The organism is Nocardia sp. CDC160, assembly GCF_035818795.1.
In the GTDB taxonomy this organism is placed as follows: domain Bacteria; phylum Actinomycetota; class Actinomycetes; order Mycobacteriales; family Mycobacteriaceae; genus Nocardia.
Genome location: NZ_JAYKYT010000002.1, coordinates 1,137,662 through 1,193,644, shown reverse-complemented (window position 1 = coordinate 1,193,644; position 55,983 = coordinate 1,137,662). Strand labels below are relative to the sequence as shown.

Annotated in this window: 55 protein-coding genes (2 of these 55 only partly in view); 31 read left to right on the top strand and 24 right to left on the bottom strand. The window is 65.2% G+C overall.

Annotated features, from left to right (window positions below):
- From VMT40_RS13065 to VMT40_RS13040, 6 genes are all read right to left on the bottom strand, one after another.
- Window positions 1-78, bottom strand: partial view of a YciI family protein gene (locus VMT40_RS13065; RefSeq protein WP_326358241.1) — the start only. The gene continues 210 nt to the left of window position 1, outside the view; 78 of the gene's 288 nt are visible here — the first part of the coding sequence; it begins with the start codon at window positions 76-78; its stop codon lies off the left edge, out of view.
- A 13-nt stretch (window positions 79-91) separates the two neighbouring features.
- Complete coding sequence (locus VMT40_RS13060) at window positions 92-760, bottom strand: TetR/AcrR family transcriptional regulator (protein WP_326358240.1); 669 nt, start codon at window positions 758-760, stop codon at window positions 92-94.
- 81 nt (window positions 761-841) lie between these two features.
- Window positions 842-1,621, bottom strand: a complete 780-nt coding sequence (locus VMT40_RS13055) for a maleylpyruvate isomerase family mycothiol-dependent enzyme (RefSeq protein WP_326358239.1) — start codon at window positions 1,619-1,621, stop codon at window positions 842-844.
- A 106-nt stretch (window positions 1,622-1,727) separates the two neighbouring features.
- A complete protein-coding gene (locus VMT40_RS13050) occupies window positions 1,728-2,048 on the bottom strand; it encodes a hypothetical protein (RefSeq protein WP_326358238.1) in 321 nt (106 codons plus the stop codon).
- A gap of 86 nt (window positions 2,049-2,134) precedes the next feature.
- Window positions 2,135-2,620, bottom strand: a complete 486-nt coding sequence (locus VMT40_RS13045) for a GNAT family N-acetyltransferase (protein ID WP_326358237.1) — start codon at window positions 2,618-2,620, stop codon at window positions 2,135-2,137.
- A gap of 37 nt (window positions 2,621-2,657) precedes the next feature.
- The gene (locus VMT40_RS13040; RefSeq protein ID WP_326358236.1) at window positions 2,658-3,173 is read right to left on the bottom strand and encodes a flavoprotein; all 516 of its coding nucleotides are present in this window, start codon (window positions 3,171-3,173) and stop codon (window positions 2,658-2,660) included.
- A gap of 41 nt (window positions 3,174-3,214) precedes the next feature.
- Between VMT40_RS13040 and VMT40_RS13035 the strand changes: the two genes are divergently transcribed.
- From VMT40_RS13035 to VMT40_RS12995, 9 genes are all read left to right on the top strand, one after another.
- Window positions 3,215-4,453, top strand: a complete 1,239-nt coding sequence (locus VMT40_RS13035) for a helix-turn-helix domain-containing protein (protein ID WP_326358235.1) — start codon at window positions 3,215-3,217, stop codon at window positions 4,451-4,453.
- Between the two features lie 465 nt (window positions 4,454-4,918).
- Entirely contained in the window at window positions 4,919-5,089 is a 171-nt protein-coding gene (locus tag VMT40_RS13030) for a hypothetical protein (RefSeq protein WP_326358234.1), read from the top strand.
- Window positions 5,086-6,378, top strand: a complete 1,293-nt coding sequence (locus VMT40_RS13025; protein ID WP_326358233.1) for a nucleotide sugar dehydrogenase — start codon at window positions 5,086-5,088, stop codon at window positions 6,376-6,378. The genes VMT40_RS13030 and VMT40_RS13025 overlap by 4 nt, the downstream gene beginning before the upstream one ends.
- Window positions 6,379-6,408: 30 nt before the next feature.
- On the top strand, window positions 6,409-7,368 hold the full coding sequence (locus VMT40_RS13020; protein ID WP_326358232.1) for an NAD-dependent epimerase/dehydratase family protein: 960 nt from the start codon (window positions 6,409-6,411) through the stop codon (window positions 7,366-7,368).
- Between the two features lie 122 nt (window positions 7,369-7,490).
- Window positions 7,491-7,646, top strand: a complete 156-nt coding sequence (locus tag VMT40_RS13015) for a hypothetical protein (RefSeq protein ID WP_326358231.1) — start codon at window positions 7,491-7,493, stop codon at window positions 7,644-7,646.
- A gap of 1 nt (window position 7,647) precedes the next feature.
- A complete protein-coding gene (locus VMT40_RS13010; RefSeq protein ID WP_326358230.1) occupies window positions 7,648-8,529 on the top strand; it encodes a formylglycine-generating enzyme family protein in 882 nt (293 codons plus the stop codon).
- Between the two features lie 12 nt (window positions 8,530-8,541).
- A complete protein-coding gene (gene galE / locus VMT40_RS13005; protein WP_326358229.1) occupies window positions 8,542-9,519 on the top strand; it encodes a UDP-glucose 4-epimerase GalE in 978 nt (325 codons plus the stop codon).
- A 42-nt stretch (window positions 9,520-9,561) separates the two neighbouring features.
- Window positions 9,562-10,281: a PIG-L deacetylase family protein gene (locus VMT40_RS13000; RefSeq protein ID WP_326358228.1), complete on the top strand. Its 720-nt coding sequence runs from the start codon at window positions 9,562-9,564 to the stop codon at window positions 10,279-10,281.
- On the top strand, window positions 10,269-11,027 hold the full coding sequence (locus VMT40_RS12995) for a class I SAM-dependent methyltransferase (RefSeq protein ID WP_326358227.1): 759 nt from the start codon (window positions 10,269-10,271) through the stop codon (window positions 11,025-11,027). The genes VMT40_RS13000 and VMT40_RS12995 overlap by 13 nt, the downstream gene beginning before the upstream one ends.
- Window positions 11,028-11,225: 198 nt before the next feature.
- On the opposite strand, the gene VMT40_RS12990 is transcribed toward VMT40_RS12995, so the two are convergent.
- A complete protein-coding gene (locus tag VMT40_RS12990) occupies window positions 11,226-11,600 on the bottom strand; it encodes a DUF397 domain-containing protein (protein WP_326358226.1) in 375 nt (124 codons plus the stop codon).
- Window positions 11,597-12,439 carry a DUF5753 domain-containing protein gene (locus tag VMT40_RS12985; RefSeq protein WP_326358225.1) on the bottom strand — a complete coding sequence of 281 codons (843 nt, stop codon included), beginning with the start codon at window positions 12,437-12,439 and terminating at the stop codon, window positions 11,597-11,599. Before VMT40_RS12985 ends, VMT40_RS12990 begins: the two co-directional genes overlap by 4 nt.
- Before the next feature lie 183 nt (window positions 12,440-12,622).
- Between VMT40_RS12985 and VMT40_RS12980 the strand changes: the two genes are divergently transcribed.
- The 3 genes from VMT40_RS12980 (at window position 12,623) to VMT40_RS12970 (ending at window position 14,731) form a co-directional block, all read left to right on the top strand.
- The gene (locus VMT40_RS12980; RefSeq protein WP_326358224.1) at window positions 12,623-12,919 is read left to right on the top strand and encodes a hypothetical protein; all 297 of its coding nucleotides are present in this window, start codon (window positions 12,623-12,625) and stop codon (window positions 12,917-12,919) included.
- Window positions 12,916-13,281: a hypothetical protein gene (locus VMT40_RS12975; protein ID WP_326358223.1), complete on the top strand. Its 366-nt coding sequence runs from the start codon at window positions 12,916-12,918 to the stop codon at window positions 13,279-13,281. The genes VMT40_RS12980 and VMT40_RS12975 overlap by 4 nt, the downstream gene beginning before the upstream one ends.
- Before the next feature lie 1,126 nt (window positions 13,282-14,407).
- A complete protein-coding gene (locus VMT40_RS12970; RefSeq protein ID WP_326358222.1) occupies window positions 14,408-14,731 on the top strand; it encodes a hypothetical protein in 324 nt (107 codons plus the stop codon).
- 170 nt (window positions 14,732-14,901) lie between these two features.
- Here VMT40_RS12970 and VMT40_RS12965 read toward each other — a convergent pair whose 3' ends face one another.
- Window positions 14,902-15,822 (bottom strand): TRM11 family SAM-dependent methyltransferase, encoded by a 921-nt coding sequence (locus VMT40_RS12965; RefSeq protein ID WP_326358221.1) that lies wholly within the window; start codon window positions 15,820-15,822, stop codon window positions 14,902-14,904.
- A gap of 38 nt (window positions 15,823-15,860) precedes the next feature.
- On the bottom strand, window positions 15,861-16,544 hold the full coding sequence (locus VMT40_RS12960; RefSeq protein WP_326358220.1) for a hypothetical protein: 684 nt from the start codon (window positions 16,542-16,544) through the stop codon (window positions 15,861-15,863).
- A gap of 443 nt (window positions 16,545-16,987) precedes the next feature.
- Here VMT40_RS12960 and VMT40_RS12955 point away from each other — a divergent pair, with 443 nt between their 5' ends.
- From VMT40_RS12955 to VMT40_RS12905, 11 genes are all read left to right on the top strand, one after another.
- Entirely contained in the window at window positions 16,988-17,941 is a 954-nt protein-coding gene (locus VMT40_RS12955) for a hypothetical protein (RefSeq protein ID WP_326358219.1), read from the top strand.
- The gene (locus VMT40_RS12950; protein WP_326358218.1) at window positions 17,932-18,333 is read left to right on the top strand and encodes a pilin; all 402 of its coding nucleotides are present in this window, start codon (window positions 17,932-17,934) and stop codon (window positions 18,331-18,333) included. The genes VMT40_RS12955 and VMT40_RS12950 overlap by 10 nt, the downstream gene beginning before the upstream one ends.
- A 334-nt stretch (window positions 18,334-18,667) precedes the next feature.
- Window positions 18,668-20,152 (top strand): hypothetical protein, encoded by a 1,485-nt coding sequence (locus VMT40_RS12945; protein WP_326358217.1) that lies wholly within the window; start codon window positions 18,668-18,670, stop codon window positions 20,150-20,152.
- Window positions 20,149-23,193 carry a TraG/VirB4 family ATPase gene (locus tag VMT40_RS12940; protein ID WP_326358216.1) on the top strand — a complete coding sequence of 1,015 codons (3,045 nt, stop codon included), beginning with the start codon at window positions 20,149-20,151 and terminating at the stop codon, window positions 23,191-23,193. Before VMT40_RS12945 ends, VMT40_RS12940 begins: the two co-directional genes overlap by 4 nt.
- Window positions 23,193-25,712: a type IV secretory system conjugative DNA transfer family protein gene (locus tag VMT40_RS12935; protein WP_326358215.1), complete on the top strand. Its 2,520-nt coding sequence runs from the start codon at window positions 23,193-23,195 to the stop codon at window positions 25,710-25,712. Before VMT40_RS12940 ends, VMT40_RS12935 begins: the two co-directional genes overlap by 1 nt.
- A gap of 74 nt (window positions 25,713-25,786) precedes the next feature.
- Window positions 25,787-26,764, top strand: a complete 978-nt coding sequence (locus tag VMT40_RS12930; RefSeq protein WP_326358214.1) for a replication-relaxation family protein — start codon at window positions 25,787-25,789, stop codon at window positions 26,762-26,764.
- Window positions 26,764-27,762, top strand: coding sequence for a C40 family peptidase (locus VMT40_RS12925; protein WP_326358213.1), 999 nt, complete (start codon window positions 26,764-26,766; stop codon window positions 27,760-27,762). The genes VMT40_RS12930 and VMT40_RS12925 overlap by 1 nt, the downstream gene beginning before the upstream one ends.
- A gap of 587 nt (window positions 27,763-28,349) precedes the next feature.
- Window positions 28,350-29,120 (top strand): hypothetical protein, encoded by a 771-nt coding sequence (locus tag VMT40_RS12920; protein WP_326358212.1) that lies wholly within the window; start codon window positions 28,350-28,352, stop codon window positions 29,118-29,120.
- Between the two features lie 199 nt (window positions 29,121-29,319).
- On the top strand, window positions 29,320-30,744 hold the full coding sequence (locus tag VMT40_RS12915; RefSeq protein WP_326358211.1) for a cutinase family protein: 1,425 nt from the start codon (window positions 29,320-29,322) through the stop codon (window positions 30,742-30,744).
- Between the two features lie 207 nt (window positions 30,745-30,951).
- Window positions 30,952-31,647 carry an SDR family NAD(P)-dependent oxidoreductase gene (locus VMT40_RS12910; RefSeq protein WP_326358210.1) on the top strand — a complete coding sequence of 232 codons (696 nt, stop codon included), beginning with the start codon at window positions 30,952-30,954 and terminating at the stop codon, window positions 31,645-31,647.
- A 248-nt stretch (window positions 31,648-31,895) separates the two neighbouring features.
- Window positions 31,896-32,366 (top strand): GNAT family N-acetyltransferase, encoded by a 471-nt coding sequence (locus VMT40_RS12905; RefSeq protein ID WP_326358209.1) that lies wholly within the window; start codon window positions 31,896-31,898, stop codon window positions 32,364-32,366.
- Here VMT40_RS12905 and VMT40_RS12900 read toward each other — a convergent pair.
- The 5 genes from VMT40_RS12900 to VMT40_RS12880 form a co-directional block, all read right to left on the bottom strand.
- Window positions 32,361-32,816, bottom strand: coding sequence for a GNAT family N-acetyltransferase (locus tag VMT40_RS12900; RefSeq protein ID WP_326358208.1), 456 nt, complete (start codon window positions 32,814-32,816; stop codon window positions 32,361-32,363). The two genes, VMT40_RS12905 and VMT40_RS12900, sit on opposite strands and share 6 nt — an antisense overlap.
- 881 nt (window positions 32,817-33,697) lie before the next feature.
- Window positions 33,698-34,741: a hypothetical protein gene (locus VMT40_RS12895; RefSeq protein WP_326358207.1), complete on the bottom strand. Its 1,044-nt coding sequence runs from the start codon at window positions 34,739-34,741 to the stop codon at window positions 33,698-33,700.
- A gap of 922 nt (window positions 34,742-35,663) precedes the next feature.
- On the bottom strand, window positions 35,664-37,421 hold the full coding sequence (locus VMT40_RS12890) for an AfsR/SARP family transcriptional regulator (protein WP_326358206.1): 1,758 nt from the start codon (window positions 37,419-37,421) through the stop codon (window positions 35,664-35,666).
- Between the two features lie 76 nt (window positions 37,422-37,497).
- Window positions 37,498-38,223 carry a hypothetical protein gene (locus VMT40_RS12885; protein WP_326358205.1) on the bottom strand — a complete coding sequence of 242 codons (726 nt, stop codon included), beginning with the start codon at window positions 38,221-38,223 and terminating at the stop codon, window positions 37,498-37,500.
- On the bottom strand, window positions 38,220-39,401 hold the full coding sequence (locus tag VMT40_RS12880; RefSeq protein WP_326358204.1) for a hypothetical protein: 1,182 nt from the start codon (window positions 39,399-39,401) through the stop codon (window positions 38,220-38,222). The genes VMT40_RS12885 and VMT40_RS12880 overlap by 4 nt, the downstream gene beginning before the upstream one ends.
- A gap of 941 nt (window positions 39,402-40,342) precedes the next feature.
- Here VMT40_RS12880 and VMT40_RS12875 point away from each other — a divergent pair.
- Window positions 40,343-41,368 carry a hypothetical protein gene (locus VMT40_RS12875; RefSeq protein ID WP_326358203.1) on the top strand — a complete coding sequence of 342 codons (1,026 nt, stop codon included), beginning with the start codon at window positions 40,343-40,345 and terminating at the stop codon, window positions 41,366-41,368.
- 93 nt (window positions 41,369-41,461) lie between these two features.
- On the opposite strand, the gene VMT40_RS12870 is transcribed toward VMT40_RS12875, so the two are convergent.
- Entirely contained in the window at window positions 41,462-42,310 is an 849-nt protein-coding gene (locus VMT40_RS12870) for an alpha/beta fold hydrolase (protein ID WP_326358202.1), read from the bottom strand.
- Window positions 42,311-42,762: 452 nt separating this feature from the next.
- Between VMT40_RS12870 and VMT40_RS12865 the strand changes: the two genes are divergently transcribed.
- On the top strand, window positions 42,763-43,317 hold the full coding sequence (locus VMT40_RS12865; protein ID WP_326358201.1) for a hypothetical protein: 555 nt from the start codon (window positions 42,763-42,765) through the stop codon (window positions 43,315-43,317).
- 218 nt (window positions 43,318-43,535) lie between these two features.
- Window positions 43,536-44,078 carry a hypothetical protein gene (locus tag VMT40_RS12860; protein WP_326358200.1) on the top strand — a complete coding sequence of 181 codons (543 nt, stop codon included), beginning with the start codon at window positions 43,536-43,538 and terminating at the stop codon, window positions 44,076-44,078.
- Between the two features lie 136 nt (window positions 44,079-44,214).
- On the opposite strand, the gene VMT40_RS12855 is transcribed toward VMT40_RS12860, so the two are convergent.
- Window positions 44,215-44,361 carry a hypothetical protein gene (locus VMT40_RS12855; protein ID WP_326358199.1) on the bottom strand — a complete coding sequence of 49 codons (147 nt, stop codon included), beginning with the start codon at window positions 44,359-44,361 and terminating at the stop codon, window positions 44,215-44,217.
- A 304-nt stretch (window positions 44,362-44,665) separates the two neighbouring features.
- On the bottom strand, window positions 44,666-46,522 hold the full coding sequence (locus VMT40_RS12850) for a DUF2130 domain-containing protein (protein ID WP_326358198.1): 1,857 nt from the start codon (window positions 46,520-46,522) through the stop codon (window positions 44,666-44,668).
- 1,382 nt (window positions 46,523-47,904) lie between these two features.
- Between VMT40_RS12850 and VMT40_RS12845 the strand changes: the two genes are divergently transcribed.
- Window positions 47,905-48,135 carry a hypothetical protein gene (locus tag VMT40_RS12845; RefSeq protein WP_326358197.1) on the top strand — a complete coding sequence of 77 codons (231 nt, stop codon included), beginning with the start codon at window positions 47,905-47,907 and terminating at the stop codon, window positions 48,133-48,135.
- A 6-nt stretch (window positions 48,136-48,141) separates the two neighbouring features.
- Here the strand turns inward: VMT40_RS12845 and VMT40_RS12840 are convergent, their stop codons facing one another.
- A complete protein-coding gene (locus VMT40_RS12840; protein WP_326358196.1) occupies window positions 48,142-49,698 on the bottom strand; it encodes a recombinase family protein in 1,557 nt (518 codons plus the stop codon).
- Between the two features lie 201 nt (window positions 49,699-49,899).
- Here VMT40_RS12840 and VMT40_RS12835 point away from each other — a divergent pair, with 201 nt between their 5' ends.
- Complete coding sequence (locus VMT40_RS12835; RefSeq protein ID WP_326358195.1) at window positions 49,900-50,325, top strand: hypothetical protein; 426 nt, start codon at window positions 49,900-49,902, stop codon at window positions 50,323-50,325.
- A gap of 47 nt (window positions 50,326-50,372) precedes the next feature.
- Window positions 50,373-50,624 (top strand): hypothetical protein, encoded by a 252-nt coding sequence (locus VMT40_RS12830; protein WP_326358194.1) that lies wholly within the window; start codon window positions 50,373-50,375, stop codon window positions 50,622-50,624.
- Window positions 50,625-50,644: 20 nt separating this feature from the next.
- Here VMT40_RS12830 and VMT40_RS12825 read toward each other — a convergent pair whose 3' ends face one another.
- A complete protein-coding gene (locus VMT40_RS12825; protein WP_326358193.1) occupies window positions 50,645-51,001 on the bottom strand; it encodes a hypothetical protein in 357 nt (118 codons plus the stop codon).
- A 217-nt stretch (window positions 51,002-51,218) separates the two neighbouring features.
- Here VMT40_RS12825 and VMT40_RS12820 point away from each other — a divergent pair, with 217 nt between their 5' ends.
- Window positions 51,219-52,316, top strand: coding sequence for a glycoside hydrolase family 43 protein (locus VMT40_RS12820; protein ID WP_326358192.1), 1,098 nt, complete (start codon window positions 51,219-51,221; stop codon window positions 52,314-52,316).
- On the opposite strand, the gene VMT40_RS12815 is transcribed toward VMT40_RS12820, so the two are convergent.
- From VMT40_RS12815 to VMT40_RS12800, 4 genes are all read right to left on the bottom strand, one after another.
- Window positions 52,313-53,257: a Rieske 2Fe-2S domain-containing protein gene (locus VMT40_RS12815; protein WP_326358191.1), complete on the bottom strand. Its 945-nt coding sequence runs from the start codon at window positions 53,255-53,257 to the stop codon at window positions 52,313-52,315. The genes VMT40_RS12820 and VMT40_RS12815 overlap by 4 nt on opposite strands.
- Window positions 53,258-53,292: 35 nt before the next feature.
- Window positions 53,293-54,129, bottom strand: a complete 837-nt coding sequence (locus tag VMT40_RS12810; RefSeq protein WP_326358190.1) for an enoyl-CoA hydratase/isomerase family protein — start codon at window positions 54,127-54,129, stop codon at window positions 53,293-53,295.
- Window positions 54,130-54,138: 9 nt separating this feature from the next.
- On the bottom strand, window positions 54,139-54,909 hold the full coding sequence (locus tag VMT40_RS12805; protein WP_326358189.1) for an SDR family NAD(P)-dependent oxidoreductase: 771 nt from the start codon (window positions 54,907-54,909) through the stop codon (window positions 54,139-54,141).
- Window positions 54,910-55,021: 112 nt separating this feature from the next.
- Window positions 55,022-55,618, bottom strand: a complete 597-nt coding sequence (locus VMT40_RS12800; RefSeq protein ID WP_326358188.1) for a TetR/AcrR family transcriptional regulator — start codon at window positions 55,616-55,618, stop codon at window positions 55,022-55,024.
- Between the two features lie 94 nt (window positions 55,619-55,712).
- On the opposite strand from VMT40_RS12800, the gene VMT40_RS12795 reads away from it, so the two are divergent.
- A protein-coding gene (locus VMT40_RS12795) for a PPOX class F420-dependent oxidoreductase (RefSeq protein ID WP_326358187.1) crosses the window boundary here: on the top strand, window positions 55,713-55,983 show its 5' portion. The gene runs 128 nt beyond the window's last position; 271 of the gene's 399 nt are visible here — the first part of the coding sequence; it begins with the start codon at window positions 55,713-55,715; its stop codon lies beyond the right edge, outside the window.

Below are 55,983 nucleotides of genomic sequence, written 5' to 3'. Positions count from 1 at the left end.
GATCCACTGCTGATGGGCGGCCATGTGCTGGGCCGCGTCGGACTTGCGGGTGGAGAACTTCAACAGAACGACGAACATGGTTGTCTCGCTTCTATTTTCGTGAGTCGTCGAGGTGGGTGTCGAGCCAGTCGTGCAGGCGCTGCACCTCCCGGCAAAGGAACTGCTCGTCATGGAAGGCGTTGGCCAGGGTGGCTACACCCTGGCTGGCGGCCAGCACATGCATGGCCAGCTCGTCGGCGTCATCGCGATGCCCGAGCTGGGTGAACTGCTCGGCGAGCCATTCCCGGAACAGGGTGAACAGCCCGCTGGCGGCGTCGAGGGCGGTGTGGTGGAGTTTGGCCAGCTCGCTGGTCAACGTGCCGACCGGGCACCCGTAGTGCTGGATATCGGCGCGATTGACCAGCAGGATGTCGATGAACCTGCGAATGCGACCGGCTGGGTCGGGTGTCTGCGATTCCCACTGGGCCAGCATGGCGCGGGTCTCGGTGAGGCGGGTGGCGATAACCGCGTCGAGCAGGTCGTCTTTGGCTTTGAAGTGGTGATAGAAGTTGCCGCGCGACAGCTGCACGACCTCGGCAATCGAAGCGAACGAGGTCTGCTCGAACCCCCGGTGATAAAACAACTCGTCCGCTGCGGCAACGATCTGCTCACGAGTCGTCTTGCCGCTCAACCGAACACCACCGCGCAGGCCGCTTCCCGTGATCGCGGTCCATGCATTGTGCGCCTCCTGTGCCTTACGGGACGCCGCGTTAGGTCGCATGTCCTAGACAGGAGGCTAGGACACACGACCTAACCTGGTCAAGATCTCGATCGCAAGGTTTCGTGACGCGCCGCGGCTGGACTAGAAGCCCGTCGCTGCGAGCCACCGATCGAAAATCTCGCGGTCCCCCGTGATCTCGAAGCGCGGGTCGGTGGCGGGAATGCGCCGCATCATGGCGAGGAACACCGAGGCCGACGTGCCGCGGACGGTAACCGTCGCCGCAGCAGGCTCGCCGCCGACGCTCCATTCGATGTTGTTTCCGCGCGGGCGGACCACCCAACACTGCTGCGCGCCATCATCGTCAGCGTCGATGCGCAGCGTTGCCCCCTCCGGTAGCGGTGGCTGCTCGCGGTTCTGGAATGCCAGCGCGGCCTGAAGGATGTCGAGCGACTCCGACAGGCCATCCGCCGCAAGGCCACTCGACAGGCTCACAGCGCGCCCGAGCGCGAGCGCGGCATCGGCGCCATGGACCGTCGCCTCGTGCAAACGCCGCCGTATCCACCAACGAGCCGGCAACAACCCGCCGACCGGTGTCCACACCCGGACCTCTCCGCCGGTCTTCTCGACCGCTTCCAGTACCAGCCGGGCACTGTCGCGCAACCAGACGTTCGCCTCGTCGACATCGGTGGGGAGGAAACCTTCGGGAACCGCATCCCAGGCCAGACGCTCGCTAGCGCGATCGGCGATCATCGCTGCCGCCCACCGATGCCCTCGACCGACATGGACGATCAGATCCGACAACGACCAACCAGGACAGGTCGGGACAGGGACGCTCAAGTCGACATCACGGACAACATCGGCCAGACGATCGGTTTCGCCCACAAGGCCCTCAGCCTGAAGTTCAAGGTCAAGATGCACCACGAGATCGACCGTAATTCAACAACATTCAACTCGGCGACCTGTAGCACACCTCGACCGAGCCACAGCTCAGTCCTCTGTCGCGCGAAACTCGGCCATAGTGCGCACTTCAGTCGACTATGGCCAGCTGGCCGGGGGTGGCGGCCACCCGTACGGAGGCGGCGGTTACCGAGGTCGCCTGGGTGTGACCCTCGCCGGAAGTTGATGCCGTCAATTTGAGAGATCGCAATGCGTCGCCGTCGGCATTCCCACGGGTCGCGACAATGCTGGTGTAGCCCGGTACTTCACGACGGTCAATTCCCCATTCCAGGGGAAATGATCTGACCTGCGCAAATGCCGGATGTTTGGCCGCTAAACAGGGCATTTGGCGTGCATGTGATCTAGGCCACACCCCCGGCGGCGTGCTGCCGCCGGGGGTTTCCTCGTACATAGGTAGCAAGCGTATGCCGCAGTCCGTCCATGGAAGCACCAAAGACCCCGTTTGAGCGTTGTTCCGGCACTGGCGCTATGGCGGCATTAGCTTCTGGGTAGAAGCAACTCGTAGACGGCACGGCTTCGACCAGGCCCTTTGAAATCAGTGATGACCGAGATTCCTTCGATCTCATGATCGCCCGGGACATTGACGAAGCCTAGGTTCGTCCATGCGGAGTGGGCGGTGTGGTTCTCGGGTTCAGATGTCAGGTAAATGCGCTGGCAGGACCACTTCTCGGCCCGGGACTGCACGCTGTTGAGCAAGGCACGCGCGATCCCCTGCCGTCTGTAGTCGGGGTGGATCATGACGTCTTGTACGTAGACGTCCGCGGGGTCATCCTGGCTCCGGAATGCGATGATTGCACCGGCAATCGCGTCGCCTTCGCCGATTGCAAGCGGACACGTAGATGAGAACAGGCTGGCGTACAACCAATAGTCGGATCGTGTACGGGCGCTGATGGACGGCTTGCCGAGCTGCATGAGCTGAATGACATCGTCGATGTGGTCGGTCTGAAGCGGCGTGACGATCATCGATGCTCCTGATTGTGGATTTTGGGCAGGGTGATGTTTACCTTGATCGGGGGTGGGTGACAAAGGCGCGCCACGCTTCCGATAGCGGCAGCGGTTTCCCTTGCACCCCCGGAATGATGCCGATCCCCCACGTGGCGAGATTCCTCAACGCATCCTGAACTGGCGGGAAGCTCATCTGCTCCGGGCTCGAATACGGCACCGCAATGACTGGCAGGCCCTTCCCGACGGCCTCGATCAACAACCCCAACGGGAGAGTGTCGGAGATCCCAGCAGCCCATTTCGATGCCGAGTTACAGGTCAACGGGGCCACGATCATCCCATCAGCGGGCGGCAGCAGATCCGGTGTCCCCGGCTCCTTGTAGTTCGCCCTCACCGGGTGGCCGGTCTTTGCGGCGAGACCTTCGGCGTCGATGAATCGGAGTCCGGACGGCGACGCCACTACGCACACATCCCAACCATCGGCCTGCGCCAAGTCGACCAGCTCCTCGATCTCCTGGGCCCTCGACGATCCGGTGACGATCGCGTACAGAACCGGAATTCCCTGATCATTCATAGGTCTAGCATGGGTCATCAGGACAGAAGGGGAGCTCCGAGATGCCGACCGCAGCTCGTTCCGACACCGATGACGGCAGGTACGTTGGCAGTAGGGTCGCCGCGATCCGTAAGCGGCGTGGGATGACTCAGCAGATGCTGGCGGATCAGACCGGGATCTCGCGGGGCGCGATCGCCAAGTACGAAAACGGCGAACGGCCCGTCGACAGCCGAAAGACATTGCACTCCTTGGCCAAAGCGCTCCAGTGCGATGTCCGTGATCTCACCGGTCACGACCAGGACCGGTTCGATCCGCGAATGGCAGAGTTCCATGCCGCAGTCCCCGATATCGAGGTAGCCCTGTGGACCGCAGGCAACACCACGCCCACCGGGCCGCTGCGCAGCCTTGAGGAACTCGCAGCGATGTCGAACGTCGCGCGTGACCTGCGAATCAACTGCCAATATGGGCGGGTAGCTCCCATGCTCGCCCCCATGCTCACCGACTGCTATCAGCACGCGCGAGACACCACCGGAGCCCAACAGGAGACCGCGTGGGATGTCCTGTCGACCGTCGCGGATACGGTAGCGAAATCACTTCGCGCATGGGGATATCCGGCCTTGTCGTGGACGGCAGCCGACGAAGCGGAGAAGGCCGCACAGCATCTCGGAGGCACAGCCGTCACCGCCGCGGCCGCGTTCGACCGATCTCAAGTCTTGTTGTCGCGCCCCGGGGCGTTGTCGCGTGCTTTGCAAATCGCCGAAGATACCGCCAAACTCGTCACCTCCGAGGCCCAGACGCGGGGCGAGTTGGAAACGCTGGGGATGCTCCACCTTCAGGCGGGGCTGGTAACCGCCAGCCTCGGTGGCGACCCTGACCCCCACCTGGACGAAGCCGCCGAACTCGCGACACGCCTTTCCGCCGCTCCTGCGGGGCGGCGGATGCTGCGCAACCCAACATTCGGCGCAAACAACGTTGCGCTTTGGCGGATGTCGTCCGCCATGGAGCGGCGAGACGCCAGCACGGTGATCGAACTCGCTCCCACAGTCGACCCCGACGTCATCCCGGCCAAGGGACGACGGGCCCAGTACTTCGTCGAGCTCGGGCGAGCATATGCGATGGAAAAGCAATGGCGAGCGTCGCTGGCGGCACTGTTGCGTGCCGAACACACAGCGCCACAACATGTTCGGAGCATGAGCGTCGTCCGTGAACTCGTCGGTCACATGATGCGCATTGCGAGCCGCGATCTCGCGAAAGGCGATCTCGGTCGGCTGGCGCAACGTGTGGGCGCGATCCCACGCTAACCGGCACCTCACGGGCCTCGTGGATCCGCGCGGCCCATGCCTTCGCCATTGACACCTGCGAGGGATCTGTGGAGCCCGACATGCTGATCGTCCGATCAGCGTCCATATCCCCAGTGTGACCGTATGTCGGATGGTCGTGTCCCGCTGCGGGACAAAATGCTCCACGACTTCGACGACGCTATCAATCAGCGCCCGTTGCCCGCGTTGCCCCAGCCCCGAAGACGCGGCGCGTCACCGACTGGACGATCGCAGCTGCGTTCGTAGCCAACCGATCGGCGACATCCGTGCAATTGGGTCGCATTCCATCCACCGAATTGAACACTGCCGACCAGAGGTTCCGATGCTGACGACATCGATACTGATCTGCCTGACCGTGACGCTCGCCCTTTTCGCGGCCTGTGCCTTCTATCTTCCTCCACGAACGTCGGAATCCCGACGCCAGAAGCGGATGCGGTCGAGGACACGATGAACGCGAAGCTCAAAGACGAGTGGAGTCAAAGACATCGGTACTGCCACGAGATTCCCGAACCGATGGAGCTCGACGAAGCCCGATTCGTACTTACCGCCCACGCTGAGCACGGCGTCGAATGCGTCCAGTTCATCAGCGCACTGGCCTATGCCGAGGTACGCGCATGACATCCGCGGAAACGGTGGCGCCACGTTCACAAGCGTTCTGCCAGCGCAGGGTCGTTGTCGTTGGGCAAGGATTCGTCGGACTACCAGCCTCGATGTTGGCCGTTCAGGCCGGGCATAACGTAGTCGGCTACGACACGAATGTCCGTCGGGTGACAAGGCTGGAGAGCGGCGACTCCTACATCAGCGACGTGTCCTCTGATCACCTGCGGGAGGCTCTGACCTCGGGCCGGTTCACACCTACAAACGACCCAGCGATGCTAGAGGATTTCGACGTCGCATTGATCGCTGTCCCGACTCCGCTGGTCGGCGATCAGCCGGATCTCAGCTATATCGAGGCCGCCGCCGCTTGCCTCGCCGGTTACATCCGGTCGGGTTGTCTCGTGATCCTCGAATCGACGACATGTCCCGGCACCACTGAAAATGTCGTTGCACCAATCCTGGAGACTTCGGGGTTGAAAGCAGGCCAGGACTTTTCGCTCGGGTACGCACCTGAGCGTCTCAACCCTGGCATCAGTTTCGTTGAGCTGGTCAAGGTTCCGAAGGTCGTCTCGGGCGTAGACGCCAGTTCCACTATGGCGGTCACGGAATTCTGGTCGGAGTTGGTCGCCAGTGTCGTAGCGGCACGCAACGTTCGCACGGCCGAGGTGGAGAAGCTCGTCGAGAACGCCTTCCGGCTAGTCAACATCTCGTTCGTCAACGAGCTCGCTCGCCTGGCTCGCTCGTTGGACGTGTCGATTTGGGATGTTTTGGATCTCGCGGCGACGAAGCCCTATGGGTACATGAGTTTCCTGCCAAGTGCTGGTGCCGGCGGCCACTGCCTTCCGTCCGACACTACCTACCTGGCATGGAGCCTGCGGACAGCGGCACAGCCTTCGACTCTGATCGATACGGCGATCGATATCAACCGGTCCCAGCCGGTGTACGTCGCGGGCCGGGTCGTGGCCGGGATGCTGCGCCGCAATCACACCACGACCCACCACCACACCCCGCACGTCGTGATCGTCGGCGCAACCTACAAGCCCGACATCGCCGACTCGCGGGATTCGGCTGCGCTCAAGGTCGCACACAACCTGCGTCAGCAGGGCGTGGATGTGGCAGTCGTCGACCCGATGCTGGTGGATACCGCAGATGTGTTGCCTGAGCTCACCGTCGAACTCGTGACACGCGCGACAGCAGTCGTGTTGCTCGTTGCCCACGAAGGGCTCGACTACGACCTCATCTCCAGCGCCCGCTACGTATTCGACGCGTGTGGCGCACTGCCACCAGCGAACAACATCGAACGCCTTTGAATCTCAAACAATTTCACTCAAGAGGAATCCATGATCAACAATCACGTGCTAATCACCGGCGGAGCCGGATTCATCGGATCCCACCTCTCCCGCCACTTGCTTGAGGGCGGTCATTTCGTGACCGTTGTCGACAACATGCTCACCGGTCGACGAGCGAACATCGCCGATATCGCCGAGAACCCGAACTTTGTGATCCGCAACGCCGACATCTGCGATCCGCGCTCGACCGAGGACTTGACGCGGGTAACCCACATCGTCCACCTCGCCTGCCCCGCCAGCCCGAAAGCCAATAGCCGCTGGCCGTTGGATACCATCCGCGCTAGCTGTGTAGGCACCCTCAACATCCTCGAGTTGGCCGAGCACACCAAGGCCCGCGTGGTCTGTGCGTCCAGTTCGGAGATCTACGGCGATCCGCTCGTCCATCCGCAAGCCGAGTCCTACCGGGGAAACTGCGATCCCATCGGTCCGTTCTCCGCCTACACCGAGGGCAAACGGGTGCTGGAAGCCGCCTGCGCCGCACATCGCCGCCTGGGCACCAACGTCGGAATCATCCGCCCGTTCAACGTTTTCGGCCCTGGTATGTGGCCCGACGACGGGCGCGTAATGTCGAACTTCTGCGCACGGGCGCTGCGCGGTGAAACCCTCGAAATCGCCGGTGGCCACCAGACCCGATCCTTTTGCTACATCGACGATTTCGTTGACGGTCTCGTCAAGATGATGGAATCATCATCGTTCGGGCCGATCAACCTCGGCGACGCAAGCACCGAGATCACGATCGCTGAACTCGCTGAACTGGTCGTCAACTCAGCCGGAATCGGGCAGGTGAAACTGACCACGGGCCGCGTCGGCGATACTCACCGGCGACAGCCCGACATCAGTCTGGCGAAGCGGGTTCTCGACTGGACACCCACCACCTCGCTGGCTGTCGGCATCGAGAAGACGTTGCGATGGATGGCGGACATCCTGCCTGCCGATAGGGCGGTGAGGTGATGCCCACCGTCACGTTCACGGTACCGCCGAGCTGGACCAGCGTTACCGACCTCACCGAATTATCCTGTCAGGCAACAACTGTAGGAAACGCGCTTACCTGGTTCGCTGAGCGATACCCCTGTTTGAGGAAGCGGTATCTCACCTCGGGTGGTGAGATCGCTCCCTGGGCGCTGGTCACCCTCGACCACGTCGATGTCCGCAGCCTCAACGGGCTCTCCACCCGCGTCGAGGCCGACCGTGGCGAAATCGGCATCATCGCCGCACTGATGGGTGGATGACATGACCACGATGATCGAGATCCCTGCGGCGAGGGTTGAAATCGGCGCTCCCGAACATCACCTCGACAGCTTGGTCGAGTCGCAGCACTACGCACGGTCCTGGTTTGAAGACGAAGCACCACAACACATCCGCCATATCGCGGCCTTCCAGATCGACCGCACGCCGGTCACCAATGCGGCGTTTAGCGAGTTCGTCGGCGCTACCGGATACGTCACCGGTGCCGAACAACGCGGCTACGGGTTGATCTACGGATCGGACTACTGGCATGCCGAGCCGGATATGTGCTGGCGTTATCCTGCACCCGGTGTGAATGCCCTCGGCGACCGGCCGGAGCATCCTGTCATCCACGTCGATCACACAGATGCCACCGCCTACGCCTCGTGGGCAAGTAAACGGCTCCCCACCGAGGACGAATGGGAGTACGCCGCACACGGAGCGTCATGGTCGCCCTATCCGTGGGGTCACGAATGGAACCCGGCTTGCGTCAACTGCGTAGAGCATTGGGCCGATGGGCCGGTACACGCGCTCGGAGGCTGGCAGGAATGGTGGCAGTCCCGCTACTTAAAGTTCGGTGCCGCACCGGCAACGACCGATGTGGGCAGCTTGAGCCCGGCCGGCGACTCCGAGTTCGGGGTAGCCGACATGTCTGGGACGGTCGCCGAGTGGACCTGCAGCACCTACAGCCCCTACGACCCTGCGCGACAGTATGACCCAGCGCTGGTCGCCGCGATGCGCCACGGCTATCGTGTGGTGCGCGGCGGCAGCTGGAAGCACATGAAACCCCAGGTACGCACGACCGAACGAATGGCGTGCGAGCCCATGTACAGCAGCTTCGAGCTCGGCTTCCGATGCGCTGCCGACGCCGAACCCAACCATGCATAGGAGAGCTGGTCCATGCGCGTACTCGTCACCGGAGGAGCCGGATACATCGGTTCGGTTGTCGCTCACCAACTCGTGGACGTGGGCCATGACGTTACCGTGCTCGATGACCTGTCATCCGGACACGCCGACAACGTGCCCGCAGCAGCACAGTTCGAACAGATAGCCCTGCATAACGTCGCCCAGGTCCTCACACCAGCCGCCGACTTCGACGCTGTCCTGCACTTCGCAGCGAAGATCGAAGTCGCCGAATCCGTCGCGCATCCCGAGCGGTTCTGGGACAACAATATCCGAGGCACGCTCGCGCTGTTCGATGCTGCTCGTGCGGCAGGCACTCCTCGGCTGGTGTTCTCCTCCACGGGCAGCATGTACTCGGGGGTTCCGCCCTTCACAGAGGATTCGTTGGTGGCTCCCCGCAATCCCTACGCGGTGACGAAGTACTCGATCGACATGATGATCGAGGGCGAATGCGGGCGGCCCGGGACGCCTTTGGGGGCTGCGGTGTTGCGCTACTTCAACGCCGCGGGCGCAGTGCGTACCCCGGAGGGCAGGTGGCTGACCGAACGCCACGATCCGGAGACTCACCTGATTCCCATCCTATTGCAATGCGCTGCGGGACAGCGCGATTCGTTTACCCTGTACGGCACCGACTACGACACTCCCGACGGCACCTGCGTACGCGACTACATCCACGTGAGCGATCTCGCGGCTGCGCACTTGGCCGCACTCGACAACATCAGGCCAGGGCGCTACGAAGTTTTCAATCTCGGCAACGGCAACGGCTACACGAATCGCGAGGTAGTCGAGACCGTCCAACAGGTGACCGGACAGCAGTTTCCGGTCATCGAAGCCGCGCGTAGGCCGGGTGACGCCATCGTGTCGGTCGCCGCCTCGAACAAGGCCGCCACGGCCCTCGGGTGGAAACCACAGCGCCCAGATCTGGCCGACATCGTCTCCGATGCATGGGCGGCGTACCGAACTCTCGAACCGTAAGACTGCGAGCGCCCCAGCGCCGCCGAGCCCGGAGCGATTGCTATGAGCGTGGATTGGGCCCGTCACCGCGTGCTGATCGTCGCTCCGCATCCCGACGATGAAGCGATCGGGTGCGGAGGATTGATCAGCCGCGTGAAGCGGGAAGGCGGGCAGGTGTTCGTCCTGTGGATGACAATCGCTGACATCCGCGACTTCTCGCCGACTGGACTGTCCACCGCCGAGCAGCGCCGAAGCGAAATGACACAGGCGCAATCATTTTGGCCATTGGACGGCTGCCATTTGGCCCTGCCCGGAGACTGCTACAACTTGAGGCTGGATACCGTTGCGGTCGGCGACCTCGTCGACCTGCTGGAGCGCGGTGACAACCCCTTGTCACTCTCGGCGCTCCGACCGACGTTGATCGCAATCCCCGACCCGACCAGCTACAACCAGGATCATGCCGCCACCGGCTCCGCAGCGGTGAGCGCCTTGCGCCCCGGCCCTGACTGCTACCGCCACCAGCCCGAACTCGTGCTGATATACGAGGAAGTCGGCGACGTCTGGACCGGTAGCCAGACGGCACAGGCACACAACTTCTTCGTCACTCTCACCGCCGAAGACCTCGACCGGAAGATCGAAGGTCTGCGCGTGCACGACAGCCAGTGGCGCGACCACCCACACACCCGGTCGGAGAACGCGCTACGTGGCCTCGCGGCAGTCCGTGGCGCGCAATGTGGCACCAACTGGGCCGAGGCGTACCGATGCATGCGATGGCGAAGCTGACCGGAAAGGAACCGCTGATGATTGAAAATCCCACTGTGGGAGACGCGTTCGGCGAAGCACTCCTAGAGGAGTTGACCATCGGCAATGCTTTCGAAGTCGCCGAACGCGACGACGGCCACATCGGCGTTCACCCCATTGCCCGGTACTTCGCCGAATACCCGCAGTGGCCCCCGTTGGAGGCCAAGGCAATCGACAGCGTCGGCAGCCGCGTCCTGGACGTCGGTGCCGGAGCAGGCCGAGCCGCCCTCGAACTGCAGAACCGCGGTGTTGAGGTGCTCGCCGTCGACACCTCGCCTTCCGCGATCGACGTATGCCGCAGCCGGGGCGTAGCGCAGGTCCAACACGGCACCATTCTCGACATCCCTCACGATATCGAACTGTTCGACACCGTTTTGATGCTGGGCGGGAACTTCGGCTTCCTGCAAAGCCCCACCGCCGGCCGTGACTTCCTCATGGCCGTAGCCGCAGTGACTTCACCAGGGGCACAGCTTTTCGGGATAAACACCGAACCCGGCCTGACCGAAGACCCAGCACACCTGCGGTACTACGCCCGAAACCAAGCCGCAGGCAGAGCCTCCGGACAGCTGCGCCTACGCATCCGACACAAGAGGACCGCAACTCCATGGTTCGAATACTGGCTGATGTCCGAGCAGGAAATCGAACAGGTTGTTAATGGAACCCCATGGCGGCTAGCCCACCTGGATCGCGACGGCGCGAGATACCTCGCGACCCTCATACGTGAATGATCCGCATTTACAGCGCGAGTACCGCGCCGCTGCCCCCGAATCACTAGCCGTCAGAACTGGGCGCACCTGTACGAACTCAGGGACAACTGAGATCTCGCGATAGAGGTCGGCCACCTGCGCGGTGGCCGACCTCTATCGCGAGTATGCGGATGCCAAGGGCACGTCGGATCGCGCTCCCATGGCTAACCGCAGTAGGTGTCAAGCGGCGTCGGCTTCTCCGTCCGCGACCCCTTTTGCCCACGCGTCCCACTCGCGGGGGGTGTAGTCCAGCCGGACGGCCTCCCCGTTCGTACCCATCCCGATCAGGGTCGACGCTCCATTGGAATGGAGTACAACCTCGATGCTGGCTGTTGCACCGGACCGCGCACTGAGGGTCAGTTCAAGAAGCTGCTGCCAGTCACCGCGCGGGCACACGATGATCGGCTGCTTGTCGGTGTCGCCTGCGTACTTGCTGTCCTGGATGAGTACCCGCTCTCCGTCGAACTTCCACTCAACGCACGACGGACCGTCATTGGAACGGAGCGGCTTGCGGAAGCCGTTCTTTGTCCAGTTCACAGGGCTGATTGCGCTCATGATTGTTGGGCCGTCCTATCTGCCGTTCGTTCTATCAGAGTCAGTGAGTCCTCCCGGCTGAGTGCCAGGTCCAATTGCCTCTCGAAGAGGATTCGCAACTCACGTACCCGACTCGCATCATCGATGATGCCGCGTGTCACGACGGACTCATGCCATGCGACAGGGCTGAGCATCGGACTTGCGAAGTAGAGGATGTGGAACGGCGAGCCGGACAGGATCGGCCTGACGGCCGCGGTGAAGGGAACGATGCGGATGTCGATCGTCTTCTCGTGGATCTTCACCATCTCCGCGAGGTGTCGAAGCTGCCCGTGCATGACGGCTTGATCGCCCGTCAGCTGCTCAAGTGCGGCTTGGTGAATCAGCGCCGTCAGGTGCAACGGCTCGTCACCGACGAGCAGCTGCTGGCGCCGCATTCGGACCTCGATGTAGAGATCGGTGTCCAGCGGGCGAATCCGAGCAACGTCCGATTGCATGATCGCCCGTGCGTAGTCCTCGGTCTGCAGCAGGCCGGGGATAACCAGTGCTTCGTACGTCGCAATCGACTCCGCTCCGTGCTCCAAGCCGAAGAGGCGACGCGTTTCGTCATCGAAAAGGCCCTGGTACGCCATCCACCAGCCGCGTTCACGCGAACCTGTTCGCAGCGCCTCAAGTTCACGGCGTTCCGTGATGTCGAGGCCGAACAATTCAAGCATGGCATTGAACTGATCGTCGGTGAGAGTGCGCCGGTCCGACATCAGCTGGTGCCAGTAGTTGGTCGTAATTTTCAGGGCAGCCGCAGCCGTCGCCGGGTCGATATTCAGATCGGTCTTCCACTGGTTCAAGCGAAGTAGCAACTCCATCCTCGCAACCGTGGGCGACATGGGCACGACAACTCCTTCCGTCTGGTGGCGCAATCTTACCCCCGGAAAATCGGTGGTCTGCGTCTTGCGTTGACAACTTGTCAGAGCTAGCGTCAATTGTGTTTTCTGTCACTGTCAATGACAAGTTTGGAACAAGATCGAGTCAGTCAGGAGCGCCGAGCGATGACTATCCAGGTGACCCATTCACTGATCACAAGCGATCAGACACAACATCGCGCCCGCTCTGTTGGTCAGGGCGGCTGGGCCGTGTCGTGGCTCCCCGGCCGCACTATCACGACCGAACAGGCAGTGGTAGCGATGCAGCTGGCGGAAGCCGTCAGCGTATTGCCCGCCTTCGCGGGGATCCTGGGACTTCCGCCATGCGAGGCCGTCGGCAAAGCACTGCTGGACTTTCGCCCGGTCGATACGCGAACGGAACAGGTCGTCGATTCCGTGGCGCAGGTCAGGGGACCGCGATGACGAACACCGATACCCGCGAGCGGCGGCCATTGGCATACGCGCTGTTCCGGACCGACAAGTCCGATTTTCTGCAGCCAGTCGAAACTGGTCGCCTCAACCTCCTCGCGGAAAGCCTCGGATTCGAATTGCGCGGGATCCTCATTGCCGAGTCGGACGCTGACTTCGCTCCTCTCTTTGCCAGCTTTGAACTGTCGGGGATAACCGCTCTGCTGGTGCCCTCGGTCCTGCACATGACGGGATGGATGAACGTTGTTCGACAGGCTGTCGACGTATGGACACTCGACCCGCCAGGACGGTGGCCGCGCCATACGGCGCCGGGAGTCGCGTCCGGGTTTCTTCCAAGCACTGGCAGCGAGCGATGACGTCTCATGTGATGCATCTGCACCTGGAATTCGGAGCGCTTGTCGTGGACTTTCAGGGCGGCCGGGAACAGGTCCTCGAGGTGGCTGCTGAGCTGTCAACCAGCGTTCTCGGAGTGATGGTGACCGTAGACGAACGGGTCACGCCGAAGATGCCGAAACTCCCCTGCGCCTGGCTGTGGGACCTGCCTAGAAGGAGGCGCGCCAATCCCGACCGACCCAGCGAAATGATCTGCACCTCAAGGGTGCAGGCCGTGCGGACCGACCCTGATCAGGGTCGGTCCGCTTTCTGTTCAGAGTCAATCAACAAGTAGGAGGGTTGTGATGGTTTCGCTCGCGATTTTCCTGATCGGGGTGGGCGCAGGTGCGTGCTTGGTATGGGCGCTGGTGTCCTACACAGCGCTGAGTCCGGTCTCGTCGGCATTGCCGGAGAAGGCGGTGCCGGTGCAGCTAATCCTCGAACGCGAGGGTTTCCCCACGACCTGCTCGTCGGTAGCACCTGCGGCCGGACGTCGGCGTAGCGGAGGCAGGCCGCGCCCTGCACTCAACATGCACAACGCTGGTCCGGCTCGTTCGAAAGGCCGGTCTCTCCATGTCTGATGCGATGCTCGACAGGAAAGGGCAGGCGCTTGTAGATCGGATGGTCGAACAGCGGTGCCAGCTGTATCAGTCGCAGTTCGAGCTCGAGGCGTTCCGCGATCCTGATCGTGGCGATATTCGGGTCGCGACTGGACCGAACACGGCGGGTCTGATCGTCCCCCGAGCCCTCGCCATTAGGGCGGCAGCCTTGCTGGGGCCGGGGTCCGCGCCTGTGTACTGCGTAGGAGCTGCGTTGTGGGTTTTCGTAACCGACGGCTTGCCTGACGGACTGGACGCTCGCCGGTTGGCGATCTCGGTGTACTGGTGCGGGGCGGTTCCGGTCCTCTCGCCGTCAGTGCTGGTATTGCCCACACCTGGCATCCGCAGACGGTGCTGGATGTCGCTCCCCACTGGCCCGACCCGGCCACCCATCCGCGAAGTCGCCGCTGCTGTCGTGTACGCGACCGGCATGTAGTACGTCCGAACTTATTGACTGCCAGGCTAATTCGCGCGCATCGACAACTCTCGTCACCCTCGGATCGGTAATAGCATGTTGCCTTGTCGTAAGCCCCTGCTCTCGCCGCCGCCGATCGCCGTCGGCTACATCAATCGGCATCGAATCCCGGACGGTGTGCCGGTCGAGACCATCGGCATGCCCCTTCGTGCCTGGGCCTCCGAGTTCGGGTACGCCTGGGGCGGAACATATCTCGCCCAATCCGCCGATCAGGAGACGGTCTCCGCATTGATTCGCCGCGCCCGAGTGGACAGAACAGTCGAGATCGTGGTGGTCCCTAACACCGATCACTTCCCCGCTGGCCAGTGCGTGATTCTCGCGGGCGAGCGATGCGTTCAGGTGGTCGCAGTACGCCGGTGACCGGCGGACAAACACACGGTCGGAGTCCCCGGGAATCTTTCGCACGCCGCTGGTCGCGGTCATCGAACATCACCCCCGCGTCGTCCCTGTCGGCTGGGCTGGGGCCAGCGGTTGCCCGGCGCATCGGTGCACGTCGGGCAACCGCCGACCGCTACTCGCGGGCCGAATGCTCAGGCGACCCAGTCGTATGGGGCCTGTCCCGTATTGCGGTGTCCTGCAAACTTTTCCAGAACGAGTACGTCCTCGTGGGCGATTAACTGAACGGGCAGGCCAGCGGCGCGCTTCTTGGTGATCAGGTCACGTTGGAAAAAGCTGCTGTGGGCGACGAGCTCGCTCTCGGCCACTCTTCCGAGCAAGGCGACGCAGCGTTCGACTGGTTCGAGTCCTGCCAGCGCTGCGCATGTAAGCAGGTGTGACGGAAGGTCGACCAATTCGGTGTGCTCGCGCCAGGGGCGGGCGGTGATGACGATATGGCCGCCGGGGCGCAGGTAGGTGGCGCAGGCGGTGAGGATGCGGGTGAAACCGGACAGCAGCCTTCCGAGACCGACGTTGGCGAGGTTGCCGCGGTCGAGGGCGGAGCCATAGCGGTAGTCCGTCTTGTGGACGCCTTGTCCGGGGATGACTTTCACTTGGCCGTGGGTGGCGGCTCCGTAAGGCGGTGAGGTGATGATCAGGTCGACGGCACCCAGGTACTCGGCGGGCAGCGTCGTAGCGAGTTTGCGGGCGTCGCCGGTGTAGACGGTGGCGGCCTGGTCGCATCCGGCGCTACGGGCGAGTTCGATGTTGGTACGGGCGATGTCGGCCCATCGCGCTTCGTATTCGTTGCCGAGAGCGCGGCGGCCGAGGTGGAGGGCTTCGACGAGGGTGGTGCCGATCCCGCACATGGGATCGAAGACGAGGTCGCCCGGGTGGGTGTAGTGGGTAATGGCGTGGGCGGCGATGGCGGGGAGCATTTTGGCCGGGTGGGCGGTGCTGTCGGAGTGGTAACGGCCTTTGCGTTGCGCGGCGGGGGCCTGCTGCGCGGTCACCCATACCGTGGACGGTGCGGGAACCGGCGGGGACGCGGGGTTCGGTGTGGCGTTAGTGCTCATGGGATTTCCTCGCTGGTGTCGGTGGGCTACGGATGTGGTCAGGCGGCCTGGTCGAGGGTGCTTGCGGAGTGTCTGGCTTCGGGGTTGAGGAAGACCGAAATATCGAGGTGTCCGTTGAGATGTCGGCCGGCGGACTCGGCGGGTACTTCGGCGGCGGTGACCGAGTCGCCTTCGAGTGGAACGGCCACGATGTGAGACAGGTAGAGCAGGTCGGCGGCTTGGGCTGCGGCCACGACCAACCCCGTGGGGTCGATCAGGCGGCCATGGGAGTCGTGGCTATGGCGAGAAATCACCGCCAGGACTCCACCCGCACAGAGTTTCTCGGCCGCCCCGAAAGTCAGACGGGCGAGAGTGTCGGTGTCGACGGGGCTGGGCATCGGTGCCAGCAGACTCGCCACGATGAGATCCGCTGGATCGTTGACGCGGGGAGTCGCGAGCGGGCTCGCCGCGGTTGCGGCGGCGCTCGGCGGAAGATGGCGGTGCAGTTCCGTCGCCAACGGGGCGATGACTTGGGGAGCAAGGGCTTCCTGCTGCGGGGTCAGTGCCGCGAGTAAGAAGAAGCCCTTCGGATTCATGAACTCGTGGATTGCGCGTGCGAGCACCCGCAGCGGCCCGTAGCCGGTGACGGCCAGAGGTGCTGGTCCAGCGTTCCAGATGCTGGTGGGAATGGGTACAGCGGATGTTGTGGTGGGGCGACGTCGGCGGGGCTGGGATTCGGTCATGAGACGCTCCTTCGAGGCGTGCAGAAATTGCGTTTTCGTGACCGCAGTTGCCAAGAACCCCCCGATTTGCGACAAACGCTTAAGTAGAAATTTCTACTCGTTCAGGTGCCGACCCTGAATTGAACTGGCCCGCGCCGAGTTTCCGGAACCGGTTCCGGTAGTGCGCCAAATACTTTCTTTGTCTTTTTCTGGAGCGCCAGGTTAGAAGCGTTTGGCCAAAGTCGGTTAGATCATGGTTAGCGCCACCGGACACACACAACCGCTGGTAGAGCGCGAATCCACTCCGCTTGTCCGTCCGTTGACGGCTCGCGCAGGTCAATGGCATGCACGCATGGCGGAGAGTTCTTGGTGGCGTTTTCGGGGTCGTTTGGTGGCTTTTTGGTGGCGGCGCTCATGTGTCCTCGCTGAGTCGAATTTCGTTCTCAACGAGGAGATGAGTGGTCATGGATTCACGCGATGGAATGCACGGCTCGCAGGGATATATAAAAGCTGCATCACCGTTGGCGGTGGTGCGATCGGCGTTCGATGCGATTGCGGCCGATCCGGTCGGATTGCCGCCGGAATGTGTCATCGCACTCGGCGGGCCGGTTGCCAGTTGGGGCCGGTTGCGTGAGGTGTTGTGCGATCCCGGATTGTCGTTGACGGCGGTCGACGCGATCTGGGTTTGGCTGGTGCGCCTTGCCCGGCAGGATGCGGGTGCTTTGCGGTGTGCGGGCGTCGCGCTGCCGATGCTGTCGGCAATGGCACGGCGCGTCAGCGGCCGTACCCTCCGAGTCCCGTATGACGCCGAGTCGCAGGTACTGGCCGCGTTTCTGTCTGCGCTCGGCCGGGTCGATCTCGACCGACCAGGAGTGTGGCCTCGATTGCGGTGGGCCGCGTTCGTTGGTGGTCGTGCGTGGCTACGACATGAGGTGGCCACAGCATCGCCCACTTTAGGGCTCACCACAGCGGGCGAAACTCGTCAGCACGGACGACAGGTGGCTGCCGCGCAATCCGGACATCCCGAGCTGCTGCTGGTGCAGGCGGTCGCCGAAGGCGTACTCGATTCGGAATCCGCGGGGTTGATCGCTGCCACTCGGTTACAGGCGCAAACGCTCGCCGCGGTAGCCGCCATCCTCGACGTTCCGTACAAGCGGCTCGAAAAGCGCCGATCGCGCGCCGAGGCCCGGCTGACTGAGTGGCTGCGTCAACGACTTGCGGACCAGCGCAGCGATCACTCCAGCGCGGTCGAGATACACGCGATGGACACCGCGACCCGGACTCGGACTGGCGGCGCGCAAATTCCACGCGACTCGGTGTCGCAAACGGGGGTGTCGCTGGCAACTACCCGACGCGCGAGGACCACCCCGATCCCCGCACTTCCTACTCCTGCGGAGGTGAACCGCCGATGCGCGTAACCCCTGTTCTCCCTTCCTTTCAGCCCCGTGGCCGAGCCCGTTCCGCTCGTTCCACCAAGGGCGTCACCCGCACACTGGTGTGCGCCTTCGCGCTGGGGTGCGCGCTGGCGTACGCGTCCGGATCGGCTGCTGCACAGCCGGTTTCGATACTCGCTGTCGCTGGATCCTTCCAAGAGGTCCTTGACAACCTTCGCAACTGGTTGATCGGCATCCTCGCCACAATCGCCACGGTCTGTTTGACCATCGGCGGCACCCGCTACCTGATCTGCTCGGGCGACCCCGGCGAAGTTGAACGCGCCAAGGTCGCACTCAAGGCCGCGTGCATCGGCTACGCGCTGGCAATGCTGGCCCCGCTGGTGGTCGCAGTATTGAAGTCGATCGTGGGCGGCTGAGATGGCTCCCTCGATTCGCTTCGGCCCGCCGCCCGCTCTGCGCATGCTGGTGCTTTTGCTGGCCGCGCTATCGGCGATCATGGTGTGGGGCAGTGGGATCGGCGCGGCCGAGCCGACCATCACCCCCGCGCCGACGGTGCCCGCGCCTACCCCACCGCCTACGTCGGCACCGGCACCCCCCACCACATCCGGGGTTCCTGCCCCGGCCCGCCAACCCGGACCGCTACCCGCCAGTCCCGGGGAGTCGACAGGATCGGATGGCGCGCACCGTGACTGCGGGATCAGTGACCTGGACGCGTGTGTTTCCAACGCCATCGACGACTTCTTTCGAAGTTTGGTCGACTCCGCGCTGAACCCGCTGATGGATCTGCTGTCGCGATACATGCTGACCACCCCCGATCCGAACACATTGCCTCAAATCGGGGTGCTGTGGTCCTCGTCCTGGCAGCTGGTGCTCGCGATGTACGGCCTCGTGGTCATCGCCGCCGGCATCCTGCTCATGTTCCACGAGACCCTGCAAACCCGGTGGGATTGGCGCGAGATGCTGCCACGCCTCGTCGGTGGGTTCATCGCAGGCGCAATGAGCATGGTCATCGCTACTGAAGCGATCCGCTTTGCCAACGGCCTCGCGATGGCGTTCGCGGGAGACCATGTATCCACCGACGACGCCTCGGCCGCATTCAAGTCGATGTTGCATGTCGGCGGACCGATCACCGCAGTGCCGCTATTCACGACCTTTCTGCTCCAGGCGCTGGTCATCGTGCTGGCGATCTTGTCGATCACCTATGTCATCCGAGTAGCGGTCACCGTAGTCCTCATCGTCACCGCGCCGTTGGCGATGATGTGCTACGCCCTGCCTGCCACGGAGCCGATCGCCCGCTGGTGGTGGCGCGCATTCTCCGCCTGCCTGGCGATCCAGGTTGTGCAATCCGTCGTGTTGATCACCGGGCTGAAAGTTTTTCTCTCCCCAGGAGGTTGGTGGTTTTTCGGCCCCACCAAGACCGGCTTTACGAATGTGATCGTCGCGCTGGCCATGGGCTGGGTGCTGATGAAGACCCCGTTCTGGTTGATGTCCGCGCTCAAGATCAGCCCCGGCAACGGGATGGTGTCGTCGCTGGTGCGCGGATTCATCGCCTACAAGACCATGGGCGTGCTCAAGGGCACCGGCAAAACCCCACCGCCACAGCGGAAGAAGCCAAAGCCACAACCAATCAAGCCACAGACACCGCCCAACCCGTACGCGAACGTCCGCGCCACCCGCAGCGGGCAGCTGATGCTCCCACTGAACGGGGTGAAGCGCGTACCGCCCAAGGCCGCGCCCCCAGCCCCGATCCCGCACGCCGCATCGATACCCCTCGCCGCACCGCAAGGGACTCAGCTGATGTTGCCGTTGCCGCAATTCCACGGCGGAGTCAACCTCGGCCCCACTCCGCAGCTGGGCCGAAACGGCCAATACCAACTGCCGATCCCAGTCCAGCGCGTCCCCAAACCGGCTCCGCCACCGACGACTCCGCCGGTTCCGAGATCGCTGCCCGGCACACGGAGCCCGCAGCCCAAACAGCTGGCCTTCGACTACACCGTGCCCGCCACACCGGATCCGTACGCCGGTAACCGTCCCACCCGCAGCGGCCAGTATCCGCTGCCGATCGAGGTACGTCGCGCCCCGACACCGCGCACCAGCGCCGCGTCGCCGCCCGCGCGTACGGCTCCGCCGCTGACGCCTCCCGCGTCGCGTTCGGCGGGGCGGCAGCTGCATCTGCCGCTTCCTGATCTGCCCGTCCGTCGTCGTAACCGCCGCACTCCCAGGAGCTCGAAATGACTGTCACCGCACGCATTCCCGCTGATGTCGATCGCCGCGACAAGCTGATCGGCCCATTCACCGCCCGGCAACTCGCGATCCTCGCCGCCACCGCCCTGACGCTATATGGGACCTGGCTGCTCACCCGCACCGTCATCGACCCGCCGGTCTTCGTCGCCGCTGCGGTCTCGATTGGCGCGCTGGTCACCGGCCTGGTGCTCACCACCCGCGACGGCCTGTCCGGGGACCAGCTTCTGGTCGCCGCAATCCGTCACCGGCTGCGCCCGCACCGCCTCGTCGCCGCCCCACACGGGTTGGCCACGGCCCCACGCTGGCTCACCGCCCACTCCGCCAGCAATCCGAAATCGGTTGCACAGCAGCCAATCACACCGACCACAGCGCAGCTGCCGCAGGCGGTGAGCGCCAGCGGCGAGGTCGGGATCGTCGACCTCGGTGCCGATGGAGTCGCGGCGGTCGCGCTGGCCGGAACCGTGAACCTGGCGCTGCGCACTCCGGCCGAGCAGGCCGCCCTGGTGGCCCAACTCGGCGGCTGGCTGCACTCGCTGCGCCAGCCGGTGCAGATTCTCATCCGCGCGACCCGCCTGGACCTGACCGGTCGTATCACCGCGCTGCGCGACTCCGCGGTGGAGATGTCGCCGGAGCTGGCCGAGGTCACCTGCGATCATGCGGCGTTCCTGAGCGGGCTGGCGACCGGCGAGGATCTGCTGCATCGGCAGGTGCTGCTGGTCTGGCGAGAACCGCTGTCCGGGGTCGGGGCCGCCGCACCGGGGCTGGCCGGACCGTCGGCGCGCACGATCGCCGGTTCGCTACTACCCGGCCGCCGCCGCGCCGCGCGGGAAGTCTCGGCGGCCGCACGCCGTGCCGCCGAGACCCGGCTGCTGCGCCGCCTTGGTGAAGCCACTGACATGCTGGCCCCGCTCGGTATCAGCGTCACCGCTCTCGATGACGCACAGGCCACCGCGATCCTGGTCTCGGCCACCAATCCGGGCAGCCTGGTCCCGCATTCGGCCGATATCGCCGCTCCGGATGCTGTCATCACCAGCGAGTCGAGCACGACAGATGAATTCGTCGCCGAACTCGGGACCGACGAGAACACACTCAGCGGCGGTGAATCGCGGCGCCGGAAGCTGGTGCGGCGCATCCGCTTCGGTTCCCGCTCACCATTCACGCCGGAGTCGCTGACCCGAGGATCGCGGCATGTCGAGGTCGGCTCGGATTGGGTGAGCACGCTCGCGGTGACCGGCTATCCCCGCGAGGTGGCCGGCGGGTGGCTTGCTCCATTGCTCGCGCATCCCGGCCGTGTGGACCTCGCGTTGCATATCGAGCCGATCGATCCGGTGACTGCCGCGAACAGGTTACGTCGCCAGCAGGCCCGGCTGGAGTCTTCGCGCCGCCATAACGCCTCCTATGGGTTGTTGGCCGACGACGTGCTCGATGTCGCTGCCGAAGATGCCGCTGATCTGTCGGCGCGCGTTGCCCGCGGCGAGGGCCGTCTGTTCCGGGTGAGCCTGTATCTGAGCGTGCACGCGAACTCCGAAACCGAACTGGCAGAAGAGGTTGCCGCGGTGCGGGCGTTGGCGGCGAGTCTGCTCATCGACACCAGCCACCTGACTTACCGGGCGATCCCGGCATGGACAGCGACACTGCCGGTGGGCTTGGACCCGGTGAAGGTGGGCCGCACGTTCGACACCGATGCGCTCGCGGCGGCATTCCCGTTCACCTCCCCGCAGCTTCCAGTCGCGGACCCGGTCACCGCGCACCGCCCGCAGGGTGTGCTCTACGGCCGCGATGCCGCCAGCGGTCTGGTGTTCTGGGATCGGTTCGCCGAGGACATCCACAACCACAATGCGGTGATCCTCGGCCGCTCCGGTGCGGGCAAGAGCTACCTGGTGAAATCGGAGCTGCTGCGCTCGCTGCAGCGCGGCATCGAGGTGATCGTCATCGACCCCGAGGACGAATATCGGCGCCTGGCCGAAGCAGTCTCCGGCACCATCCTGGCCCTGGGTGCCCCCGGAGTGCGGCTCAACCCGTTCGACCTCGAACTGCATGTGCGTGCCGACGGCCGCCGTGCCGCTCCGGCTGACTCGCTGACACGGCGGAAGCTGTTCCTGCACACCGTGATCCGAGTCTTGATCGGCGAGCAGACGCCTGCGCAGCGGGCGGTGCTCGACACCGCACTGACCGCCACTTACGCGGCTGTCGGGATCACCGAGGATCCGAGCACCTGGACGCGCCCGGCGCCGACGCTGGGTGGGCTGGCTGAGCAGCTGAGCGTGTGCGGGAGCAGCGTCGGTGTCGAACTGGCACAAGCCTTGTCGCCGTTCGTGGCCGGAGGCGCATTCGCCGGACTGATCGACGGTGGCACCACCACCGCGCCCGAGGGCGGGCTGGTCGTGTTCTCCCTGCGGGAGCTGCCTGATGAGCTGAAAACTCTTGGCACGCTGCTGGCTTTGGATGTGACGTGGCGGCGGGTGTCCAACCCGAGTACTCGGCGTCCGCGCTTGGTCGTGGTGGACGAGGCGTGGTGGATGATCCGCCAGCACGCGGGCGGAGAGTTCTTGTTCCGCGCGGCAAAGGCATTCCGCAAGTACTGGACCGGCCTGACCGTGGCCACCCAGGACTGCGCCGATGTGTTGGCCACCGAGCTGGGGCGCGCGATCATCGCCAATGCCGCCACGCAGATCTTGCTGCGTCAGGCTCCGCAAGCCATCGACGAGGTGGCCGCCGCGTTCGCGCTGTCGGAGGGTGAAAAGCAGTTCCTGCTCGCCGCCGATCGCGGGCAGGGTCTGTTGGCGGTGGGCATCGATCGCACCGTGTTCGCTTCGCTGGCTTCGGATTTCGAGGACTCACTGATCACGACGACTCCGCAGCTGTCCACGGTGAGCGAGGACTCCGATACCGACGTCCTGCTCACTGAGGGCGACAGCGAGGTCGCTATGCCGGCGGGTCTCGACGGCTCCGAAGCTTCCGACAGTGACGAGGCATTGCTCGCGGATGAGGACAGCGTGATCGTTCTCGATGCCCCGGAAGCCGCTGCCTGATGTCCGCGCCGTCGAATCCGTCGATCCCCGACTTCGGCAGGTTGGGGCGGTGGCTCACCGATCCTGGCCATTTCGGGGTCTGGGTGGGAGAGCTGGCTCGCTGGCCGCTCAGTGGAGCACACCCGATCCTGGTGGGCCTTCTTGCCATCGGTGTCCTTGCCGCGGGCGTGGGTGTGCGGCGGATTCGGCGGGCTCGGCTCGGCTCCGGGGCACGACAGGTGCGGATCTTGTGTCCGCCGTCGGTGTCCCCGGAGGCGGGCGGAGTGTTGTGGGCGCATCTGGTCGGCCTGCTGCGTCCACGCTGGAAGCGGCTGCTGTGCGGGCAGCCGCATCTGAGCTTCGAATACCAGATCACAGGAGGAGAGGGGGTCACGCTCAGTCTGTGGGTACCCGCCACGATCCCACCGGGCCTGATCGAGCGCGCCATAACCTCGGCCTGGCCGGGCGCACGCACCGACACCCGTAAGGCCGCCGACCTGCCACTGACCATCCCCGCCACTGGGTTCGTGCAGGTCCTCGTCGGGGGGAAGCTTCGGCTGGCGTGCCCCGAGGGATTGCCCATCCGCAGCGACTATCACGGCGGAGATATTGCGCGTGAATTGCTCACTGCCGCCGCCGATCTCGACCCCGGCCAAGCGGTGTGCGTGCAGATCCTGGCACGGCCGGTCACCGGCGGCCGGGTACGGCGCGCACTCACCGGGGGCCGGAGCGGGGCCGCCTTCTTCGCGTCCCGGGTGGTGCGTGGCGTGCTGCGCGAGATGCTCGACTTCCTCACGCCCGGTGCGGGTACGCGCCGCGCCCGTTACCAGGGTGCGGTGCCCGCCGATCGGCAGGCCCGAATGGAAGACACTACCCAGGCGCGAGCGACGATCACCAAAGTCCGTGGTGGACACTACGAAACGCTCATCCGCTACGCCGCCGCCGTCACTGTGCCCGCGCACGCAAATCGCGAAACCTTCTCGGTGGCAACAGCGGTCGCGCGAGGTCGCGCTCACGCCGTGGCGGCGGTGTTCGGGGCGTGTGCCGATCACAACTTCTATCGACGCCGCTTTCACCTGCGGCTGGCACCGGCGTTGTTCGGGCGTTGGCTCGGGCGCGGTGATCTGCTGTCGGTGGCGGAACTGGCGGGCATCGCACATCTGCCGATCGACCCCTCGGTCCCGGGTCTGGCGTGCGCCGGTGCCGCCGCCGTGGCCCCGGCGGCCACGATCCCGGTCGGCGGCGCGCACACCAAGCCGCTCGGTGTCGCCGACACCGGCACCGGCCGCCCGGTCGCGCTACCGGTCGTCGACGCCCGCCACCACCTGCAGGTCATCGGCGCGACCGGTGTCGGCAAATCCACCCTGCTCGCACATCTGATCCTCGATGACGCCGAGGCCGGACGCGGGCAGGTGGTGATCGACCCCAAAGGCGACCTCATCACCGACGTCCTGACACGACTACCGCGCCGACTCGCGGGAAAGGTGGTGTTGTTCGACGCCGACTCCCAACGCCGTCCGCCGTGCATCAATCCGCTCGACACCAGCGTCGAGGGCCTGGATTTGGCGGTCGAGAATCTGGTCGCGATCTTCTCCCGCATCTATTCGCGCTGGTGGGGTCCGCGTACCGATGATGTGCTGCGCGCGTCGCTGCGCACACTGTGTGCGCGGCCGGGCACGCCGACACTGGTGGACTTGGTGAAGCTGCTGACCGGGGAATCCAACCTCGATCGGATTGCCCGCGAGGTCTCCGACCCGGTGCTGCGCGGCTTCTGGGCCTCCTACAGCAGCTTGTCCGAGGCCGGGCGCGCGCAGATCGTCGCCCCGTTGCTCAACAAACTCCGTGCCTTTCTGTTGAGGCCGTTCGTGCGCGAGGCGATCGCGGCCGGCGAATCCACTCTCGAGCTCTCCGAGGTGCTCGACCATGGCGGCATCTGCTTGGCCCGCTTGCCCAAAGGCGTCCTCGGCGAGGAAACCACGCGCCTGGTCGGGTCGCTGCTGGTGGCCCGGACCTGGCAGGCCACCACCGCCCGCGCCAGCACCGCGTCCTCGGCCCGCCCGGATGCCTCGCTGGTCTTGGACGAGGCCCACAACTTCCTGCACATGGCTACCTCGATCGAGGACATGCTCGCCGAAGCCCGCGGCCTGCACCTGGCGCTCGTGCTGGCACACCAGAACCTCGGCCAGCTCCCGCGCGAGCTACGCGAAGGCATCTCGGCCAACGCCCGCAACAAAATCATCTTCTCCGCCTCCCCCGAAGATGCCCGCGACCTCGCGCGGCACACCAGCCCGGCCCTCGGTGAACACGACCTGACCCACCTCGACGTCCACCACGCCGCCGCCCGGCTGCTCATCGGCGGGCAACAAAGTCCGCCGTTCACCTTCACCACCCGCGCGTTGCCCGACCCCGTGCCGGGGCGTGCCCGCGAGATCCGCACTGCCGCCAACGCGGCCCGTGAAAAGCGCGCTCTCTCACTGGATGACTCGGCCTCTGAGCCGACCTACTCCACACCGTCCGAAGGTGACCCGCGCTTGTCCTGAACGCGCCGACGCAACTCGTGTGCTCGAACCGATTGCACGGCACCCGTTTTCGCTGACCTCCCAGGAGCTTCGTGATGATTCCCGATCCGACTCGTCAACCGGCACTGCGGCATCCGTCGCGGGCAATGGCCCACGCTCAACTCGCCGAGCGTTTGACCGAACGCGACCGCTGGATGCTGCGCATGTGCCACGAACACCGTGTGCTGACCACCGGCCAGTTCACCGCGCTGGCGTTCTCCTCGGTCAACTTCGCCCGCCGCCGCCTGGCCCAGCTGCACGACTACGGCGCGCTCGAGAAATTCCGGCCCCTGCGCACCACCGGTAGCGCGCCCGCCCACTGGGTTCTCGGCCCCGCAGGAGCCGCAGTCCTGGCCGCCGAGGCCGGGGTGGAGGTCCACGACCTCGGGTACCGGCCCGACCGTGCGCTCGCGATCGCCCACAGCCTGCACCTGGCCCACACTCTCGGCGTCGTCGAGTGGTTCACCACCCTCGCCACCCGCTGCGGCGCCGACGACGGCGCACTGCTGGCGTGGTGGTCGGAGCACCGATGCCGCGCCCTCTGGGGAGATCTGACTCGACCCGACGGATACGGTCGCTACGTCCGCGGTGAGACCGCGCTCGACTTCTTCCTCGAATTCGACCTCGGCAGTATGGCTTTGGCCACCGTCGCGGCGAAACTGCACGGCTACGCCGAACTCGCCCGTACCAGCGCCGTCGTCACGCCCGTCCTGTTCTGGGTGCCCACCACAGCCCGGGAAGTACACGCCCGAAAAGCATTGCACGACATCTGGACCGGGCTCGCCGACCCCGAGGCAGTACCGGTCGCCACCGCCGCCGCCGATCTCCTCAGCCCCACCCACGCAAGCCCCGCCCAGCGAGTCTGGCTGCCACTGGAGACCACCGGCGGCGAACGCGTCCGCCTCGAGCAGCTCGCCGCCCGCTGGCCACGCATGACCCCCGCGCCCGCGACCGTACCGACCCCACCGGCGAGCCGTCACGCGGTGTTGGCCCCACCGCCACCGCTACCCCCGGCGCAAGCAGGTGATCGGTAATGCTCGGGCGGGCGCTCGCCGCGGGCGGAGTGAGCGTGGTGTTCACCTCCGTCGTGATCGCCGCCGTGGTTACCACCGTCACGGTCGCCAGTCACACCACCACCCCCGCGCCCAGCGTTGGCGCCGGGAGCGCACCGAGCCAAGAGGCCGTCTCCGACATCCCACCCACCATGCTGGTGCTCTATCAGCGGGCAGCAGCCGCTTGTCCGGGGTTGGACTGGAGTGTCCTGGCCGGCATCGGCAAAGTCGAGACCGACCACGGCCGCTCCAGCCTGCCGGGAGTAAGTTCCGGGGAGAACTTCGCCGGAGCCGCCGGACCGATGCAATTCCTCGCTCCGACTTTCGATTCCGTGGCCTCCCGTCACCCGATGCCCGCCGACGGCGCGAATCCACCGACGCGATACAACCCCGTCGACGCGGTCTACGCCGCCGCCTACTACCTCTGCGACTCCGGCGCCCCCGCCGATGTGTACTCGGCGATCTTCACCTACAACCACGCCGACTGGTACGTGAAAGAAGTCCTCGACCACGCCGCCACCTACCGCAGCCAAGCCCCCACCGGCACAGGCGATTGCGACAACACGCACGGCAACGACCGCGCCTCGCTCGTGCTGGCGTTCGCCTGCGCCCAGCTCGGGCAGCCCTACGTGTGGGGCGGCGACGGCCCCCAGGTCAACGGCGGCTGGGACTGCTCCGGGCTCACCAAAGCCGCCTACGCCGCCGTTGACGTAGCGCTACCTCGCACCGCCGCCGACCAGTACCATGCGGGACCGGTCATCCCTGAAAGTGCTTTGAGTCCAGGTGATCTCGTCTTCTACGGCACCGCCGACTACATCCACCATGTTGGCCTGTATCTCGGGGGCGGGAAGATCGTCAACGCTCCCACCTTCGGTGTGCCTGTGCGCGTGCAGGATTTGCACTATTCAGGCGATGACTATTTCGGCGCGACCTCGCCACTCACCGTATCCAGTGCAGGCTCCGGTGAGCGCGCCCAGTGAATTCCTGGCCAGGACAATACTCTTCGAAAGGTCGCGGCCGATGCCGAAACGCAATCGCAAGACGCTCAGTGCGCTCGCGGACTACAGCTACCTCACGCCGGGAGCACGAATGTTCAGCCCCTGTATCGAACAAGTCGAGATCCCTCTTGCCACCCCCAACTCGTGTACACACGAAGACACCCTCTGTGCCGAATGCGTCGACCAATGGCGAGCCGATCACCTTTTCTGCGAACGACTTCCCTGGGAACGCCGCCGCCGAGGCGAATAACACACCTCCGGAAAATAGCCAGCCGATTCCCGAACCGCCGCTCCGGCGGTCATGCGATCCGCACGAAATAGGATGCCGGGGCAATTCGTAATTGCCGTCCGAGCGGAATACGCCGGGGCGGAATGCGCCGAATACGCTGCGCTGCAATCCCGTACATCCGTCTTGTTTCGAATTCCGCTTGACATCACCGCATGTACGGAGCGTCCATGGTCGTGTCACCCCGCGAACCCCGGCAGCGCACCGGGCGGGGCGATACGTCCCGGCCGGGACATGACACCGCTTTTCCCGTTTTCGAACCGTTTTCAGAAAGGGGACCGTCATGTCCACCAACACCACCACGCCCGCGTCCGGCACCACCCGCACCGCGTCCGAAGACGCCCTGTGGACGGCTCTGGCCACCAAACCCGGCTCCACCACCAACGAGCTGGCCCAGGCAAGCGCGGTCGCCAAGACCAGCGCCCGCAAGATCCTGGCCGGATGGCTCGCCGACGGGCTCGTCACCCGCGACAACACCGGCACCGATTCCATGTTCCGATGGATGGCCGCGGAGACCGAGACCGCCGAGGCAGGCGGCGAAACCGACTCCGGCACAACCGAGATCGCCGCCCCCGAGGAACCCGCACCGCCCGCCGCCGACACCGCACCCGCTCCGGCGGCCGAAGCCGTAACCGAGCCCGAGATCGACCGGGCGCTGGTCGCCGACGCCGAACCCCCGGCCGTATCGGCCGCCCCCGCGCCGGGACGGGCCGACGAGCAGGCTGCCGACGCGGCGGCTCCGGCTCCGGCCGAGGACGCCCCCGCGCCTACGCCCGGCGTGTGCCCGACCTGCGGGCAGAAGGTGAAGAAGTCCCAAGGCACGCAGCCCGGCGCGCTGCGCGGGATGGTCGAGGACTGGCTGCGCGAGCACCCCGACCAGGAGGCCACCCCCGGCCAGATCTCCAAGGAGATCAACCGCTCCTCCGGCGCGATCGTCAACGCCCTGTTCTCCCTGGTCGGCAAAGGCATCGCGGTCGAGACCTGCGAACGCCCCCACAAGTTCAAGCTGCACCCCGACCAGAAGGCCGCCCAGGACGCCGAGCAGGCGAACTAGCCGCGCCCCCTGGTGCCCGGCGGCCCGGACCCCATGTCCGGGCCACCGGGCACCTGCCCGTCCGCCCTGTCCGGGCGCGCGGAGACGCCGCGAAAAATCTTCGCTTCTCGATGTCGAAAAACACCCCCGCAGAAGCAGTTCCCGTGCGCGAGGGCCATCCGGCCCCGCGCACGGTTCGACTTCTTCGGAGGCAAAGCCCATGCGTACCCACCGCTCCCGCTCCACACGCCCCGCCGCACCGCCCCGCCGTCGCGGGCGGGCACCGGCGCGAATCACCGCCGCCGCCATCGTCACGGGCCTGCTAGCGGCCACCGCGACCGCCGCCGCCATCGCAACCGGCACCGCCACCGCCACCGCGGCGTGTGCACCGGTCACCGCGATCCTGGTCCCCGGTACCGGCGAAACCAACACCACCGCCAACCCCGCCCAACCCGTGGGCCTGCTGGCCACCGTGGGCAACGGCCTGGCCGCCCGCTACGGCGGCGACGTCGACGTCCGCTATCTGCCCTACCCCGCCGCCGCAGCCCCCTACTCCAGCTCGCAATCCGCAGGCGTGCAGGCACTTTCGAGTCTACTCGGCGGGCTGTGCGCCCAGACCCGAGTCGTGCTCGCCGGTTACTCTCAGGGCGCCGACATCGCAGGCGATGTCGCCTCGTCCATCGGCACCGGCTCCTCCACGATCACGGCCTCCCGGGTCGCGGCCGTCGCGCTGATCGCCGACCCCCGCCGCGACTCGGCGACCGCACAACTGGGCACCAGCACCGACGGGCAAGGCGTATCCGGGCCGCGCACACAAGGATTCGGCTCGCTCGCCGATCGAGTCCGTACCGTGTGCGCTTCCGGGGACCTCTACTGCGCGACCTCGGATCAATCGTCGCCGGCATGGAGCGCACTCGGACGCGCCTTCACTGGCGAAGGACAAGACACCACGCCCGCGGTGAGCAGCACCTCCGGTGGTGACCTCGACGCGGCGACCGTCGCCCAGCAGGTAGTCGTCGTGGCTGGCGGACTCGCCTCGTTCGCCTCGGGCGTGCCGACTCTCCTGGGTGACCTCGGTGCGCTGCCCGCAGCAGTCCTCGCTGGCAATATCCCCGAGGCACACCGACTCTCCGGCGAGATCAACACCGCCTTCAGCCCGCTCGTAGGGCTCGCCGACAAGGCCGACCTCGGCCTCGTCGCCCGTGCCTTGGAGTTGGCCGCACCGATGGACTCCTCCGGTACCACGGCGATCGCAGCACAGATCGTCACAATCCTGGCACGCACCGACCTCTCTCGCGTCGCGACCGATATCGGTTCTGCACAGGAGATCGTCTGGCGCGCAACCGAAAAGCTCGCCGGGGGCGACGTCCTGGGCGCGGGGGTCGAGCTGGTCGGCATGGTGCCCGTCGCGGCCGACCTCGCCGCCACCGCCGCACAAGCCCTGACCGGCACCAGCGGCTCTGGTTCGTCGCTGGCTTCGGCGCTGACGAGCAACCCCGACACCAGCGGCGTGCTCTCTGATCTGGCACGCCAGGGCAGTGACGCGGCGCGCTTCTACACCTCCGGTGTCCACCAGACCGGCTACGACACCTACCTGCCCACTGTGCTCGATTGGCTCATCGCCCAGATCGACCACACTAAATAGGCGGAACACCAAAGACGCGGCTTCGGGCCTACCGACATTCGGTAGGCCCGAAGCCGCGCACTATGCGGCAATTGAGTGTGTTCGGGTGTGTCGAGGGCGACATCGCTCAGGCCGTGGGCTAGGGCGGTTACTGTCCTAGCTGGTTCATACGGTGCTTCTCGTAGCTCTCCCATTCCAGGGCAAGACCCATTAGAGAGGACGACAGTCATGACGATCACGGTGATCACCGGGGCCAACAAGGGACTCGGCTACGAAACCGCCCGCCAGCTGATCGCGGCCGGGCACACCGTCTATGTCAGTGCCCGCAACAAAGCCAACGCCGACCGCGCCGCCCAGGAGCTGGGAGGGATCCCGCTGCTGATCGACGTGACCGACGAGGCCAGCGTGGACGCGGCGGCCGAACAGGTCAAGGCCGAGCAGGGCCACATCGATGTGCTGATCAACAACGCCGGTATCGCCGGTCGAGACCGTTCACCGGCGAAGGTGACCGGCGCGGACGTGACCGAGGTCCTCGACACCAATGTTGTCGGCATGGTGCGCACGATCCACGCGTTCCTGCCGCTGTTGCAGCGCAGCAAGTCCGGAGTGATCGTCAACGTCGCCAGCGGATTGGGCTCGTTCGCCCGCGCCACCGACCCGGGCCGCATCGAGTCCCGCATCGTCAACATCGCCTACAACACGTCCAAGACCGCGGTGGCGATGCTGACCGTCCAATACGCGAAATCCTTCCCGAAACTGCGCATCAACGCTGTCGATCCCGGCTACGTCTCCACCGATTTCAACCACCACACCGGCGTGCTGACCGTCGAGGAGGGCGTAGCCCCTATCGTCGCGGCGGCCACCATCCCCGCCAAGGGACCCACCGGCACCTACACCGACGCCGTCGGCACCGTCCCCTGGTGACCCAGCACTGGTGATCGCAGGCGTGAATGGCCACTGTGCCTCGTCATTGCCTCGGGCCGTTGATCTTTCGTTGACCACATAGGCACGAAACTCGGCAGTTCAGTGCGTTCGGCCCGGGCGAGATCGCCTCGGCGAGTTGATCTTCGGCCCTGCCGAGTGGCCGCTTCGAACCGCGCGCCTCGCGGCAATTGAGTGCGTTCATATCATTCTCGGTAGAGGTGCGGCCAGAGAGATGCAAGCATCCTCGAATGAGTGAATTCGGGCACTTGAGCGAGACATTCAGGCAAGCGACCGCGCGGGACCTGCGTGAGGTACTCGAGAACCACGCTCGCTACTGGGGCGAGCGGGATCTGCGCTCGCTGCACCTGCCTGCTCTGGTGCACGAGTTTCCTGAGACCAGTCTGGTCGCAGTGGCAGACGACGGCATCCGCGGATACCTCCTGGGATTCGTCACCCCGGCACGCGTCGCCTATGTCCATCTGATCGCAACGCGCGATGATACCCGAGGTACCGGTCTGGGCCGCCGCCTCTACGCCGAGTTCGCGGCAGCAGCAGGCGAACAGGGCGCGGCGCAGCTCAAAGCTATTACCTCACCTGGCAATTCAGGTTCTATCGCCTTTCATCGGAGCCTCGGATTCGAGGTCCGGCTCGTCGAGGACTACAACGGGCCGGAACAGGCGCGGATCGTATTCACCAGGGAGTTGCGCCAGCCGTTATGACCCCGGTGAGGGCTGGAGCGGCTTCACCCATCGTGACCATTCAGCTTGCGGCGCATACCCGTTCGCTCTCCATGCGCTGTGTCCGAGTTCGTTGTCGTCGAGCACCATTGCGTCGACTCGGGATCCGCCGACCCGTGTGAATCGTTGTTCAGCGGCTTGGATCAGCAGTCGTCCGATACCGCTGCGGCGGCGATCGGGCGCGACGGCAAGGCGGTAGATGTGGCAACGCCACCCGTCCCAGCCCGCGATCACCGTGCCGACAAGTTCGTGACCATCGACGCCTTCGAGGTCAATGGCAAGGATCAGTGCTTCGGGGTCGCGGTCGATCAGCGCTTCGATCGCTGCGGTGGAGTCCGCCGGTCGATGAGCGTCTTCAGCGGCCCTACTCCAGAACGCGAGAACGGCCGGAGCATCGCTGTGATCAGAGGCGCGGAGATCGATCTTGGGCACGAATACACACTATCTAGCAGCCTCCGGCAAGATCACCCTCGATCGCACTGCATTCGGCATGAGCGCGCACTCTAGTTGACTGAAGCTAGCGGGCGATCTCGGATGGCGCTCGGCGAGGGCACATTCACCGGCCAGGTTTGGACCGCTTCCCCTCCGTGCTCACAGCGACGCCCAACCGAATAGTGCACCAACGGAATACGGCCAGTGCGCCAGTACGGTAGGCCGGGCCGGGCCGGGGCCGCCCGCCCGGTGCGCGCGGTGCGCCGGACGGGCGGCACCGCCAGTACCGAACACCGGCCGCCGACCAGCGGGCCGTGTGGGGGCCTGATCGCAACAACAGCGGCGCGGGGTAGGAGATCCGAATCTCCTACCCCGCGCCGCTGTTTGGCATTTCTACCCGGTTCGGCCCGGCTGCGCGGCGGTGCCGGTTCGCCGCCGCGCCAGGTTGTGGTGCCCGTCTACCGAGCACCCCCACCTCATGACCGGGCACGTTTCGCGGCGCGGGCTTCGGCGACGATTGCGGCGGCATCCCGGCCGCGCAGATCCCGTGCCTACAGGTAGGGAGCGCGCAGAGCGGCAGCGGTGTGCGTCGCGGGAACGGGGCCACATGCCCGCCCGGAGTAGGTAGGGGGCGTGCTGGAAATAGGCGGGCTGGGGCGGTCTCGTGCCGATCGTGCGCCGATGCCGCCGCCAAGCCGAACACTCCCGCCGCGATCGCGGTGTCGGACGTCGGAGGGTGACGTGGGGGCAGGTTCGGCTTGGCGGCGGTGTTGCGGCACCGGGCGGCTGGTCGTGTCGTCTGCCTCGATTCGTATGTGCTGGTAGGGGTTACAGGTGCGGGATGGGCGCGCGCCAGTCGGCGCGCGCCCATCCCGGGTAGATCAGGCGGCGGCGTTTGTGGTGCGGGTACGGCGTGCCCGTGCGGGCGTGATGGTGTCGGGCGCGTCAGCCGCCTTGGTGTTTTTGGCGGCGGGCTGCGCCTTATGGGTTGCTGGGGCCTTGGCTGTGCTGCCGGTCTTGGCCGCGCTGGTCGCCTTCGCGGCCTTGCCCGTGCTGGGTGCCTTGGCCGTCTTGGCCGCGCCCGTGGCCTTCGCTGCGGCAGGCTTGGCCGTGTCGGCGGTCGCCTTCGTGCTAGCGGCACGGGCCGGGGCTGCCTTCTTGCGGGCGGCGGCCTTCGGCTTCTCGGCGGTGGGCGCGGTGGCCTCGATGGGGGCGTCGGCCTGTGCGGGGGCGGCAGGTTCGGGCGCGGTCACCGGGGCGGGGTTCGCCGGTTCCGGTGTGGTGTCGGGGGCGGCCGGGGTGGTGCCCGCGTCGGCCGGGGCGGGGGTGGGGATCGCACGGGGCGTGGGTTCGATGGCGGCGGGTGCGGCAACCGGCGCGGGCCGCGCCGGGCTGACCGGCCCGGCCGGGGTGACGGGACGGGTCAGGATGGCCTTGGCGAAGGCGAAGGCGCGGGTGACCGTGCGCACGGTGGCGGCGGTGATCAGCACCAGGGCGGCGGCGGTGAGCACCAGGGCGAAGGCGGTGTGCGCCAGGGTGAGCTTCGCGGTGGCGAAGGCCGGGGTGACGGCGTGCCGGGCAGCGGTGATGCGGTGGGGCGGGGTGACCGGGCGCGGGGCCGCTACGCGCGCAGTGACGGGCGCGGCGGTCTGGGTCCGGCGGCGCGGCGAGGCGGCCGGTGCCGGTGCCGTGGCGGCGGCCGTGGCGGCGGTGGCGCGGTAGCGGCGGGGCGCGGACTGGGTCTGTTCGGCGTTGCCGTTGCGCACCAGGACATCGAGGGCGTTACCGATCGCGCCACTGGAACGGCCGGTGATCTTCGCGATATCGCGGGGGCTGTATTCGGTGCCGGAATTGTTGGCCAGCGTTTCGGCAACCATGCGCCGGAGTTCGCCGTTGGCCAATCGCGGGGTGGTGTTCGTAGTCATTTCGGGACTCCTTTTCGGATTGATCTAATTCGGGCCGCTGCACGTATCGGGCGGGGCCGGAATTCGAATTCGATGGGGTTTGATTTCCCCGGCGTGCCATTCGAAGCTAGCTCTGCTCGACCGCGAAACACAACCGATCTGGACAACTTTTTCACCCAATCTTCGCAGGTCAGGGCCCCGAACAAGGCAAGCAAGGAATGGAATGCAACTTGCGGCCGGCGTAGGGTCGAGGTTGCAAGGAGGCGAGAGCTAAGCGCTAAGCAAACAGGCGCGGCATGATAGGCCGACAGGTTCGGCCTATCTGCACTATGGATAGCCCCGATAGACGCCCGAGCGGGAGCGCGAAACAGCCGCAGGCCGCCCGCCTGATGTATTCATCCTCCTACCGGGGGTAGGGACCCTGGTCGAGACGGTGACAAGAAAAAGGCTACCTACCAGGGGATACGCGAGGGTGCAGGGGTGGCGACTTGACGAACACCCCGACCAGGACACCCAACAACACCCCGAAAACCACCCCGAGCACTCATCCAATTGAATTCGCCGGACATCAGAGCTTCATGCGGTTGAATATCCAAATCCTGCCCCAACCCCAACAGCTACATGCGTCGTGCGCTACACATCTCGACGCATGACTTCAGGTTGCGAACCGAAAGACGTAAATCCTCACAGAGAACGCTATTCTTGATGTGCATAGAAATTCCAATGCTGTTGAATTATAGGCCCGCAGAATGTTGAATATAGTTCAACTTAACTCGATAGCTCATCGGCACGAATAACGCGACGAAAGCAACGAACTTCAGGTCGCATTCTTAACGAACCAGCGTGGACCGGAACGCCATCGATAGCCATGGCCGCTGTTCTGCAACAAACCTTCATATCCGGCCGTTTTGTATTTATTTCGCCTTGATGAGCGAACTGCGTCTCATCGATTCTTGATGGCGCGCATTCGGGTCTTGGATGTGTGTAGCTGGCGTGCGAGGTCGCGGGTTTCTCGGCTGGGCTTTTCGCCGATATCGGCGAGCCGTCGGGTGAGCAGGGCCAGGGTGTCGGCGATGGCATGGTGTTCGCCGAGTCGGGCGTGCAGACGCATCATGTCGCGGTAGAGGTCCTCGTTGTGAGGATCGATGCCCATGGCGGTGCCGAGCAGATGCAGTGTGGCGTGCGGATCGTTGGTGACGAGGATCTGCGCGAGCGCCCCTACCGCGGCCAGGGCTTCGCGACGGGCGTGCTGTCGGATCGGTTCGAGCCAGTCGGCCTCAAGGTCGGCGGCCAGTATCCCGGCCGCGGCCAGGCCGATGATGTGCTCGCAGGCGGCGCGGCGGTCGGCTTCGGTCACTGCGTGGCGGTGGCTGGTGAGAGCGTCGGTGAAGGCGGTGTAGTCGATGGTGACGCGCTTGGGGTCAAGGCGGTAGCGGCCCGAATCGCAGAGCACGATCTGGCCTGCGGTGCCTGCGCTGGCGGTGGCGAAGGCGGCGCGGATGCGGCCGAGTGCGGTGTGTAGTGCGTTGGTCGGCCGGTGTGGGCATTGGTGGCTCCACAGGGTGTCGATCAGCTGCGCGCGGGTCAGCCCAGCCGGGTGTAGGGCCAGCAGCGCCAGCAACTCGCGACTGCGCCGCTGCAACCGGACGATGACCTCCGCCCCCTCACCGGGTCGATCAGCAGCGGCGCAGGAGGCCCGCCACGTCACACGCAGCGGCCCGAACAGCGCGACCGTTACCGTGGGGGCCGGATCGTCTGCTTCTCGCGTAAGCGTGGCGCAGGGCGCAAGAACCGCATTCGACTGCGCAACAAGGGTTTCGGAGCATCCGGGCAGCTCGGTGGCCGAGGCGGTAGGCACCGGCGCGACGATCGGAGCTGGTACCGGCGGATGCGGCCGAGGAGTAACCGGTCGAGACTCGACACGGCCGACAGCGGCATGGTTGACCGAGTAGACCCGGGGTATCTGGTCGCGGGGGAAGCGGAGTCGGCCTGCGCGCCGCCAGGGACTCCACACGCGAGCGACCGGAGCCGCAATGCGGGCACGCACGTTGACGGCGAGAGGACGAGTTGCGGCGATACTGTTGCGGCCCAGCGGGATCAGGCCGTAGAGAAGGGCCGAGGCGGCCGATTCGTCGTATGGGAGGCAGCCGACCACCTCGGCAGAAACGTCCGCGGGCACCGGGCGCGGGTCGCCCACCAACACAACGACCGCGCGAGGGTAGCGGGACTTCAACCCCTCGGCGCTGCGTAGTGCAGCGAGATCGCCGGTGCGAACCACCAGGAGCAGGAGGGCGGCGTGGGTGAGCAGCGGTGCTGCTGCCGAGTCGGTGCGGACCAGGCCGCAGTCTGCGATCACGACCGACTCCCGTACCAGTGCGCGATCGCAGGAAATCGGCCTGGTGAGCGCCTCGGCGACTTCCTCGGGTGCGGTGGGGGCGGCCAGGTACGCGACGCCGCTGGGGTGGTGTTGCAAATGTGCTTCGAGGTCGGTAGCGGTGAGGGTGCCGGTCTCGCCGGCCGCCGCGGTGAGGCTGGCCAGCCCCCGCTGGGGATCTCCGCCGCAACGCTCGGCGAGGATGCCGCCACGTATATCGGCTTCGAGCATGATCGCCCGTTCGGGGCCCGGCCACAGCGCGGCGATCGCGAGGGCGGTCGTGGTCGCGCCCGATCCCGGTGCGAGTCCTGCGACTGCGATCAACATCCTCACCACCCCTTTCCTACGTATATGGTTGTTTCGAGATTCATTGCTGGACAGCAGTTCTGGCCGATCGCGGTTCTCACAGTGGCGTGATGGCGGTGATCAGCGTGCTGTGGTTGGCCTCGTCGGTCGAGATGCGTTGCCGCCACAGGTTCTTGGTGCCGTCTGTGCGCGTTTCAGCCACCTCGACCGCGAAGAGGCCGTGGTCGAGTGCGGTGATGTGCGCGCAGTAGGTCGTCGCCGCCGGGATCGAGTCGATCCCGGCCTGGATTTCCGGGGCCTGCGGAATGGCAGCTGCGTCGGCCACCATCTCCCGCGCCCAGTGGGCGTCGCGGGCGAGATAGTAGGCGGCCTCAAACAGTTCGATCGCCGCAGCCCCGCCCTCGGCATGTACTCCGCGCGGCCCGGCCACCAGCGCGGCGAGCTGACGCTCGCGGGCGGCCGATACGCATCCGGCAGCGTTGCCGCTATTCACCAGACCGGACACCGAGGGCGACTGCCACACCGCCGCCGAGGGCGAACTCCCAGAACCTGACTCGTGGGCTCGACCGTGGTCGGACAATGCGGCAACCCCCAAGATCGAGGCGGCGAGTACTGCCCCTGAGCTGGCTAGCACCACAAGGCGGGAAGGGCGACCGCTGGGTAAGAGGGGCAATCTGGTCTGCCTCGGTTCCTCGGCCCCGCAATGGCTATCGGGACTTCCGGCATCAACGGCGAACCAGTGAGCCAAACCGGTTGTAGGCGAGTGTGGTTCGGTGTCGAGGATGATCTCCGGCATGTCGGGATCGTCGATGTCGATGCTCATGACAGGCCGTCCTTGTCCCACACCGGCGATTGCGTCAGCGGCTGCCACGGATCGGGGTCCACGTGCGCGGCGACCGTATTGATCAGGGTGTCGGCTACGTCGGCGGCGACCGGTATCAACGCTTGCGGATCGAGCGCGGCCTGCTGCATCCAAGTCAGCTCGTTCGGCTGGGGTACGCCCTCGCCGCCGTCGGTGCCCAGAATCTGGTCGGCACCCGGAATCTGCAGGCCGCTCTGATCGAGGGCGGTCGCGGCTTGGTCGGTGAGATAGTCGTTCCACTGCAGTTCGTGAGCCGCGATCGGCTCGGGCATCCACTCCGGGCGCGCGATGCTCACCGCGCCGACCCGCACCACATCAGCAGGCGGCGCTGCGATCTCGGTATAGCCCGGACCGTCAGGTACACGCACGGTCTGCGCAGGAGCCGAAGGTCCGTGAACTGGTAGCGACGGCGAAGCGCCCGACACAGGCTCTGAGGAAGGCGGAGTCGATGTCGAAGGCTGAGCAATGGCCTCGATGGCGGCAGGGGAAGTGGTGTTGGCCGAGGGTCCTTTGCCGTTCGAGGTGGCCGGCGCGGCCGGGCGCGGAGCTGCGCTCACTCCGGGCTGCCCGGCCGAAGGCGGATCGGAGATCAGTCCGGGCTGCCCGACCGGCGGGGCTCCCGCCGCGTACGGGCCGCACAACAACGTGGCCGTCACTGCGCAGACCGTGATCAACAGACGTGGCCGGGCACCGACCGTCTGTGGGCGGCGATGTGGCACGCGTGCACGATGGGACCGTGTCGGCGCGGGCCGCGTGACCGCAGGCACCACACCGGCCAGCGCCCGCCCCCGCAACGAGGTCCACAACTCGCCTTCCCGCAACGCTCGAACATGTACCGCGTGGACGCGAATCCCCTTGGTGCCCAGGTATTCACACAGCACCTCGACTCGTCCGTCGACCGGCGCTTCCATGCGAATTGGGGCGACCGCGATCACGACCGCCGTGTCGGCTCCTGATCGCACACGCCCGGCGATCTCGGCATCCAGATGGGTGGTCCACTCACACTCGAGGACGTGACCCTCGTACAGCCAAACCACCCAAATGCCTACCGCTGCAACAGAATCAGCAGCCTCGCGGGTCGCAGCCACCAACGCTTGCGCCTGCACCGACTTCGAACGCTTACGCATCGACCAGCTCATTGCACACCTCCGGATTGAGCCCGCGCGACATCATCAGCGCATGTGTCGGCCCACAGCGCACGCGTCATCGACGCGCGCCGAGGAACTGGCCAGCGCACAGCACGGGAGTTGATGAATTCATGAATTGAACGAATCGCGCTCGGTCTGACCCCGTCCGGAAGGACAAAGGCGCAGGACCGATGCGCTCATCCAGCAGCTGCCACCGCAGACTGTGGGAAACGTCGCCTCTACCCGAACGAAACGTTCGAGAAAAGGACGATCAGGTTATCTTCTTCGGCCGCCGAGTTCTCGAATCTGCCCCTGCGGGTGTAACTCGAATATTGCTCGTTGCCCGAAGTCCTCTCACGATATCCCTGGAGTGTGACCTGCGCAACACTCGCAGTAGATATCGGTCTCTGACCAGGCAAGCGATCGAGGCCGCGGATGCCTCGTAGCTCTGAGATTCCGCTCTGTTGCTGCAAGGTCGACGTTATTGCCGCAGGTGTCCAGGGCTGCCGGTTTTCGACCGAGATGCAGCCCTATGGCGAGGCGGCGCGGGTTCGGCCGGTCGCGTAATGGTTTTCACGATTCACAATTTGTGGTGCCGGATTTGCCTGATGCTGGCTATTAGCGGACTAGACTCGGGAATTACAGTCCGATGGCCATGGGCTCCAAACGGTTCGACGCGAACCGCGCCGCAGTACCGAAACACCGGGAAGCTGTTTCTCCGGTGGCAGGGGAGGTCGGTGCGGAGAAGGGGTCGAGTGATCATGGCCAGTCCACAGCGTTCTCCCGGCGATTCCGGCGACAACAAGCCCAAACCGGGTAAGAAGCGCCATCTCTCCGCGGCACGACCCTCATCCGTGCCGGCCGCAGGTCACGAGAAACAAGGGCGTACCGACCTACCTCGCTCAGGGGTAGCGCGCTCGCCGAAACAAGGTACCGCGACGCGGGGCTGGGTCGTGATCGAGACCCTGACCGGCAACCGCGATGACGCGACACTGATCCTCAATGACGAAGAGCCTCGTGCGTTTTCGAAGCTGGCACGAGCCAGCCTTCCCCGCAACCTCGTCGAAGATCTCGTGGGCGAATGCCTCGACAACGGGGGCAACAATTACAAAGCCTCCACCGACAGCCAGGACCGAGTATTCAGAGTCTCGGCCATCCCGGTGCGCGGACCGGCCTCAGACGACATCTTCGCCATCTCCTTGTTTTCGGCGGGCCTGCTCGAACCGCTGCCCAAACCCCCGATTGTCGGCACGGTCGAATGGACGCCGTCCGGTCTGCTCACCACCAACCCGGCCGCCGAGTACCTGCTGCGCCCGCCCAACGAACTGCCCGGCGGGCGCACCGTCCCGGAACTGCTGGCCAGCTTCGACCGGTGGGAGCCCCGCGCGGAGTTCCTGGACATGTTCACCTTCGTCGGGGCTCCGGCTGACCACTGGGTCGGCACCGCCGCCAAACGCTACGAGGACGGAACACACCACCAGTTTCACATCACCGCCCGCGCGGTGGGGACGGGAGACAAGCGCCGCGTACGTGCGGTGATCTGCGATACCAGCGCCACCAGTACCAGCCATGACACCGACATAGCTGTAGCTGCGCTGCGCGCCGTGCCGATCTTCCCAGGCCACGCCCTAGCGTTGGTGGACCTCAAGAGCGCTTTCGTGCACGAATGGCTCGCCGAGGAACACAGCCCGTTGGCCGGATGGCGACACCACCACCCCCTCTACGACCTCGACGGCCGCAACCGAGTCGCGCTCACCTGTCAAGAACTCGCCACCGGTGCCCGAGACCGTGCCCTCATCACCGTTCGAGTCCGGTTCACCCCAACCGACGACTGGATCGAGGTCACCGGAGCCTGGACTCGTATCCCGTCCTCGGACGGCCGCCCCCAAGCGATCCTCGACATCACCCCCAGCCCCAACCCGCCCCCACCGATCAAGGGCTGCGACGTCTGCTACGACATCACTCACCCCCGAGACTGAGAACGGATCTGGCAGGTGACGGGCCTGGCGAGCCAGCTCGGCTGGCCGACGTGCGCCATCGCCCCGCCGTGATCCGCGCTTTGGTGCGCGGCTCTAGTCGCAGAACGAGCGCAGGATCGCGTGGGCGTGATCGACGAACAGAAGATGTCCTGCGCCGGGCACCTCTTCATACTTGCTGTCGGGGATGGTGTCGGCCAATCGGCGGCCGTCCTGCACCGGGACATTGCCGTCTGCGTCACCGTGCCAAATATCAACGGGCACAGTGATATCGGCGGGATCGAACCCCCACGGTCGGGCGAACAGTAGCTGGAAATCGCGCGCGACTCCGCGAGTGCCCGTGGCGAAGGCGGTATTGATGTTCTCTCCGAGCTGATCTCGCAGCCGACCATCTTTCTCGACTCGAGCACGATCGGCTGGGGACATCTTCTTGATCATCGCATCCAGTCCACGCTGCGTGCGCACCACCTTCGCCAGCCGCGCTGACACCGGGCGCGCCAGCCACGGAAACCGGCGCAAGATCAGCAGTCCTGCAGCGGGTTTCACGTCACCGGAACCCTTTGTCGCGGACGGGGTGTCGAACGGGGCTACCGAGCTGACGGCGATTGCCTTACTCACCCGGTCGGGCATCTGGCACGCAGCCGCCAACGCGTACGGACCACCAGCAGAAGCACCCAACACACCGAACCGGTCGAAATGGAACCGGTCGGCGATCGCCGCCGAAGTCTCGGCGAAGTCAACAACCTGCTCACGCGAGGCCAGCTCCGACATGCCCATGCCAGGCCGATCGATCGCGATTAAGTGCACCCCGACCTCGGCCGCGGGGATATCAGCGAAGGCGACCCCCTCGACATGACAGCCAGGTGCCCCGTGAAATGCCAGCACCGGAAAGCCGTCTCGGTCGCCGCACTCCATCCCGCCCACTGTCGCGCCCTGCCACGTCATCGTCCATCGCGTAGGAGACATCACACCAGCAGAATAGGTACTGGCGAATCGCCAGCACCCCGAAACAGGCAAGGCTGTCCGGTTTGCCTCGCAATGCATTGTGAAGTGCAGCAAAAGATCATCGGACCGCTAGGCGGATGAGCACCGCCTCACACGCTCCATGGTTGTCATCGTCCTTGCCGCGCCGACGGCTACCCGACGGCGATCACGGCAGAAGCTGTCAGCTCTGCAACCAGATGCCAAAACAGCGGAGGATGTCACTGATCCGGCGTTGCTGCTCCCAAACCTCGGGATCCTCCGGATCAAGACCGGCGTCAATGAGCGCTTGTCGATCAATACTCTCGTACACATATCCTTGGACGAGGCTGCGCTCCTTCAGGTTCCACCCCGAGCTCATCTTCGGCCGGCCGTTGAAACGCTCGGAAGGTCGAACTCTCGGCGACAATCGAGACATGAATCCGGGGGGTAACAACGGCAACCGTCGCGGACTGAGCCTTGAAGCGGTCCATTGGCACCTCGCGAGGGAAGACGCACAACGAGCTGCCGTTTCGACACGTGCCGGTGCGGTTCTGAGCGCCAACACGCTGGTCGTCGCAGGGACCGCGCTTGCCTTCTCACTGAAAGGCTCTAAGCCGCTGAGCATTTGGGTTTTCGGGCCCGCAGTATGTGCGCTCGTCCTGGTCGGGGGCTCCGTCGTGTTCGCGACCCAGGCCCTGGTGATGCTGAGGAGTTCCGAACGGCGGTTCAGTCAACCGCGCACCGCCGCCTCGACCCTCTATAGCCTGTCCCGGATCAGCCGGGAGTGGCCAACCTTCGAAGAGTTCCGGGCAGCAGTGGTCGACCAATCGCCCGAGCAGCAGCTCCGCGGAGCCTTGGACGAGCTCTGGCGTCACTCTCACCTGCACCTATTTCGCTACCGAAGGCTCCGACAGGCCACCTGGCTCCTGTTGCTGGCTATCGGCATGCTCCTCGCCACAGTCATTTCATCGGCGCTCTCGTACCGGTAGACGGCCAGCACAGGCGGACCATCATGAGCTGGCTCGTCACCGGTGGTAGCGCTGTATGTTCAGCGCTGATCGCGCCGCATCGCAGCAAGGAAATTCAAGAAGCTCGGTGATAGTGGTGCGCGCATTATGGTGATCAGGCTTGTGAATCAACGTGATTGGGGGCAGCGATGATCAGCGTTCTCGTAGCCGGAGTCGGGGTCCTGGGAACGGTGCTCGGTGTGACCTTGACTGCATATATCGGAGCACGGACGGAGACTCGTCGGCCGGCCGCGATCGAGCGACAGCAAACCCGACAGGACCTTATCCAGCGGGACAATCAAGTCCGGGAGCTACAAATCGAGCACCTACGATGGCGGCGAGAACATCGCCAAGCCGCCTACCTTGATCTGATCGAAGCAGCGAATACCGCAGATAGAGCTAACCAGCAGTACTTCCGAGAACTGTTGGCGAGCACCGAACCGATACCAGCAGACCAGGCTCGCCTGGCCGAGATTCGCCAGCACTTCAAGCACGCCGAGCACATCTCATACAAGGTGATGCTCGAAGGACCCGCCGAGGTCGCCCAAGCGGCACAGCGATTGATCGATGCCCTTGCCACGGTCATCCACGAAGTACGAGAAATCGCACAGACTCCCGCCAGCCAGACCCGCCCTGTAGCAGCAGCCGCCGCCGAGTCAGCCGGTTGGACCTACTTGGATCAACAGAAGGAGTTTCTCGGCACCGCGCGAGCTGCGCTCGACGAGATCAGCAGTCTGGCCTGACCCACGGCAGCTTCGGATAGCCCAGCGCCGCTACAAGTTCCGCTCCGAGCTTTCACAACCGTGTCGCCGCGTGTCGTCCAGCAAGAACGGAGAGACCAGCGGGTGGTGGTGAGATTTCACCACCACCCGCCGTCAGTTACTCGTCGTCCTGCTCATTGCGGCTGGCTGCCGCATCAGCACGGTCATCGAATCCGCTTGTCGCGGTGTCGGATTGCGGATCTCGCTCAGCAGCTGCGGCGATCCTGTCGGCAGACTCGCGGTCCATCGGGCTGCTCTTTCCCATGATGTGCTCCTAACGAGGTTGACGCGCACCCAGCTGACGCACCGTCATGGGGTGCGCTCGGACATAGCAAGGTCAGAGAATCGGCACAGCCGATCCCCGGTGTCCGGCGTCGGCAAAGCCTGAAGTCGGCGCGTCGCACATCCGGCCTCGATGCGGGTCCCGAGACGACCGCGGGCAAAGCCTCGCGGGGAGCATCATCTCGGCCGCTTCCCATTCTCGCAGCCCGTCTCATGCCACGTTTGGGTGGCGTGCGGGACACCCGGCGGAGAACCTGGCGTCCCGAACACGATCACCTGCCAGAGCATCACAGATCAGTGTCATCACCCGGGGGCAGGGCGAGCCGTTCGCCGGAGGGAAGTTCCCCGCGCAGCTGCGGTGGCACAACGGTTCCGGCCGCTTCGAAACGCCCGGCAATGGTGCAGATGGTGTCGATGATCTCCTGCTGGGCCGCGTCCATCTTCGCGTTGAGCCGGTTGAACTCGCGACGGAACCGATCCATGTCCTCACGTGCTATCTGGGCCAGCTTGACGATCTTTTCCAGGCAGTACATGAACTCGTTACCGTTAACGTAGGTGAACACGCGTTCCGGTGTCCGGTCGCCTCGCGCCGCGTCGGTCAGCTCATGCTGCCTGGTCGTCGCGACCATCTGACGGAAGGGTCCCGCGATATGGACGGCGGTTTCGAAGTCGCACACCAGAATCCCGTCGATCCAACCTGATCCTTCGATCGTCGGGACAGTCGGCATTGCTTCGGTGACCAGCACTGCGATTCGTGCGCGCTTCTCGTCGCGGTCCTGGATCAGCTTCGGGATCCATGCCTTGCTGTAGGTCTTGGTGGCCTTGCACTCCCACACGATGAGGCCGCAGACCTGCCCGTTCTCTACAACCGTCTGATGGACATCGGCACCCTTCTGGCCACGGCGAACGACGACGATGTCGTCTTGAGGCCAGCGCTTGCGCAGCTCGTCGGCGAACAGTTCCTGACGAATCACTCCCTCGGGCAATCGGCGGATCCCGAGCGCGTAGCTATGCTGGGAAACCTTTTGGAGCTCGGCATTCACCGAGGTCAGCTGATTTTTCAGATCTTGGATCGTGGCTGCTGCTTTCGCCTCGACACGTGCGCGTTCCTTGCGTGTGGTGTCCTCAGCAAGTTTGATTGCGGCTTCGCGTACCTCATCCTCGTACTGATCTCGCAAACTGGCCTTTTCGATCCGCAGCCGAGCGTTGCTGTCCTCGGATTCCCTGAGCAGATCCCGCAGTTGGTTCTCGGAAGATTCGCGAGCGTCCTGCGCAGCGGCAGCCTGTTCGGCCATCTGAGCGCGCAGTGCCGTGAACTTTTCGGCTGCTGCCGTTTCGGCTTGGGTGGTGGCGTTGCGGACCAGCTCCTCGCGATCCTGTACCCCGGCTGCCACTTGGGCTTCCAGTCGACCGCACAATGCGGTCAGGGTCGCGATCTTTTCGGCTGCTGCCGTTTCGGCTTGGGTGGTGGCGTTGCGGACCAGCTCCTCGCGATCCTGTACCCCGGCTGCCACTTGGGCTTCCAGTCGACCGCACAATGCGGTCAGGGTCGCGATCTTTTCGGCTGCTGCCGTTTCGGCTTGGGTGGTGGCGTTGCGGACCAGCTCCTCGCGATCCTGCACCCCAGCTGCGACCTGGGCTTCCAGCTGACCGCACAGCGCCGCCAGCGAATCGATCTTTGCAGCGGCGTGCTGCTTGTCCAGGTTGTGTTGGGCATGGAGCTCTGCCATGGCCTGGTCTTTACCGCGCTTTTCGGCCAAACCTAGTCGCGCTTCAAGCTTCTCCTCAAGCTGCAGACGCGCCTCGTCCGCGCCGGCCAGTCGAGCCTTTTCGATCTCGATGTCGACGCCATCTCGCTCCGTGCGCATCTGCGCCAGTTCCTTGAGCGCAGCCTCCAACGATCCCCGAGTCTGCTCATCCTTCTTTGCGCGCTCGGCGAGTTCGGAAGTCTTGCTTGCGATCTCAAGCTCTTTCGCGGCCAACTTGCCGTCGAGATCCGATTCGAATTGCTTCTCAAGATCGCGGCGAATCTCGTCTCTGATTGGGGCGAGGTGTTGTTCGCTTAGTACCGATCCAAGGTCTACGCCGCAACTCGGGCAATTCGTCAAACTGCGATCAGACTCTTGATTCTTACGCCGGGCCATGTCTTCTCTCTTGCCGAACCAGTGGAACGATCGAGCAGTCTCACAGATGTCACCGACTGGTCTGAACAAATCGCCGCGTACGGACCAGCCCCAACGCCGAACTCGGAGCTGGCGTCGCCAGACCGAATGATCGAGGCCACAAGAAGTCAGCGCGGCAAATATATAAATAACCGGCTAAGCGCAGAGAATGCAGGCAGATCGCCTACTTCGCTTATCGTTCGACTAAGACAGATGATGCCCCAAGTATTGGGTAGCGCACATCTGTAAGACTCGATTTCAGGCATCGGTCTTCCTCTAGACTGCCGGTGGCGGAGTTCAAGTCCCGGGGTGCGAGCGTCAGCTTCCGGATCGATCGGACTGGCTGAATCCGAAACCGCCTGCATTCCAAACGATCTGCTGGAACTGACTCGGGGAGAAGGGCCGCCGAGCATCGACTCCGGTTTCATACGAGTGCGGCCAGTAGCACACCCCGCAACGGTGGCAGTAAAAGCCCGCTTCCCACAGCGCAGTTGCGGCGGGCAGTCCGCGCGCGATGCGCGCATTGTCACGGGATCGGCGTGCGAGCACCACGAAAGCAGCCAGAGACGGGAGCGCGAAGGGCAGCGACAAGACGCTACCGAGCATGAGCAGGGTACTCATCGGTGACGTGGCCTGCGCGGTCGAGGGTTGCAGATGGGTCGCAGCGGCTACAGCAATAGCAACCATGATCAACGTGACTATCAGCAACAGGGCCCCGCAGACTGCTGGGCCTGTAACGGAACTGGGGGAGGGCGCAGGTCTGGTGGCTGCGGCGAGCGCGCTGGTTTGAGCGCTAGTGGACGTTGCCGACCCAATGACAGGCACAACGCCGCCTGACAGACCGATTCCTACGCCCATATATGTGCTCGTTCCTTGCGTGGTGGCGGTGCCGGTCGCAGCGATCGCGGGCATGCTCTGTATCGCGTCGACTCGCTCGCAGATCGGGCACGAATTCTCGTTGTTCATGTGCGTTCCCCACTACTCCGGTTGTGTATTTACTGACACCCGAACCGATTTCCGTCCACCGCGTAGCTGGACGAGCTGGTGAAGCTCACAGGATCTGGTCTGCACGGAACACGCACCGAACCGACCGTCGCACACATCATTGACAGCCCGCCCCGCATTGGTGTCAAGATTCGCCAACTCGACGCCCGCTCCGGAGGCGCCCGCCGCCCAACTTCAACGAGCGACTCGGAGCGAAATCCTTGGATCCCATGTCGCAAAACGGGGGTCTGGATGCAGTGCACGGGTGTCAGGATCCTCTGTGATCGCCCTGCGTCTTCGGGGAGCGACCGATGACCATCCGCAAAACACCCCCGCCACGCACCATCCATACGGGCGCGGCATCGCCTAGCGGGCGGCCCATGGCTGGCGCGTCACGCCACGATCAGCCGCGCTGCAACCGTGCGACCCCTGTCGGCGATTCCGATCGGGTACACCGACGACGGAAGTGGACCGCAGAGGAGCTGGCGTGGCTGGCTGATGTCCGCCAGCGGCTGTCAGGGCCGCTGACCGATACCCAACTTGCGGTGCTGCGGCACTGGTGGAACGGCGGCTATGCCGCCGACGCTACTGACGAGGCCCCGACCGTCTAGAGCTGTTCAAGCGACTAGGCGCTGGACTTGGACTTTATCGAGGCTGGCGGGGGCTCCGTACCCTTGGCGCTTCCCCGCTGGTTGGATCGTTATCGACAGCAGTGACCGGATGATGTTCCGCTTTGCCTCAAGCGGAGTGATCATCGGATCGTGCCACTTCGCGCGGGCCTGTGGCCCGGCGGCCTCAACGACGTGCGGCATGGGCAAGGCTGCCTGCGCGCGGGCTTCGGCGGCTTTGATCGAGGGAAGCTTGCGGTCCTTGTACTGCCTGATCTCCGCTGGCGCGAGCTCCGCGGCGATCGCCTCGCGCACCCATTTGTCGTACTCACCACGCAACCGCTTGGCCTCGGCCTGCGCGGCCTCTGCCTGGGCGTCGGTGCGTGCGAGCGCGACGAGCAGATCCGGGTCCTCCAACCGCTGCAGCACCGCCTCCTCGACCAGATCGTCGATCGGGTCAGCCAGCCGAGAGACACAGAAGTTTTCGCATTCGTACATCCGTGCCCGTTTGCGCCCACCCGAGCGAGAACGCACCACCCCGCCACACGCCCCGCAGGTCGGGATGCCCGACAGCAGCCATTTCGGCGCACTGCCCTGCTGGCCTGCCACCATCCGGCTGGGTTGAGCGAACAGCTCGGCCAGCTGCATGAAATCGTCAAGGGGCACGATGGCTTTCCACGTCGCGGGAACGGTTTCCACCTCGCCGGTCTCACGGTTCTTATGTGCACGCAGCCCCGCTATGGTCGGGTTTGTCAGCACTTTGCGGACCATCACGTGGTCCCACCGGGTCCGCCAGCTCTTATCGCACGGGCACGTCCGCCGATCTACGGACTTGAGTACCTTGCGTCCCTCGGTTACCGAACACTTCCGGCACGGCAGCGCCAGGTCCACGCTTGGGATCAGCACCTTATCGCTGGTCAGCCATCGTGCGATGCCGTTTGTGGATACCGCCGACAACGCTCGCCGTGCCATCTCCGCGACGATCGGGGCCTTGTCAGGATCCGGTACTCGCCCGACCGACCGCCCACGCTTGTAGACGATCATGTAGCCGAACGCTTCTCGGCTGTGGGGCTTGCCGTCGAGGAAGTTCTGGTGCAGCTGCTGCATCGAATCGAAGCGGTTCTGTTCGGGCCCGTACTCGTTGTCGACCGCTTCCTGCGCCAGGATCCGACGGTCCGTCGGATTGTTCAGGTCGTAGAGCTGTCCGCCCGAATACCAGAACACCCCCAACCTCGCGCACATCTCGCGCAGTATCGCGAAGTCGAGCAGTTGCCGGTTCGCCCGCGACGACGATCGGGTCACCAACACTCGCTGGCGGCCACTCGCGCTCGGTTCCCGCAGCGCGGCCACCAACTGCTGGTAGCCGGGCCGTTGTTTGACGGTGTGCCGGGTCGCGCCGATATCGGTATCAGTGATCTTGTGCGCGACCGACCACCCGAACCGCGCGCATTCATCGCAGCCCCACCGAACCTGCTGAGGGACCGACAACCCCTTGTTTTTGTCCTGGGAGTTTCGACCATAAATCGAGGCTTCCAGATCTGGGAAATCCTTCGGATTTAGCGGCATAACCCCAGGTTAGAACGTATCCCCCCCAAAATGAAGTTCTCGACCATCAACGAGCCCTTCACCCCGGCTCCCACGAAGTAACCGCGTGGGTTGAACCCCGGTCGTGTCGATGAGGGCGCGACCGGGGTTTCGCGGTGCGCGTTAGCGGATCCGAATCCCTCGGCGATCTATGGAAAAGTCAGTCGAACGGGGGAGTCCACCATGCAGTTCTCGATCCGAATCCTTACCGCCGCCACGGCCCTGATCACCGTGCCCGCACTGAGTTGCGCTGTCGCCCAGGCGGATCCGACAACCGACGAGGTGTCGTTCGCGTCGCCGTCCGGCAATATCGAGTGCCTGGTCACCCCGACTCTGGCCGGGTGCGAAATCTCCGCCCACGACTACGCGAACCCGCCCGGCCGCGACTGCCCGCACTCCGCCTACGGCGACCGCCTGATCATGGACAGCACTGGCGTCCAATTCCCCTGCCACAACGACCGTTTGGTCGGCACCACCCCGGGCGTCCTCGACTACGGCCACCGCGTCACCGTCGGCGGCTACACCTGCCTGAGCACCGTCGACTACGTCGAATGCTCCGGCGGCGGCCACCGCTTCCGCCTCTCCCGCCAGTCCTACAGCATCGACTGAGCCCGTTCCGGCCACACCGACCCCACCCGGCCGGGCACTATCGAAGCATGTCCGACGTGAACAAGCACAACCTCGTCTATTTCGAAAACGCCTCCATGCGAGGGCTGTACGCCGACCTCGACGAGTGGCAGCGCACCAATGGCCGCCGGTTCCTCTCGCTCACCATCCATCCCGACGGCGGCACCTTCTGCTGCATTGCCCTGACCAACCCGGCCGAGGTGGTCATCACCAGCGTGGACGGCCACAATCACGCCGCGGTCAGCCGCTTCGGGCTGCTCGCGGTCGCGACCAACGACTAGCCGCGCCGTCGCGGGGTGGGTTACGGCGATTGGACTCCGCGGCGCGCCTGCCACGAGCTGATCTGTCGTGGCCGGTATTCCGCGGCGACCAAGGGATTGTGCCCGTGCCGTCCGGCCCGCTGCTCCTTGCGGAATTCCCGGAAATACTCGAACCGGATCATCAGCAGACCCGAAACAATAAGCACCACAGTCGCGATCGCGCCGGTTATCGCCCAGCCCTGGTAGCCGGACGCGGCCGCGGTCAGGGTCATTCCCAGCGTCGCGATCCCGAGCAGGCACATGACCAGTGCTGGGCCTTCGCCAGGATCTTCGATCGCATCACCGGGATGCGGATGCCAATGCTCCCCATTCGGCTCGATGGCCGTCACCTTAACCATTGTTACCTCCCTCGACCTGCGGAGATTCCTGATCTGCTCTCCAGAATGCCCCCAAGGACCGAACCTACGCGCGAGTAATTTCGAAAATTGCCGAAACAATGCTCGATTACCTGTAGAGCCCCCGCGAAACGCCGGACATCCTGGGCTTTCGGCGGAGTGATTGAACCGGCAGGGAGCGGCGTCGAGACTGGATTCTCGACGTTTGCGGGAGGCGATGATGACGGGTTGGCGTGGGGTGCTCGGGCTGGTCATTGCGCTGCTGGTGGGTAGCGGAATGACGATCACAGGGATCGGCGCGCCGAATGCCGTCGCGGACGGGCCGCACAGTGAGCAATTCACCAATCCGATTCTCGCGGCGGGCGCGGACCCGAGCATGAGCTACTACCGGGGCCGATTTCACCTGGTGCAGGGCGACTTCTACAACAATGACAACATCGTCATCCGCAGTGCGGACACCCTCGGCGGACTGGGCCAGGCCGAACCGGTCGTGGTGTGGGAGCACCCCGCCTGCCCGGCCCCGGCGTGCACCAAGGTCTGGGCGCCGGAACTGGAGCACATCGGCGACCGGTGGTGGATCTACTTCGCCGGTCAGGAGGACGAGCGCAACGAGACGCACCGCATGTACGCGCTGCGGTCGAGCGACGACGATCCGACCGGCCCCTACGAGTTCCTCGGCAAGCTCGACCTGCCCGGCGGGTGGGGCATCGACGGCGTCTATCAGGAATACCGGAACGCCGGATACTTCTTCTGGTCCTGCCTGCGTGACCCGGAAGACACACGGGTGCAGGACATTTGCGCCGTCCGCATGTCGGATCCGATGACCCCGATCGGCGATCGCGTCAGCATCGCGACACCCACCGCCGGGTGGGAAACCGTTCCCAATGACGCGGGGCTGCTGATCAACGAGGCCCCGCAGCCACTGGTCGCGCCCAACGGTCGCCTGTTCATGACCTTCTCCGCCAATGCCAGCTTCGACGACACCTACCGATTGGGACTGCTCGAGCTCGCCCAGGGCGCGGACCCCATGAACCCCAAGTCCTGGACCAAGTCCGGCGGCCCCATCCTGCCGGGGACCTCCGGTGCGATAGCCCCCGGTCACAATGGCTTTCTCACCATCGACGGCCACCCGTGGATCGCCTACCACGCCCGCCTGGAGTCCGGCACCGGCTGGGCGGGTCGCAGTATTCGCGTCCAGCCCTTCACCTTCGCCGCCAATGGTCGCCCCCAGTTCGGTATGGCGCTGGGTCCCGACGCTCCCCTCGTGATCGATGGCCGGGACCCGAAACAGCCCGAATCCCGACCCGCCCCGGGCTAACCGGCCCGGCTCGGCGTCTCGGCCAGGGCCTCGCCTTCGAGGAAGTTGGCGCGATACCAGCGCCGGAACTGGCCGATCAGGCGTTCCTCGGTGGTGAGCAGGGGAGTGGGGCGGTGGATCTTGTTGTCCCAGATCAGCGTGTCGCTCTCCCACTGGGCACGGACGGCATCGAAGATCACCTGATTCAGCGGGTCGGCATCCTGTGCGGCACTGACCGATACCAGCCCACGCAGGACGATGCGCTCCTGGTCCAAGGGCGTGGCGTAGAGGCGGTAGCAGCCTTCGAAGCCCTCACCCGCGTGGACGGCCATGACCATGCCGGGTCCGTGAATCTCGCTGCGCAGCGGAATGCCGGGCAGCTCTTCGTCGGAAGTGGCCAGCGGGGCGAGATCCACGCGGAAGCAATGCTCGGTGGCCTCGGGCAGACCGGTGGCGGCCATGATGCTCGACTTGTGCACCCACTTGAAATGCGCTCCGTCGACGCCGTTTTCGAGAATGTCCTGGGCGATACCGCGCAGCGTCCATTCGACGGTGAGATCCGGTGTCCAGCCATCGCGGTCCAGCACGGGCATCTCCCAGTCGGGCTGCCGGTCCGGCGCTCCGTGCCAGGCCAGGATCACGCCGTTCTGCTCGCGGACGGGCCAAACCCGTACGCCCGCAGCGGGTTTTACCTTCGCGTAGGGAACCTCGACGCACCGGCCCGCGGTATCGAATCGCCAACCGTGGAACGGGCATTGCAGCGCATCGCCGACGACGGTGCCGCCGATACCGAGATGTGCGCCCAGATGCGGGCAGTACGCGTCCATCAGGTGTGCTCGGCCCTGCTCGTCACGCCAGGCCACCAACCGCTCGCCGAAGGCTTGTACCGGCGCGGCGGAGCGTTCGGCGAGTGCGGAGGAGAACGCCACCGCGAACCAGCCGATCGGGTAGTCGGTATTCATTTGTCCACTCCTGTATTTCAGTGAAATGGCTCGCCCTACAACGGTTTCCACCGTGAGGTCGAGTGATCGCGGAAGGCCGCGAAGGAGGCGTGCAGATCACCGGTCGCCGTGCACATGACCTGGGTGCGGTTCTCCAGGTCCAGTGCGTGGCGCAGGCTCGGCGCGTCGACGTTCTGCCACAGGGTTTCCTTGGTCATCCAGACCGCCAGCGGTGAGTGCGCGGCAATCTCCGCCGCCTTGGCCAGCGCGGTGTCGATCAGGTTCGTCGCGGGCACCGTGTCGACGGTCAGGCCGATGCGCAGCGCCTCCTCGGCGTCGAAAACCCTTCCGGTGAGCATCAATTCGGCGGCGCGGGAAGCGCCCACGAGCCGGGGCAGGTGGTAGCTGGTGCCCATATCGCAGGCCGAGACGCCGTGGCGGATGAACACCGCGCCGAAAGTGGCCTCCGGGCAGGCGATCCGAATATCGCAGGCCAGCGTCAGGGCGAAACCGCCGCCGACCGCCGCGCCATTGACGGCGGCGATCACCGGCTGACGCAGGCGATGAATCCGCTCGAACAAGGAGGCCATCAGCTCCTGCGCGGCCATGGTGCGTGCCAGCTCGGAGGTCGCCGCGCCCAGCAGCGCGGCGGTCGGGGTGGCCTCGGTGCGGTCGAAGTCCTCCGGTGTCGACTTCAGATCAGCTCCCGCGCTGAAGGCCGAGCCCGCGCCCGTGATCACCACCGCCCTGATCTCGGGCCTGCCAGCGATATCCGCGAAAACCGTGTGCAGCTCGGCCACGGTCTGCGGGTCGAGCGCATTGCGCCGGTGGGGGCGATCGATGGTAACCAGGACGACACCGTCCTGGCGCTCGTCGGTGCGTACCGCTGTCATGTCGATCTCCTAGCGTGCGATCAGGCCGCCGTCGGCGATCACCGTCTGACCGGTGATATAGCTGCCCGCGTCCGAGGTGAGAAGCAGTGCGGCCCCGACCATTTCATCGGGATCGGCGATCCGCCGCTGCAGGGTCGAGCGTTCGAGGGCGGCCACGAATTCGGGCGGGTTGTTGCGCACCATGCTGGTGTTCACCGGGCCGGGGGCCAGGGCGTTGACGCGAATGCCGCGCGGGGCGAACTCCGCCGCCATGGACCGGGTGAAGGAGACCATGGCGGCCTTGGCCGCCGAGTAGATGGCCGTGCCGGGTGAGAAGGTGAACGCGCCCACCGAGACGATATTGAGAATCGCTGCGTGCGAACTCCTTTCGAGGTGGGGGAGGGCGGCCTGCACCAGGAAGACCGGTCCGCGCAGGTTCACGTCGTAGGACTTCTCCCATGCGGCCGTGGTCATTTCGCCGAGCGGTTGCGCCGAGGGGTTCGCGGCATTGTTGACCAGGATGTCGATACCGCCGAATTCGGCGGCGGCCGCGGTCACCAGGGCGTCGAGGGCTTTCAGGTCGCCCATGTGGGTCGGCACACCCAGAGCGCGCCCGCCCATGTCGGTGAGATGCGCGGCGGCGGCCGCGCACGCGTCGGGTTTGCGGCCCGCGACAACCACATTCGCGCCCGCGCAGACGAAGGCCTCCGCCAGCGCCAACCCGATCCCGCGGGTGCCGCCGGTGACCAGCGCGGTGCGCCCGCCGAGGTCGAAGAGCTTCCCGAACTTCTGCCGATCCACGACCCCTCCATTGCGGTCTCCGGGCGTGATCGAGAGCACACGCCCGTCGGGAGTTATATTACGCGGCGTAAGAAAAGTGGCAATGGGTTCGGCCGGATCGGTTTTCGCGACGTCAGGGGTGAATCATGATGCCCGGCACGATGATCGAGCTCAGGTGCTCGATCAAGCCGTCGGTGTCCGGGTGTTTGACCAGCATGTGCATCATGACAGCGCCTCGCACGGTGTCGAACAGCGCACTGCCGTCCACATCCGGGCGCACCGTGCCCTCGGCCTTCCCCCGCTCGATCAAGCGCGTGTAGACGGCCCGGATCGGCGCGCTGTAGCGACTCTCGATCTGGGCCATCAGGTCATCGCGCCCGTACAGCTCGGCGGCGATTCCGGCCAGCCCCGCCACATAAACCGGATCCGACTGAATCCGCACCATGGCCGCGATCAGCTCCGTCATCGCGGCGGCCAGCGGTGCATTCTCATCGATCAGCGAATCCTGTTCGGGCACACTGAATATCGCATCCTCGACCAGTGAGAATCGGCTGCCCCAGTTGTCGTACACGAACGGCCGCGACACTCCGGCCCGCCGCGCCACCTCGGTCAGCGTCAGCTCCTCGTACCCCTTCTCCAGCAACACCTCCCGCGTGGCCGCCACCACCGCCTCTCGCCGCCGCGAATCCCGCGGCCGCCCAAGGCTCGTCCCTTCGTCGTCCACTCGCACACCCTCAATCTAGCAACGCTAGACAAGCTACTGGGCGAGTGTTACCGTTGCTCTCGTGCCTAGCGGCGCTAGAAATCAGAACGGAGAAATCGCCATGAGCTTCACCAGCAATGAACAGCAGTTCCTCGCCGAGGCCGGAATCGGTCGGCTGGCCACGGTGTCACCCGACGGCGTCGTGCAGAACAACCCCACCGGCTACCGGGTGAATGCCGACGGCACGATCGACATCGGCGGCATGCGGATGCGCGCCAGCCGCAAATACCGCAATGTCGAGGCGGGCAGCCGGGTGTCCTTCGTCGTCGACCAACAGGTTTCGGTGGACCCGTACGTGATTCGCGGCATCGAGGTCCGCGGCACGGCCGAGG

What these genes read in the sequence shown, in the direction of transcription:
- VMT40_RS13060 (WP_326358240.1), bottom strand. Translation starts at nt 760, where the DNA reads ATGCGACCTAACGCGGCGTCCCGTAAGGCACAGGAGGCGCACAATGCA.
- VMT40_RS13050 (WP_326358238.1), bottom strand. Translation starts at nt 2,048, where the DNA reads ATGTACGAGGAAACCCCCGGCGGCAGCACGCCGCCGGGGGTGTGGCCT.
- VMT40_RS13045 (WP_326358237.1), bottom strand. Translation starts at nt 2,620, where the DNA reads ATGATCGTCACGCCGCTTCAGACCGACCACATCGACGATGTCATTCAG.
- VMT40_RS13040 (WP_326358236.1), bottom strand. Translation starts at nt 3,173, where the DNA reads ATGAATGATCAGGGAATTCCGGTTCTGTACGCGATCGTCACCGGATCG.
- VMT40_RS13035 (WP_326358235.1), top strand. Translation starts at nt 3,215, where the DNA reads ATGCCGACCGCAGCTCGTTCCGACACCGATGACGGCAGGTACGTTGGC.
- VMT40_RS13030 (WP_326358234.1), top strand. Translation starts at nt 4,919, where the DNA reads ATGAACGCGAAGCTCAAAGACGAGTGGAGTCAAAGACATCGGTACTGC.
- VMT40_RS13025 (WP_326358233.1), top strand. Translation starts at nt 5,086, where the DNA reads ATGACATCCGCGGAAACGGTGGCGCCACGTTCACAAGCGTTCTGCCAG.
- VMT40_RS13020 (WP_326358232.1), top strand. Translation starts at nt 6,409, where the DNA reads ATGATCAACAATCACGTGCTAATCACCGGCGGAGCCGGATTCATCGGA.
- VMT40_RS13010 (WP_326358230.1), top strand. Translation starts at nt 7,648, where the DNA reads ATGACCACGATGATCGAGATCCCTGCGGCGAGGGTTGAAATCGGCGCT.
- galE (WP_326358229.1), top strand. Translation starts at nt 8,542, where the DNA reads ATGCGCGTACTCGTCACCGGAGGAGCCGGATACATCGGTTCGGTTGTC.
- VMT40_RS13000 (WP_326358228.1), top strand. Translation starts at nt 9,562, where the DNA reads ATGAGCGTGGATTGGGCCCGTCACCGCGTGCTGATCGTCGCTCCGCAT.
- VMT40_RS12995 (WP_326358227.1), top strand. Translation starts at nt 10,269, where the DNA reads ATGGCGAAGCTGACCGGAAAGGAACCGCTGATGATTGAAAATCCCACT.
- VMT40_RS12990 (WP_326358226.1), bottom strand. Translation starts at nt 11,600, where the DNA reads ATGAGCGCAATCAGCCCTGTGAACTGGACAAAGAACGGCTTCCGCAAG.
- VMT40_RS12985 (WP_326358225.1), bottom strand. Translation starts at nt 12,439, where the DNA reads ATGGAGTTGCTACTTCGCTTGAACCAGTGGAAGACCGATCTGAATATC.
- VMT40_RS12980 (WP_326358224.1), top strand. Translation starts at nt 12,623, where the DNA reads ATGACTATCCAGGTGACCCATTCACTGATCACAAGCGATCAGACACAA.
- VMT40_RS12975 (WP_326358223.1), top strand. Translation starts at nt 12,916, where the DNA reads ATGACGAACACCGATACCCGCGAGCGGCGGCCATTGGCATACGCGCTG.
- VMT40_RS12970 (WP_326358222.1), top strand. Translation starts at nt 14,408, where the DNA reads ATGTTGCCTTGTCGTAAGCCCCTGCTCTCGCCGCCGCCGATCGCCGTC.
- VMT40_RS12965 (WP_326358221.1), bottom strand. Translation starts at nt 15,822, where the DNA reads ATGAGCACTAACGCCACACCGAACCCCGCGTCCCCGCCGGTTCCCGCA.
- VMT40_RS12960 (WP_326358220.1), bottom strand. Translation starts at nt 16,544, where the DNA reads ATGACCGAATCCCAGCCCCGCCGACGTCGCCCCACCACAACATCCGCT.
- VMT40_RS12955 (WP_326358219.1), top strand. Translation starts at nt 16,988, where the DNA reads ATGGATTCACGCGATGGAATGCACGGCTCGCAGGGATATATAAAAGCT.
- VMT40_RS12950 (WP_326358218.1), top strand. Translation starts at nt 17,932, where the DNA reads ATGCGCGTAACCCCTGTTCTCCCTTCCTTTCAGCCCCGTGGCCGAGCC.
- VMT40_RS12940 (WP_326358216.1), top strand. Translation starts at nt 20,149, where the DNA reads ATGACTGTCACCGCACGCATTCCCGCTGATGTCGATCGCCGCGACAAG.
- VMT40_RS12935 (WP_326358215.1), top strand. Translation starts at nt 23,193, where the DNA reads ATGTCCGCGCCGTCGAATCCGTCGATCCCCGACTTCGGCAGGTTGGGG.
- VMT40_RS12930 (WP_326358214.1), top strand. Translation starts at nt 25,787, where the DNA reads ATGATTCCCGATCCGACTCGTCAACCGGCACTGCGGCATCCGTCGCGG.
- VMT40_RS12925 (WP_326358213.1), top strand. Translation starts at nt 26,764, where the DNA reads ATGCTCGGGCGGGCGCTCGCCGCGGGCGGAGTGAGCGTGGTGTTCACC.
- VMT40_RS12920 (WP_326358212.1), top strand. Translation starts at nt 28,350, where the DNA reads ATGTCCACCAACACCACCACGCCCGCGTCCGGCACCACCCGCACCGCG.
- VMT40_RS12915 (WP_326358211.1), top strand. Translation starts at nt 29,320, where the DNA reads ATGCGTACCCACCGCTCCCGCTCCACACGCCCCGCCGCACCGCCCCGC.
- VMT40_RS12910 (WP_326358210.1), top strand. Translation starts at nt 30,952, where the DNA reads ATGACGATCACGGTGATCACCGGGGCCAACAAGGGACTCGGCTACGAA.
- VMT40_RS12905 (WP_326358209.1), top strand. Translation starts at nt 31,896, where the DNA reads ATGAGTGAATTCGGGCACTTGAGCGAGACATTCAGGCAAGCGACCGCG.
- VMT40_RS12895 (WP_326358207.1), bottom strand. Translation starts at nt 34,741, where the DNA reads ATGACTACGAACACCACCCCGCGATTGGCCAACGGCGAACTCCGGCGC.
- VMT40_RS12890 (WP_326358206.1), bottom strand. Translation starts at nt 37,421, where the DNA reads ATGTTGATCGCAGTCGCAGGACTCGCACCGGGATCGGGCGCGACCACG.
- VMT40_RS12885 (WP_326358205.1), bottom strand. Translation starts at nt 38,223, where the DNA reads ATGAGCATCGACATCGACGATCCCGACATGCCGGAGATCATCCTCGAC.
- VMT40_RS12880 (WP_326358204.1), bottom strand. Translation starts at nt 39,401, where the DNA reads ATGAGCTGGTCGATGCGTAAGCGTTCGAAGTCGGTGCAGGCGCAAGCG.
- VMT40_RS12870 (WP_326358202.1), bottom strand. Translation starts at nt 42,310, where the DNA reads ATGACGTGGCAGGGCGCGACAGTGGGCGGGATGGAGTGCGGCGACCGA.
- VMT40_RS12865 (WP_326358201.1), top strand. Translation starts at nt 42,763, where the DNA reads ATGAATCCGGGGGGTAACAACGGCAACCGTCGCGGACTGAGCCTTGAA.
- VMT40_RS12855 (WP_326358199.1), bottom strand. Translation starts at nt 44,361, where the DNA reads ATGGGAAAGAGCAGCCCGATGGACCGCGAGTCTGCCGACAGGATCGCC.
- VMT40_RS12850 (WP_326358198.1), bottom strand. Translation starts at nt 46,522, where the DNA reads ATGGCCCGGCGTAAGAATCAAGAGTCTGATCGCAGTTTGACGAATTGC.
- VMT40_RS12845 (WP_326358197.1), top strand. Translation starts at nt 47,905, where the DNA reads ATGGCTGGCGCGTCACGCCACGATCAGCCGCGCTGCAACCGTGCGACC.
- VMT40_RS12840 (WP_326358196.1), bottom strand. Translation starts at nt 49,698, where the DNA reads ATGCCGCTAAATCCGAAGGATTTCCCAGATCTGGAAGCCTCGATTTAT.
- VMT40_RS12835 (WP_326358195.1), top strand. Translation starts at nt 49,900, where the DNA reads ATGCAGTTCTCGATCCGAATCCTTACCGCCGCCACGGCCCTGATCACC.
- VMT40_RS12830 (WP_326358194.1), top strand. Translation starts at nt 50,373, where the DNA reads ATGTCCGACGTGAACAAGCACAACCTCGTCTATTTCGAAAACGCCTCC.
- VMT40_RS12825 (WP_326358193.1), bottom strand. Translation starts at nt 51,001, where the DNA reads ATGGTTAAGGTGACGGCCATCGAGCCGAATGGGGAGCATTGGCATCCG.
- VMT40_RS12820 (WP_326358192.1), top strand. Translation starts at nt 51,219, where the DNA reads ATGACGGGTTGGCGTGGGGTGCTCGGGCTGGTCATTGCGCTGCTGGTG.
- VMT40_RS12815 (WP_326358191.1), bottom strand. Translation starts at nt 53,257, where the DNA reads ATGAATACCGACTACCCGATCGGCTGGTTCGCGGTGGCGTTCTCCTCC.
- VMT40_RS12810 (WP_326358190.1), bottom strand. Translation starts at nt 54,129, where the DNA reads ATGACAGCGGTACGCACCGACGAGCGCCAGGACGGTGTCGTCCTGGTT.